The following is a 53,041-nucleotide window of genomic DNA, read 5'->3' as shown; positions in this document are numbered from 1 at the left end:
CAGGAAAAGTAATAATCAGAAGTATTGAATTATTAGGAATGAAAAATATTACTGTACATTTGTTTAGGATTTAGAGAAAAAAATGTAATCCAAATCAGTTTTTTAACCAAAAACTGTCAAGTAATTTTAGGACGAGACATATTGTATCTTCGACCCCCCACCTCTGAGGTAGCCCCTCCCACCTTTTAGCTCCGTCGGAGGAGCTTTTTCCTCGGTCGGCATAGGTCAAACCTAAGCCTGCGAACCTCAAAATAGAGATGACCGAGTTTTTTCCTCCATTCACAGAGCTTTTTCCTCGGACGGCGCATAAAAAACCTCGGCGAGCGGAGTTCTTTCTATCTCGCTCAGAGCTTTTTCATTCGCCGACGGAGCTTTTTTATAAGACAACCGAGGTCAGAGCTTCGCCGATTTCGAAAAAAGGTTCGACTACTTTATTTCGTGGTGGGTCAGCAGAGAATAGACATTAAAAAACCCGCCATAGTGGCGAGTTTGGATAGGATGGTGACTTTTAGAAAGTCATAAAAATTCATATTTCTATGGTGTAGGCGGAGTAGCTGGGGTATTGGTGCTGACCGTAAAACGCTCACGCAATTGCTCGTAAATAGTATCAGTACCTTGCACTCCTGCACTAGCTGCTGCACCTACCAGTTTATAAACCGAAAGTGCTGCTACATAAGCCTCCGACCCTGCCAGTATGCGGGTATCTTCAATTCGCTCTAGTGTCTGTCGTAGCATAGTCGCTAGTTCGTCTAGTTGTTGATATAGTTTGAGGTCATTTTGCATCAGCTTCACATCGAGGTAGACTGGGAAAATGGCAGCATTATTGGCTAAGGTATTGATGGCATCTTCGGTAAAAGATTTATTCGCCACGCTGATTTTCGGAAGGGATGAACGCTCTTCTGTGGTTAGGCTTACAGAAAAGCCTATAGCAGAGTTAATAGTATCGATAGCGGTTTTCACATCAGCTATCTGGGCTGGGGTCATGATGGTGTCGATTCTGTTGTTGGTTAGATTGGACATAGATTTAAAATTTAAAAGTGAAAGAAAATTATTACTAGACTTAAACGAGGGGTGGGTAGAGATATTATTTTAAAAAAATCTAAGAAAAAAAATCTTTAAAGTTATATTTGCCATAGAAAGGTACAAATGAAAGAGTAAAAAACAACATGTGTTCACAATTTAAAACCAAAACGAAATATGAATAAATAAAACAGAAAACGTAGAAATATAAAGCGGTGACGCTAAAAACCTCTTCTCCGAATATCTGAAAAAATTGGATTAACACAGAGATAGCAGTAATAACCACATTACGGGGTGTGTATGTTGTTCGATGTAGATTCGATTAAAAGATTCCAGACCCTTTGGAAAAGTTTATAGAAAGCAAAAGGCTCCACACCCTCCTTTATATTTTCAATCCCACGTTTACCCGCAGCTCGGAGTCCTAGATATATACCTCTCACGATGCGATATTAGTAATGAGGTCACTGTAATTACATCCGCTTTAAAACGCAACTTAGTTCAAGTCAGAGTCCTGAGCACTATATCGAAAAATTTAACAATAAACAAATTATTTAAAAAACATTTAAATTCAAATTATATGAAAAAAATAGCAATAAGCGTGATAGGGCTTTTAATACTATCAGGGATTATTACATCATGTCAAAAAGATGAATGCAACAATACCGCTTTAAATGAAAATATATGGCATAAAAAAGAGTATAAATCTCTTATCAATGGCAAGGAATACAATCTTCAGGTAGAATATCAGGAAAAAGGAAGAGGTATTAAGTTTAGTGAAAGTACACCAAAGGAAGTTGTTGAATTCTTCAAAAAGAATGATACATCTATAGTCGTTCATGTTGTAAATGATAAGGTTTACTATTATGCAGACCTACATGAATTTCAAAAACATACAAGTTTTGGAGATTCTTCGACAAATAAAAAATTTTTAAAAGCATACAATGGTGGTAAAGGAATTTTTTTTGAACATCCCATAGCTATAAATAATGGAGGAAGGAATCAAGTTGATGAATTAAAAACTCTTGGATTTATTACGGCTCCATTTAGTCCTAGTTCATCGGCTATATATACCCTCCCAAGTTTATATAACGGACAACCTCTTAATGCCACAGTGTCTGTCCCAATGCAAATTTACGAGTGGCATGGAAAAACATCATGGGTTGGAAGTAATTTTAATGACCAAATTACCGCTGTACGCGCAGATCATTATCTTAAACATCAGCCAGTACATATGGTATGTTTTGAACATGCAAACTTTGGTGGTCAACGTATTGTTATTTCTAAATCTTCACCCTCTAATTTTAATACAACTGATATGAGGTGGTTTATAATGAGTTATGGAGTGTTGTGGAATACTAATTGGGATGATGAAATTTCTTCACACTACACTATTCAGTGTCCAGCTTGGGTAATGGGAAGTGGTCATACAATTCAAATATAAGTCAATATGAAATATGTTTTATTAGGATTCCTATTGTCATTGTTTTATGGTTGTTGTAAAAATGATGAAAAATATAGTCTCAATGAAATTGTGCAAACAGACGAATCTGGCAATATCGTTGGAGGAGATATTAACTCAAATGATTGGAAGCTCGTAGACTTTAATTCATCTAGCTTTTTTAACGATGTAGAAGCTGGGTTAAGGTTGTATTATATGGATACTAAATTTGATACATTAAAGATTAAGAAAGATTGTAAAACAGATAGTTTTAATATTAAGTTTTATAGTAATCCTATGAAATCAAATAAAAAATCATATGCAAGAATCTACTTATCTACCAAGATAAAAGATATGGCTTATGGGTATAAAAATAAGCTGCAAAATGGAATTATATCTTCCGAAGGAGGTATATCAGATATACATATAGTTAATAGCAATACAATACTAATGGATATTCCGTATCCTCAATATAATTTTGGTCAAGATTTTGAACTTTATTTTTGTGTAATAGACTCAAACAATTGCGGATATTATTTTTCAGGTAAAGTAAAGGTAGAATAATAATCACCTCATACAACTATTGTATCTCTAAAAGTGGGGTGAACGGTATTTAAGCAAAATTTCGTTTGGCATCGAACATCTCACTTTTTTTTAATACGTAGTTTGGCTATCCCGCATATGTCCAGAGATAAATGAAGTGGTCTCTGTGTAAAACACTATTTACTACTCGATGTACAGAATACGATGCTCTATTCTATGCGCTCTATGTGGTCAAAATAAATTTGAGTTTAGGAGCAAACCCAATTTAAAAAAATCTAAGAAAAAAAAATCTTTTAAGTTATATTTGCTATCGAAAGGTATAAATGAAAAATTAAAAACAACATGTGTTCACAATTTAAAACCAAAATGAAATATGAATAAGTAAAACAGAAAACGTAAAAATATAAAGCGGTGACGCTAAAAACCTCTTCTCCGAATATCTGAAAAAATTGGATTAACACAGAGATAGCAGTAATAACCACATTACGGGGTGTGTATGTTATTTGATGTAGATTCGATTAAAAGATTCCAGACCCTTTGGAAAAGTTTATAGAAAGCAAAAGGCTCCACACCCTCCTTTATATTTTTAATTATCGTTTACCCTCGGCTCGGAGTCCTAGACATATACCTCTCACGATGCAATATTAGTAATGAGGTCACTGTAATTACATCCGCTTTAAAACGCAACCTACTTCAGGTCAGAGTCCTGAGCACTACATCGAAAAATTTAACAATAAACAAATTATTTAAAAAACAATAAAAATCAAATTATATGAAAAAATTAGTAATAAACATAAGTAAAGTGAATATCAGTTATGTAAGAAAATCAATAGTTGTCCTATTTCTCCTCGCCGTTTGTAATACAGGTCAAGCCTTAATAGGCAATCCAGGAGGCAATGGTGGAGTTGGAATTTATACGGGACCAATAGGTTCGAATGGTGACGGGATACACGTTGTAGGAGACCCTTCACTAATGAACCCTCAGCTAACTCCTCCATGCATTGTAAGCGATAACTGTAATGAAGATATAAATTATATGCCTGTCTGGCGTCAAGGTCCTAATAATACGGTAGTTGAATGTTCTTCACCTCTTTATGTCAGAAAAGATGCTTTTACATGTAATAGAATGCTTAGAATTAATTTATTTGAAAATCAAGGAACTTTCGGTACCTCGTGGATAAACCCTTCAATTTGCCCAGGGTGCAATATTGGCTTTGTAGGTATCAATGCTATACAGCCTGAAGAGCAGCTGCATGTTATAGGTAATATCAAGTGCCAAGAAGGCAAATTTATAGGCAAAATATCTACCGGAGGCATCTATGGCGAACTGCAAAATGACCCTGATGGTATTCCGTATTCGGGAGATGAAGAATATGGAACTATCGAGGTACAAAACTCTATGAACTTTAACAATGGTTTCACTGCCGGAAATGCTACAATAACAGACCTTAGTGTGAGTAATTTGAATACAAGTAACATTGTTGCTTCTTCTCTGAATGTTCCATATATTAATGTGAGTGACAACGCCTTTATCCGCAGACTATCTATCGGCAATCTCACTAATGGAATACCAAAACGACCGAACGGTGCATTTGGCAACTATGCGCTATCTGTAGATGGCACCATTGTATCGACACGGAATGTAGTCCAAATCACCAGCTGGGCAGATAAGGTATTTCAGAAAAATTACAAATTGATGTCACTCTCCGAGATCGAAGCTTTTGTAAAGCAGTATAAGCACCTACCTGAGATACCTTCGGAATCTGAAATCATAGAAAACGGTGTGGACGTAGGCGAAATGAACAAACTTCTTTTACAAAAAGTAGAAGAGCTGACGCTGCATCTGATAGAGCAGGATAAGATTATCAAAGCCTTAAAGAAAAAGGTGGACGGGCTTACAAAATAGATGTTCAAAACTATGTATTTATCAAGAATGTGTTTTTGTTTCATCCTGCTAGCCTATGGTAGTGGCTTAAAGGCACAAGCAGCTACCTCCTTAGATTCTGCAATGCAACCTAGTGTTCAATCTCAGTTGGATTCTCTAAAGGCACAATTGAATGATTTAAAATATCAGATGAGCCTCCTAATAAATCTCTTACAAGTCAGAACAACAGAAAGAAATTATGTGAAATGGGAGGCAAATTCAAATTTGGCGTTTCCAGTTCCAACGCAAAATGATATCCATCAAGATAGCACTTTGGTTATAGTTGATCGGGTCTCTACTAAGAGGCTGCAAAATCAACCTAATTATCATAGCACATCCAGTGCTCAAAATATCGTGAGAGAAATTAGACGGCAAGAAGCTAATGACAAGCTGGTAGAGGAAGCAACCAAAACAATTCTTGATTTAATTTTTAAACCTAAAAGATAAGAAATGAAAAGGTTAATCAATTCAATATTCCTGATCGCTATTTTTGTTTTATACCTAGGCTGCTGCAAAGATGAACCCTGCCAAGGAGTGCAAGAGGTCAAAGCGAGCTTTAAATCTGATAATTATCCACTGATAACGCATAAATATCTCAAGCCTAGCTATGTAAATTACAATTATACTTTGCAGTTTCAGACTGCTGGCTTCGTCCTAGACAGTTGGGTGCAATGGGATAGTCTAGAATGGCGCATAGGGGGAGAAAAAATTTATAATAAAACTAGTTTTTATCGCACGAATATTCCGCCAGGCAAATTGGATGTGACCCTTATCGTAAAGAAAAAGCCAAACAAGAGCTGCTATCCCAATGACGATGGTATAGATACCCTTACTCAGACCTATCAGATCATAGAAGACTTCGACAAGGAAAATAGAATTGTTGGCACTTATCGCGGTAAGTTCATTGACTTCCCTTTGATGAAGGATAGTTTTGAGTTTAAGGTATATCTGAATAGGATTGACGACTTTGTCATTGATACTTTTCCATTTATGTCATGCCGAGAGGCTTTATGGGGGATTGGCAATAATTTAAATGAGGTGTTTTTCGTGAATGAGTTTGGTTATAATTGTAATCCTAAAAGTCAACCATTTGGTGTAGGGGTAATTTATCTTAGAAACATAGACAATCATTCCAGAAATATAGAACTTATTTTAAATCCAGTTGGATATACTGATGACAATAAGGTTTATCACCCTCCCGTAAAATTTTTAGGGTATAGAAAATAATATTTAAAAATGTAAAAACTAAAGAAATGAAAAAAATAATAACAGTAATAATGCTTATACCAATATGGGTTTATAGCCAATGTATAGGCAATCTGCCAGATGATCCATGTTGTAATCAGCTGATTCGTATTGATCCATTAGACAATAATGCTCGGCTAATCAATACAGAACGTAATAATCTGCTAAATGGACATGCTGTTGATTTTGCCAACTTCGATATCAATTGGTTAAAACAATCGAGCCCTCATGCTGGCGTTCCTTTTGATGTGGTGCCTTCTACAGGTGCTGCTACTACAGTGAATAACCCTATTTACATAGATTGGTCGGAATATAAAATGATTACCAATTTTAATAGCTTTCAAGGCACAGCTATTGCTGATCTGGCTATGCATCCAAAGCACGGCTGGGAATTGATGCATGCCTACAATGGATATAGGCCATTTACGAGTCAGTCAAGCTCACCTATTTTGATGAAAAATCTCAATCTAGGCCTACAGGGCTATCATTACCTGTTTTACAATCGATATACAGGTCAGGCAAGAATATTTGCTTATCCTGCTACCAATCAAAATTTTCAAGCAGAAAATGTATCGGTAAATATAGGGTTTGATATCAACAATAAAGTACCTGGTCAAGGCAATAAATTCTATACATCAGGTTTATTTTATCAGTATCCTACCAATATGCTAGCCTTAGATCAGCCCAGTGACATTAATTTAATTAAAGGATTCATAAATCCTGAATCAAATGTTGATATGAGCTTTCCAGCGGTATCTGATTTTAAATTTGCCTATGATCCATGCGTATGTGTCAACAAACCAATATTAAGTATTGAGCTCCGCAATCGTCAAAAAATGAGCCTCTATGCCGAAGGAAAGTTTATAGCAATAGCTAAGCAGTTTGACCAGAGCGGGAAAATACCATCAAGCTATGGGAATACATGGATGTCTTCGGTGTATGGCGATTATATTACACAACAAAACTCATTAAATCCTAATAACTTTGAGGTTCATGGAGGCTTTCAGACGTATGGTACTGCACAGCAAATGGCAGATGATTACTATGTGAGTCCAGCAATGAAAATACTAAGTCAGGGTTTAAATCTATTCGGCAAATTAGTTGATAAGATACCTGCGATTAATATAGGCACTAAGACGTTTCAACAATTCTGGGGTTCAATAGAAAATGTATCAGGCACTGCAAGTATAGCTAGCATATATCGGGATGTAGAGAAAAGTAAATATTCTATACCCGTAGGGAACATATTGGCTGCGGGGGCTAATAAACTCTCTAGTATGGCTAATTCACCAGCTCCTAATGCCATGTTTATTGAAGGGCAAGTGGCACTGCGAGGTCTAATTACCAATGATGCTACATGGGGAGGATTTTCAAAGAGAAAAATTAGTCATCCAGGTAGCTTGCACTCTAAGACAGCATCATTTGAAATGTATCCATATTATAATGAAGCTCCAGGGATTTTTGCCATGCTTAAAACTCCTAAACTTTATTATAAAAAGTCAACGTATAGGGTCGGTGGCGAATATGCACCTAGTAATCATGAGCTTCATATAAAGATAGCAGAGCCCTTGGAATATGCTATAAATCCTGCTGCGGAAATAATTACAGATAAGTCAATGATTAACGGAATAATTGAGTTTGATTTCTACATTCCGAAAAATATAATGAAACATACTGGAGCTTGCTTAATAGAAAATTTGAACAAACGATACTATGAGTTCGATCCTGATACCATAATCACAAAAATATTTCCAAAGATGAGAGGTTTTTTTGCTGTTGAGAAACGTTTAATCCCTAGGGTAGCCGTAGAAAATAAAGTAGGTAATTTAGGAATAGTTAGAACTCGGAGTTGTGGCTATGGATGCTGGTGTACAATAGAAAATGATCAAACAAGATACCCTGACTCAGTATATCACTATATTATTCAGACAAGACAAATGAGCATAGATTCTATTCATCAAACACCATTTGGCACTAATTTAAACATGATACGCATTGGTCCAGGCGCTGGAAGTCCAAGCGATGTGGAGATGGCAATTACAAATGAAGGCACCTTATATAATGAACCAAGCCAGGAGTTTATAGATCGATTTTTTGACTTTAGATTAAAGTTTATAGCTGATTACGACTTTAAAGAAAATTTTTATCATAAACCACAGGCTTTAAAAGAACTATATCAGTACAAGTACAATAAAGTTGAAGATGGAAAATTTGGGAATACTATACCATCTAGACAAAGATATCGACTTTATAACTTCCCAGACACTATAAGACTTTCAAGTTTTAATGGAACTACAATTCCTAGCAATATTTCGGCAGAGGTGATAATAATTGATGTTGATATCAATTCACCGAATACAATGCTAAATTTGAACTTTACCGATGAGGTTTATCAGGTGCCTGGTACAACAGTTAATGCTATTTATCAGACTAATAAAATCATTCATCCATATACTCCAGTTGTTATTAGTCCTAAAAGTGCAGATTATTTAAAATCGTATTGTGACAATAATTATAAAGCTGGTAATAGTCTGAAATCAGCTCAGGTTTTCAGTACTCATAACTCACCTGGCGTTATAAACTCCTTCCACACTACCCTCACCCTCCACCCTAATCCATCCACATCCCTCACCACCCTCACGATACAGAATCCTAGTAGTGAGCAGGCGAGTGTGCGGGTCTATGACCTCATAGGGCGAGAAGTGTATAGTCGAGATATGAAAGATGTCAGTGAATCGAATAATAAGCTAGAAATATCGACCGATGGCTGGCAGACGGGTCTCTATATCGTCAAGGTCATTCACGGTGAAGTAGAGAAAAGTATCAAATTAGAGGTAAGATGATGATATTTAGAAGTAAGAAGGTTTCTAGTAGCTAGTCACTAGCAACTAGAAACTAGCACTTAGATTAATACTTTTTACATTTGATCATCTTTAAAATTAAAAGGCTGCTCTTCGGGGCGGTCTTTTTTGCGGTAAGACATTACGCATAATTGCTCTACCATTGACCGTCCTCAAAGGGCTGAAAATAGAGGTATTTATCCATAGTAGTGTTGTTTTGGTTTTTTGGGGGGCTAGGCTGGGCGTGGATTAGAAAAACATTTTTTATCCTATTAAGTTTGAGATTGTCTAAATTTGTAGTTCAAATCAGTTATTTATGCGAATTGCTCTTGGATTCATCCTCTCTTTTGTTATTTGGCATTTACAATCATGTAAAGAAGTGCTACCTGTACGAACCACTATTTTGTCTATAGATTCTACCTATATCATTAGCAATATACCAGCGGCACAGAGTAGAGTAGTTCTGATGGAGGAATATACTGGAGCGAGCTGCGTAAATTGCCCTGATGGTCATAAAATAGTGAAAGAAATGCTAGATCAGTATGGCAATAATCTCGCTGCTGTAGGCCTTCACCCAGACGGTAACGCCTTGGCTAAACCTGTTCATGAAGATAAGCCTGATGAAGATTTTAGAACGGAAGAAGCCAGATTGTTAGCGGCTGCATTTAAGGTAAGTTCTCTTCCCTCTGGAACTATTGATAGACGGTCTTTTGATGGCTCCGTAGTGCAGGGTAGATTTGAATGGAAACAGCGTTTAGCGACAGCAATTAGTAATCCTGTGAAAATAAACTTAAAGTCTAGAGTATATTTTGATGATAAGGCAGGCAAGTATGTTTTAGAGTTTGAGAGTACAATTTTGGAAGACATAGCCTCTAATTTGAATTTTTCAATAATGCTGGTCGAAAATAAATTGGATGCTCCTCAAAAAAATGGAAGCCTTATTGTAGACCCTTACGAGCACGAGCATGTGCTAAGAAAAATGTTAACCAATGCCCTAGGGAATTCCCTTCCTAAGGTAGCTTCAGACGGAGGTGTTTATAAAAAAGGTAGGGTATTTTTAAAACGAATAGAATTAGAAGATTATTCTAAAACCAAGTATAAAATAGATAATTTATATTTCGTTTGTTTTATTACAGATGGCTCTACAAACGAGGTACTTCAGACAACACAGGCTAAAGTTAAGAGCTAGGACTTCATGCTTTCACAATGGTTGAAAAATGGTTGGATTAGACTAGGAATAGTCTTAATCGTTATTTCTGTCTCCTATTTCGGATACAAACATTTCAAAACTATTAATGATGAAAAACTAATAGCTGAGCAAAAGGCCAAGGCTGAAAAGGTTTTTAAACCTGTGATTCAAGCCTTTGATGAAAACATTAGTATCAATAAATCTCAAGATTCTATTTATGATATAGATAAAACGATTCGTGTCATCCATGAAATAGATCAAGCTATTGTTAGTAACGATAATTTAGAAGACTACCTCCTAAAAATAAGTAAGCAAGATTATCGCAATGTGGCTCCTGAAGTACTAGAAGCTAGAAAGAAACTTCTTAAGACGACGATGGAAATTTATGCTCGGCAAACAAAACTAAAAGATCAACCAGATTATTGGGATCTTATTCGAGAGTACACCCTAGCAGCTGGGAGCGGTATCAATCCAGCAGGTCTTGCCAGTCCTATTCCTACAGATGCGATAAAGTTTGATCCTAATCTAAGTAAGAAAACCTATGAAGAATATCTTGAAAGCAAAAAGGTAAGTGAAGAGGTGAAATCTGAGATAAGAGAATTGAAAACCATTTTACTTAAACAACTTTACGAGTATTCAACCGTGTATTATAAGTACTATGATGAATGGGATAGAGTATGTCTGCATAGAGATAAAGGATATCTGGCGGTAAAAAGTGGTCAATGGGATGTCGTAGAGAACGAAGCGGATATAGCCATAAGAAAGGCGCCATATGACAAAGAGGCTCATATACTAAAAGGTTTAGCTATGGTCGCATCTATGCCTAGTATTGCCCAGCCCAATATTCATCTAGGGGAGAAGCCGATTCTTCCTGACAACACTCAAGTTTTCTTGGATAAATTCATACAAGATAACCCGGGGTATTCTGCTCCTGCACTATTGTTAAAAGGAGTATATCATCTTAAAAAAGGTGATATGAAGACAGCTAAATTGTTGTTTGAAGAAAGTGCAGCCTATTATCCAAAACAGGCAGACTTACTTCAAAACAACTTCGACCCCTATCGCATGCGTTCTTATTTGAGAAAATCAAAAGAGGGAAATCAAATTACAGAAATGTATAAGACAACGATGTTAGGAGGGGGTTTTTTTACACCTGATCTGCAATTAGCAAAATTGTACTATGCTTCCAATAACCCTGAAATGGGCAAAAGCAAGGTTCTAGATCATTTTCAACGTAGAAGAAATCAATCGCAGTGGGACTACATTATATCGGATATTCGCTTTTGTGAAACAGCTTTCGGCAAAGATTTTCAAAAAATATTACCAGAACATCACTTTTTACAATTAAAAGTTAAACCCACTATGATAGGGGATAAATTGAAACTGTCGGTCATCAATCATAGTGAAAAAAGACTAAGCAATGCCAGTCTAATTTTGTGTATTCAATTCACAGATATGATGCGTGATGATTATATCGCACTGAAAGTTGACAAAACCTTGCCAGCGATATTGCCAAATGAAGAAAATTCATTTGAGAGTATGGAAATTCAATACGATATGTTTGGGAAAATGAAAGGGGTAGAAGATATCGTTACAGTTCGAGCTATAGTCATATCTGATGAAGGGGTTAACTGGGTAGATACAGAGGCTTTTAAGTTTGAAAATATGAAAAAACAAAGAGAAACACTCAGTCAGCTTCGAACAGAGGAGTCGAAAAAAATTCTTACAGACTATGGCTTTGATAAAGAGACGATTTTGAAAATTATTAGAAATAATGCTAAGATTTCTGTGAGCAGTTCTAAGTTATCGCTTAATAATGTCTTGTCTATAAATATGCCTAAAGAGTTAGCCTTCTTAAATCCAATTTTTAGATTGACGGAAGATGGGAATGTATTAATAGAACCATCCAAGAATCAGTTAAATTCAAATGGTATCCAACTCGATTTTAAATTGAATAAGCTTACTTCGGAAGATAAGAGTTCATACACCACCAAGATGTTTACCCAGTTTGGAGAATTTAATATTACTTGGTTTAAAGACCCTAAATCTGGGCAATATAAAATCAAAGATGTAAAGGTGAATTAAAATTTACATTACAGATTAAGACGCAATCACTCGATTGACCAATTTATTATATTGTAATTATTCTTGTTTAACTACTTGATTTTCGCTATATTTGTAGATAAATTTGACTAAGAGAGCGTTAACAAGTCCGTTTTTTTGATAGTATTTTTAACTATAGAAATAACGAGTTTTGTATCAAGAAATTAAATAAACAAGTTATGAAACAATTTAGAGTCATTGCTATGCTGCTTGTCTTTCTTTGCATAGAGAGTAAAGTTAGAGCAGACCATGCATTCGGTGCTGATATCAGCTATAGAGTACTAGATAGTAACATAGGTCGATATAGATTTACAGTGACACTCTACAGATCGTGTTCTGGTATTCCTAGTTTTATTAATACAAGTTTATCTATTCGTACACCTTCATTCTACGGGGATGTCCCTATGCAGCTGGTAAGCAAACAAGAGGTAACGCCTCAATGCCAGCCACCAGATGTTCCAGTGAAACCTGCTACCAATTGTCCTGGACAAGCCCCTCAGCTAGCAAATGGTACGAAAGGAGTGGAACGACATATTTACACTGTAGATTATACATTTGGAGCTACCTATAAGGGCTGGGCTATTGTAGGGTATCGAGAGTGCTGCCGGAATGTGGAGATTACAACTGGTCAATCTTGGCAAAATATGTGGGTACAGGCTGCTTTGCATCTAGGTTATGTAAATAACTCTACCATTTTTAGAAGCCCTCCTATCCCCTACTGGTGTAGAATGCGATTGAATACTTATAATCATGGTGCTGTAGATAGCTTTGATCCGCGTTACATAACTATCAATAATAAACAGGTGATTAGAGATTCTCTAGTATTTGTATTAATTTGTCCTTTTCAATCAGAAGCAGCGAATATCAACGATGCAGCTCAGCTAAAGAATAATTGTTGCACATGGGCAGGAGGTTTATCTCCTACAAATTTTCTATATACGGTCAATGGAATAAATTTTGATTCTAAAACGGGTCAATATACTTGTACGCCAGATAGAGTGCAAGACGCTGTCATGGCTATTGCTGTTGAAGAATGGCGTGCTATACCCAACGGAAGTGGGGGTTATACCCGCGTTAAAATCGGCTATGTATGCCGAGATGTGCAAATAACGGTAAGAGAAGCCTGCCCCGATATCTTCGCACCCGGTGTCGTAGAAGATTCATTAGTGAGTGCGAATAAAATATCTTTTGATAAAGTGGATATATGCGGTAAAGCGAAATCAAGGGTTACGTTTAAATTGATAGGTGCTCCTAATCAAACGCTTCTTACCAAAGTCATTGAACAGCCAAAGGCGGAGGCAATAGTCAACTTTAAGTATGTGGAGACAAAAATTAGACAGAACTTTACGGATACTGTCTATGGTACCATTACTTTTGACTCAGCTGTTGGCGTTGGCACCGAGCGATTTTTACTGGAATATTACTATTGTGATATTATCGGCAATAAGGTGTCGAGATTTTATAATCTTACCTTAAATTTCCGAACAGCCGTGAGGGTCAAGGATAGGATACTTTATTACTGTATCGGTGGAAAACCAGTTACAGCCTCGGTATCTGGGGCATCAAAGTATAGTTGGACCCCTAAAACAGGTATAGTTTTCGGAACTTCTGATAGTAGCAGAGTAGATTTAGCCCCTACAAATTCTACCACCTATGTAGTTAGAGGAATAGACGGAATAGATAGTACGCAGAGTTGTACTATAGTAGATAGTTTACGTGTCATTGTTATTCCTAGATTTAATTATACATTAGCGCCTAAGTTAACAAATCTATGTTTACACGATACTGTGCAGATCAATCTCGCTACCCAAATAAGTGATACGCCTTATACCTATAAGTGGCTAGATCCTGTAGCGTTCGGAAGTATTTACAATCCGCAGACAAATAAAATAAGCCAAAGTATAGCGAGTCCAAAAATAGTCGCTACGAAATCGGGAACGTATCCCATTGAGATTATGAGTAGATTTAATTGTGTATTGACGGATTCTATACGTATCAATATGAATGGTGTGCGTCCTTTTGCCACTGGTTTGAGTAATAGAAAATTATTATGTCCCGGTGATACCACAATGCTTTCTATCAATGTTATACCTAAAACATGTGGACCTTCTATATACACATGCGCAGGTTCAGATATTACGCGTGATGTCACAGCAGGAACTTCTTCAGTCTACCCAACTGGACTCAATCCTCATTACCCCCATCCTCTCAATACCACAGGCACTGGTCAGGGGGCTACTACAAGAATCATCTATACGAGAACTGAGCTTCTCAATGCAGGAGTAAGACCAGGAATAATTAAATCAATAGCCTTTAATCTTCAAACGGCAAATATTAATAATATAGATAAGCTGGAAATTCGAATAGGCTCTACCATGTCATTGGATGCAAGGACGCTCAATATACCTATGTTTAAAATTTTCGGTCCTGAGAGTCGTGGACTGAATACAGGCTTTGCAGGTGCTAGATTTCCTATTACGAATGGTTTTGACTGGGATGGCTTATCTAATATAGTGATAGAAACCCATTGTAGATCTAATGCACCATTTACTTCACCAAATATTATTCGGACAATGGGCACTGTTTCTGGAAATCAGATTGCTACAAAACTAGCTAGTACACCTGGCCAAGATGCAGAAGACAGCAATAATCCTTATATTGGATCTGCTGGTACCTCCGCTAAACCGCAGTTACAGATAGAATTTTGCAGAGTGGATAGTACGCCCACAAGTATTCTAAATGCCGCATGGTCTCCTTCCAATCTCATTACAAATGTTAGTAATCCAAGAGCGATAGGGAAAGTGACTCAAAAAGATAGTGTCTTTATCGCTACAGTTGGTACGAGTTCTTGTTTTGATACTGCCGTCGTGGTTTTAAACATCGATCAAAATTTCAAAGTAAAGGTTAATCCAGGTAAGCGGGTGTATTGCGTTAGTGGTTCTTCAACTGCCAGTATAACGCTTTCTGCTACGGTGACTGGTGGAGTAGGTACTACCATGTCATGGCAAATGGTATCATCCACGACAGGTAATCATGGAATGCCTTCCCTACCGCAGACAACCAATACATTAAACATTAATCCAGGCACAGGTCAGCATACCTACGTTATTTCTGCTATCAATGGACCCTGCAATGCTACTGATACGGTAGTCATTACAGTGAATAATAATATACCTGTTAGTTTGAAAATAGATTCATCCTTATGTACAGCTAGTAATGGTAAGATAAAAGCCATTTTACCGCCAGGGAGTATAGTTGATAGTTTTAATTTCGCATGGACTAGAAATGGAACGCCTATGGCTGGGAGTGACTCAATAATCAATTTAGCCCCGGCAAATTATGGACTCACCATATCTTTAAAATCAGATGTAAGCTGCACAGGCAGTACATCTGGAAGCCTATTCGCAAAATTGGATACGATTACTTCTAATATATTTACAAGTAAAATAAGATGCAAAGGAATGACTGCGGATAGTCTATGGACCATCGTGACCTCTACCGTAGGTTCAGGAAATTATAAATACAACTGGTCTCCAGGTAATCCATCCGATACTTTCTATAAAGTTCTCAATAGACCAGAAGGCATAGTTAATATAACTATTACAGATAGGGTGACGGGTTGTATAGGAAGAAAAACATTTGATCATAAAGCTCCAGATACTCTGACTATCATTTTGGAAAGTCTTATACCTGTAAAATGCAAAGGGGACAATACAGGAGAGATAAAAATCAAAGGAAATGGGGGCACACTTAATGGAGGCAGCTATATCTATCAGTGGTCTAATACGAATAGTCAAAATTCACCTATTCCGAATTTTAGTCATCTAATAGGATTGTATACAGATAGTTTGTGTGTAACAGTTACGGATGCCGAAAATTGTATAGCTACGGCATGTTTTAAGGTGACCGAACCATTAAAGGGTTTGACAATAGATTCAATGAGAAGAGTATGTGCTACGACTGTCGGAGGTAGCGATGGTACAGCCACGGCATATATTAGCGGCGGTACGGCGAATTACAATTACAAGTGGGCAAGACAAAATGGCACAGCCGTGAATGGAATAGCAGGAACCACTACAGCTTCTACTAGTCATACGGTAAGCAGTCTGAATAAACAGCAATATTGTGTGACAGTGACGGATCAAAATTCATGTACTGCTACTGATTGTATCATGCTTTGTGATATTATTTGTAATTGGAAGTATACTCTAAAACTAGATTCAGTCAAATGTTATGACTCTGCTACAGGAAAGATAACTATTGGTGCTATAGATAGCATAAATTATCTGACTACTACTGGGTATACTTATACCCTCTATCAAAATAGTATAACAAATCCACCGATGTATGTTATCCCAAAATCAAATCATTATCCTATAGATACAGCTACTTTCCAGAAGTTAAAATCTGGCTTTTATTTAGTGAGACTTCAATCGAATAAAGGCTGTGACACCGTGATTTCAGCTATTGATATCCCTCAGAATAATGCCATACAAGGGGTGACTTCCACACAAATGCCAAGCTGTTTTGGAGATGCTGATGGAAAGGTGTGTGTCGTAGCGGTTGATAAATTCAGACCATTCGACTATGATTTTGGTAGTGGCTTTAATTCTGGAGATTCTTGTAATTATACTCAAACTGCAGGCAAGAATAAAATAGTAAAGGTAAGAAATGCTCTAGGCTGTGTAGTTCAGTGGCAATATGATATTGATACACCACAGTTCATAACTGTGACAATAGATTCTATTAAAACTAGATGCTTAGGAGACACTTCCATTACCTTGGACACTATAAAAGTAAGCGCTAAGAATCCTGCTCTTCTGAATAATTTAGGATTTATGAATAAACCAGGGTCGAATCAAGATACCCAATCTAGTCAGTTAAGAGGATTGACAGGTGGAGTTAAAAATATTAATGTTAACTATACGAATGTAGCAAATAGCAAAAGGTGTGTTTTACCATATCAATTTACGGTCTCGGAACCAGAAGCACTGATTCTGAGTATGGAGCTGGCAGTGAATCCGCGATGTCATAATACACTAGATGGAAAACTAATTGTAAAACTCAGAGCTGGTCAAAGAGGTAACATACCATCAGGAAATCAGACCTACCACTATGAGTTGATAAAAAATTCAGTTCAAGTCAGTGAACTATATACTAAAGATACTTTAGCCTCGTTTGACAATCTTGATTCTGGCGCTTATACGCTGCGTGTCACAGATTACAAGGGTTGTACACACAGTATTCTGCAAGTATTACAAAAACCTTTGCCATTCAGTATAGGTGTAAATATACTCAGCAATGCCAATTGTATAGAAGTGAAGAATGGCAGCATGATTGTCTCCCGATTTACGGGTGGAAACCCTACCGTAAATTACAACTTTACATGGGTAATGAAAGATCAGTTAAATGGCAAGATCGACACTTTGGATAGATTGACATATAATTCTGCTAATGCGAGTTCATTGAGAGGATTAGCGGAATATATGGTTATCGTAAGAGATGCGAATGGTTGTATGGCATCAAGTCCATATATAATTGTAGACACCATTTATCAACTAAGAATAGCTCAAGTAACAGTAGATAGTGTGCAGTGCTTTGGATACTCTAATGGTTCTATCAAAATAAGCGCCATTACCCCTGCCAATAAAGCCCCGTTGCCATTGACGTATGATTTTAGCTCGGATAATTCCAGTCAAGATAAATCGGTAGATTTCAGAAATTTAGCAGCAGGAACATATTTTTATACTGTAACAGATGCTGTAGGTTGTAAGGCTACCGGAACATCCAATGTTTATGAGCCTTCAGATATACTTATTACAGCCTTAGGTAAGAATATAAAACATCCGAAATGTCACGGTGAGGCAAGCGGTTCAATTAAAATCGATATAACTGGAGGCAAAGCACCTTATAGTAATATCGTATGGAATCTACCACCTAATGAACAATATACGGATAGTGCAGTTAGCCTTCCAGCTGGATTGCATACAGTCAGACTTACAGACGCCAAAGGTTGTCCGAAAAGTCAGTCATTTACTTTGATACAGCCAGACCCATTTACAGCTTGGGTATCTAAAGTAAAACATATTACATGCTATAAGGCCGATGATGGTGAAATCGAAATTGATACTAAGGGTGGATTTAAAAATTTAAGTTATTCATGGAGCCATAATCTAGGTAATTTTTCAAAACAGATAAATTTAAAACCAGCCACGACCCCAAATCCTTATAGATTAACTGTAACAGATGCTAATCTCTGTAAGGCCTATTTAGAGCAAGAGATTAAAGAACCCAAAGAGTTAACCATAGAAGACGTTAAAATAGATCATGTAACCTGTCCTAAATTAAAAAATGGAGTACTCATTATTTATGCTAATGGGGGAACCCCTAAATTGGGAAATAGCTACGACTATAGTATTGATGGTGGAGACACCTATTTTAGTACTAGTAAATTTACAGGTCTTTCAGGTAAGGATTATAGCGTCGTAGTAAAGGACAGCAACAATTGCTTAGCTACTAGAAAATATACGATAAACGAACCAGAGGAATTATTGATTACTGCTAAAAAAGACGCTGCTGCGCCAGATACCCTCACCATGGGTGAACAAGTCATGCTTTATTTTGACACTATGTCTCAATCAGGAATCATTCCGTCAACCAAGAGTGTCAATTGGACGCCAAGCTTGGGTTTGAGTTGCACAGATTGTAAAAGACCAAAATCTTCCCCATATTCAACTACAACCTATGAAGTAGAAGTAACGTATCATCAAGATTGTAAAGTTAAGTCAAAGATTAAAGTGCCTGTTTTCGACCCATTAGATTTCTTTGTACCTAGTGCATTTTCACCAGGAAATAATGATGGACTGAATGATAAACTCTATGTCTATGGCAATGGTGTTAAAAGATTTTCATTCATTGTATTTAATAGATGGGGAGAAAAAGTGTATGAAGCTAATCATCTCACACAGGGCTGGGACGGCACTTATAAAGGCGAACCTCAACCGAGCGGAGTATATAGCTACTCAGCGGAAGTAGAATACTTAAATGGAGAAAAGCGAGATAAAAAGGGTAGTATAACACTAGTAAGATAAAATGAAAAATTCCCAACTTTTGAGTTGGGAATTTTTCATTTTATAAACGCCTAGAAAAAAACCTTATCTGCCCTAGGACGCAGCCATCTGTCATCACAACTAAAAGCTTGTTAGGAAACTGGAAGAGGGATTTTCTTAAAAATCTCTAACTGAAAACAGTCGAGTATTATGAAAATTTGGAGTGGTGTGGGGCGGCCCCGAAGCTTCGGGGCGAACACGCCGACACTTTATTTGTTATAACTTTTCCACTTTAATAGTGAATTTCTCATAAACTATCCTACAGAAATTTTCCAAATAAATCGGGTCTTGGATTAACTTTTCAATAAATTTTCTTGATTTCATCTGCTTAATATATTTCTCTACAATTCTCGCAGATTTTCTTGTATCAAGAATCAAAGCCAGTTTTAATTCCCAATCATCGGCTATGGTCGTACTGCTAGTTTTATAAAAAGAACTATTATGCTGCTCCTGTCGATTGATAACATCCACAGATTCTCCTACATAATATCGGTCTATCTTAGCAGAAAAAATGATATACACAAAATGCACCTATGAGAATTAAAAAGCCCCTATAAAATAAGGGGCTTGTATGGAGTGGTGTGGGGCGGGATCGAACCGCCGACACAAGGATTTTCAGTCCTTTGCTCTACCAACTGAGCTACCGCACCGAATTTTTTGAGTGTGCAAAGATAGATTTTTTTCTTAAAGATGTGGATATTATTTAATAGGGGTGGCAATAAGTATAGCCGTGTCGTGCAGCGAAGTGATTTTATTGCCTCGTATCCAAGGATTTAACGTCCGTATAGTCTTGTAGTTGGTCTGATTATCCTTGGCCCAAAGTGCCAAATCATAGATAGGTAAGGGTACCGACTTTGGCTCTGAATTCTGGGTAGGATAGGCATCAATCCCAAACTGATAAATAAATCCATACGACTTTGGATTTTGAAGAATTTCCTTATAGGCTATGAGTCGAAATACATAGCGCGAGGTTTCTTGATTTAGCCACAAGTTATAATAATTGTCCTCAAGTTGTTCATTTATTTTTCCTTGAAGCCCCGCCATGCCCATATTATAGGAGGCTGCAGCTAGTGTCCAATTGCCATACTTTAAATAAGCAGCGTTTAAATATTTACATGCAGCTCTTGTAGATTTTTCAATATGGTAGCGCTCGTCGATCTCATCGTTTATGACTAGACCATACTCTTTTCCGGTTTGTTTCATGATTTGCCATGTACTAGCTGCACCAGAAGGCGATGTGACATGTCTCAAACCACTTTCTGCTACTGCTAAATATTTGAAATCATCCGGAATGCCATTTTCTTTTAAAATTGGCTCTATGATGGGAAAATACTTCTCTGATAGTTTCAAGATTTGAAGCGTGTTTCCTTGCCAGTAGACATTGCTGGAAAGTTCTCTGTCAAGACGCTCAAATACCTCTGGATCGTTCATAGGAACAGCTTCTCCTGCGAAGTCATATACTTTATTCTTAACTACAGAGTTAATCATTTGATAGGAGATACTGTTCTCATTTTTGGTATTGCTACTAATCAAAAAAAGGATATTGATCGCTAATAATACAGCGAGTGCGCTATACAAGATATTTTTATATTTCTCATTCATATGTAATGAAATTTAATTTTTAAATAATGGTACAGTACTACAAGATTCTCCGAAAGACAAGGCTTTAACTAGAGGAGTCAATTTTTGTGTCAGGAGAATGTAAGGTTTTTGCGAAATTTTCTCTTTACTGCATCCTTTTATTAAAAGTCGTTTTCCTTTATATTCGGTATAGTCTTTGTTCGCTATGATGTGCATCAAAATATCTTCTTTATAGCTCTCCGTTTTTAGAATACATGTACTGTTCACTTCTTGGAGTTTGTTAGCAATTATGAGATAGGCCCATTGAGGAATGATAGCTTTATTTGAAATATGTAATAGGGTAAATTTATCTCGAAAAACAGTCCAATCTTTCTTGTCGATCAGCTCTCTGAATTCAGCCTCCTTCAATATCATTTCTTTAAAAAGAAAGTCCTTGAGATCCAAAAACATTAATTCTGATTCACTTGGAATCCACTGTTCTATGTCAATTTGAATGATGGATTTGGCTTCTAATTTATTCGTCAACATTGGATTTATTTTTTACTATTCTACCATCTATACTAGCTTGTAAATTTTTTTGATATCTGGCATAGCTTATCAAGGCATCGCGTATAAGTATATTAAGGTTTTTATGCGGCTTATCTATTAATACATTCATACCATCCCCACCTGTAGCTATGTAATCGCTCACTATTATATTATAGTTTGGCTTTCTAGTTCCCCCTACACTCCAATCTAGAATTTTATTATCGTCACTAAGTTTGAGATAAAAACCCTTAGATACTGGCCATCCATCCTTTTGGGCGATTCGCTCCAGCATAATTTTAAAATCATTGCTATCTACATCCACTAGAACTAATTCATTCTCAAAAGGCATGAGTTCAAAAATATGCTTAAGCAAAATAGGTCCAGAGGGCAGCGATTTTGTTCTCAGTCCCCCATAGTTACAAATTGCCACATCTGCTTTTTCTGAAAGATTATTGCTAGTATACCACATCATACCGTCTGCCACCCAATTTCCAAGCGTGCTCTCCACTTTTTTCTTTGTGAGTGTTTGATCAGAATATGCTATGGTATCATTCATTGTTCTTTCCAATTGCAGTCTATATGGCTTTAGAAAAGAATCTAATCGGGAGTTTGAGAGACCTTCCGTGCCTTCTACTCTATGAGATTTATTTTCAATTGATGAAATGCGGGTAGAGGCATCGCAAGATGTAAGTGCTAATGTGATAATAATAATACCATTTCTCACTAAACTCATCTTAAACCATTTTATATAAATCTTTTTTCAGGGCTTCAATGACAGAGCTTGTAGAAAGTTTGCCTTTGCTTAAAGCGGATTCACTCAAGAGCTTGACCGCTAAGTCCTTAGAATTAGCAGTAGCTGGCAACGACTGGGCTGTTTGGATTATTTCTTGTAGCATTTGATCTTTAGCCAGACAAATCATCGTCCAGGTTTGATTAGGAATATACAGTTGTTGAGAGAGGTTGTGCTGAAATTCATTATTAATTTCCTGAGTGAGGAGAAATTGGAACTCTTGGGCAGTGAGCTGAGGTTGATTGAGACGAGGTATAATACTGCTAAAAGAAATACGCTCCATAAAAAGCACCATACGCTCAAAGGCATGAATCTGATTGGGAAGTATTAGTTTATTAAACTCATCTTTTCGCTTTTTGGCTTGCGAAATGTTATCTCTTTTTAGCCAGTGATTTAAAAACATATAGACCAAAACCAATACTCCTATTTGAGGGATAATAAGTTTTAATAATTCATAAAAATTGAAGTCGCTCATGGTTTTTTGTCTATTTTTGAAACGCAAATTAAGGAAATTTCGTTCTAGTCATATCATTAATTTTAGCAAGATATAATTTCTTAACGTGAACCTACAAGGCAATATTGTAAAATTTACTCCAGGAGCGATAACTCAAATTAAGCGGTTGATAGCTAATGAACCACAAAATTCACATAAATTTCTTCGCTTAGGAGCTAAGAACGGTGGATGTGCTGGGTTTTCCTATATTTTCGAATTTGATGACAAAAAAGACTCCGATGTGATAGAGCACCTAGATGGTTTTTCTATGGTAGTAGATATGGCGCAGGCAAGCATGATTCACAATTTAGAAGTAGATTATGAGTCTGGTCTTAATAATAGAGGCTTTCTTTTTAAAAATCCAAATGCAAAGACCACCTGCGGCTGTGGGACTAGTTTTAGTTAAAAAATCATTAGATATAAACTCCCTAGACAATTTACATATCTCATATTTAAACTTATTTCAAATGAAAAAAATTATTTTAACCCTTTCTATCTTATTTATGGTTCTTGGTTTGAGTGCGCAAGCCACCAAAGGAGTTTCGCAAATCAAATGGACCGTAGTAGCCAAAAAAACGGGAGCCAATACTGCCGAAGTATATTTTAAAGCGACACTAGCGCCAACATGGCATATTTGGTCACAAGACCCTGGAGATGATATGCTTATACCTCCTACGTTTACATTTAGTGACAAGGCTGTAGTGGCACAGGGCAAGGCGAGAGAACTTGGCAAGAAGATATCTAAAGCAGAAGAGGGATTTAAAAATAAACTCAATTATTATGAAGGTACTGTTGTATTTGTACAAAAGGTTAAGTTTACAGGACAGAAAACCATAGCGGGTTCTATCAATTATCAGATATGTGACCCTACGAAGTGTTTGCCACCGGCTGATTTTAGCTTCACCGCTGCGGTTAAATAGTTTATTTTTATTTATTAAATTCATTTTGTGAAGAAATTAGTTGCTCTTTTTGTTGTTTTTGTCTTAATAATTGCTCTTCCGAAACTATTTTTCAAACCTGTTGAAAAGGCTAAACATGAAGAGCCGACAATTACTTCGGCAGATTCTACTAGTCAAAAAGAGTTAGATGATATCAATAAACTATTTGGTGAAGAAGGTCAAGTTGGTGAAACCAATGACAGTTTTCCAACAGAAGCCGTCGCTGCGGATTCAGCAACAATTGCAGATGATGGATATGGCGTATATGGCAAACCACTAACAGATTGTGGCGATGACAAACACGAAGAGTTAAACCCTTGGTCTGCCTTTTTTATAGGATTGTTAGGGGGTTTTGCTGCATTATTTTTCCCTTGCACCTTTCCTATGATACCTATGACCATGAGCTTTTTCTTAAAAGGTTCTGAAAAAGGAAAAGGAACACGAAACGCAATTTTATATGGATTTTCTATTTTTCTAGTATATTTTCTGTTAAGCCTTCCGTTCAACTTTGGATTATTAGGAGGAGATGCGTTAAGTAATTTCTCAACGAATATTTGGGTAAACCTAGCATTTTTTGTGATTTTCTTGGTTTTTGCTATTTCATTATTTGGCTTCTTTGATATTTCATTGCCTTCTAGTATTGCTAATAAAATGGATAGCAAATCAAGCACAGGTGATTTTATCGGGATATTTTTCATGGCATTTACACTTGCTATTGTTTCGTTTTCGTGTACTGGGCCTATACTTGGTTTAGTGTTAGCTAGTGCAAAAGACGCTAAGTTTATTACCCCAGCATTCTCAGGATTTGGATTAGGTTTAGGAATTCCATTTGCAATTTTTGCATTATTCCCCAAAGCAATGGCTAAGTTGCCAAAGTCAGGCTCTTGGTTGGATGTTGTAAAAAATGTTTTTGCCTATATTGAACTAGCTTTCGCCTTTAAATTCCTGTCCAATGCAGATTTAGTTATTCAATGGGGATTGCTAAAAAGAGAGCAATTTGTAATTATATGGATAATTATAGCCATTTTGATGGGGCTTTATTTGATCGGAAAATTTGCATTTAAAGCGGAATATTTAATTAAGGCGGGTTTAACAACAAATATTCTTGGTATAACAAGCTTTATTTTCGCCATTTATTTAATGACGGATTTTTTTGGTGGTGAATTAAATCTTATTAGTGGATTCCCTCCACCTAAGACTTATAGTATAAGCGAATACAAAGGTCATTTTGAACAGCATGAAAATCAATATGACTTGGCTTTAGAGAAAGCTAAAAAAGAGAATAAAATTTTATTTGTTGATTTTACAGGTCATGCCTGTGTAAATTGCAGAAAAATGGAGGAAAATGTGTGGCCAGACAAAATGGTTTATGAAGATATGAAGAATAAATTCGTGATTGTTTCACTTTTTGTAGATGAGAAAACATCTCTACCTGAAAATGAAAAGCGATATTCTCAAAAGCTAAAAAAGGAACTAGTGACTGTGGGCGATAAATGGTCAGATTTTCAATCCACCAACATGCATCATTTATCTCAGCCCCAGTATGCCCTCATAGATCCAAATAGTGGAAGAATTATAAACGAACCACTGGCAAATTACAATGAAGTCGGAGTGTTTAAGAAGTTCATAGATTGTGCTATAAATTACAAAAAGCAAAATCCATAAATAACATGCCCTCACGTTTCATTTTCTTTTTTCGATTTGCTATTGCCTTGGGTTTTTTAGGATTGGCTATTGCTATTTATGTTTATAGAGATATGACAGGTCTTTCTTTGATGCAGACTTATACCTTCTTTGCCCTATTGGTGATTTATGGTCTTTTTAGGGTTTATAGAGCCTACAAAGCGGGAGAGGATGTCATTCCAAACAATGAATAATATGAATTATCTATATAGACTTACATTTTTAGGTTTCGCACTTGGGCTAGTCATTTCATGTGAAGAAAAAAAACTTTTATCGGATACTACCACTTCGGGACGAATCACAGTAGTAGCAGATGAAAACTACAAGCCTCTTCTGGATAGTGAGGTTATGGTTTTTGAAAGTCAGTATCCCGAAGCTAAAATCAATATGATTTATAAGCCAGCTGCTGAAGTGGTAAAGGCTATGGATGACGATAGTGTCCGTATGATTATCACTGCAAGTGCTATAGACACAGCATATTATATTTCATTTTTTCAAAAAAGAGATTATTCTCCTAAAAATGCTTTCATAGGAAAAGATGCCGTGGCTATCATAGCTAATAATAGTCGTCAAGGATTGAAAATGACAACGGAGGAGCTAGCGAAAGTATGTGCAGGCGAAATTACAGATTTTTCACAATTGGTGAATGGTGGAGGTAGTGGCAAAATAACCTTGGTTTTTGACCATGCAGCCTCTAGCACGGTAGAGTATATTCAAGATAGTCTATTACGAGGGAGAGCCCTGACCACTCAAGCTTTTGCGCAGAAGGCCAATCTCGAAGTCATGACTTATGTACAGAACAATAAAAACGCATTGGGAGTTATCGGTGTCAATTGGATTAGTGACAATCAAGATGAAGAGAATCTGGCTTTTTCTAAGCATATATTTCCTGTAGAAATGCGAGATGCGGCTAATTCACAATACTATTACCCTCCACATCCTGGCTATATAGCATCGCACCTATACCCTATGCGCCGTCTCATGCGGGCTACGCTTAAGGAAAATGGATTGGGCTTAGGACGTGGATTTTTAAATTTCATGACGGGTGAAATCGGACAGCGAATTGTGCTCAAAGCTGGTCTGGTACCCGCTAATATGGTAACAAGAGTGGTACAAACCAGAAAAGAATTGTAAGGATGACAATTTGGTTAAATATCATAAAATAAATAAACCCTACCTTTACGAACTTATTCTTAGATACAAATTTTTAAAATAAACCATGAATAAACCAATTTTATTTTTTTTAGCGGCGAGTTTTACCATGACTAATTTACTAGCACAGTCTAAACTAGGTCTGCAAATGCTCCAGGATGAGCGATGGATCTCAGCAGAAAAAGAGTTTGCAAAATCCTCCGCAGAAGAAGATATTTTTTATAAGGGATTTGCCCAAATGAAGCAAGAGAATTTGGAAGCAGCAAAAGCTAGTTTTAATTCTATCGCTACCAAACCTTATGGAAAAATTGGACTTGGTTGGCTAGAGTTAAATGCGAAAAATAAAACAGGAGCAAGTAAATTGTTTGAAGAAGCCGCTAATGAAACAAAAAATAAAAATCCAGAAGTATTTATAGCTATTTCTAGAGCTATAGCGAACTCGTCGATAGAAGAAAAAGACGAGGCTATTGCTTGGGCGAAAAAAGCCTGCGATATGGTCAAATCTAATGCAGATTATAGAATCGTATGGGGTGATGCCTATCTTAGCAATCAGGATGGAGGTAGCGGGAATATTCAATATGAATACGCTCAACAGTATGCTCCGAATACCGCACTACCTTATGCAAAAATTGGATATTATTATTTTAGAGCTAAGGTATATAAGGAGGCTTTACCAAATTTTAATAAAGCATTATCGATAGACCCAAACAATACATTTTCATTGAACTATTTAGCACAAATCTATTATAGGTACAAAGTCTATGACACCGCGGAAATGTATCAGCAAAAATTACTTCAGATTGGAGATAAAAGTCCTGAAGATATGGCTTTCTTAGCCAATATTTACTTCAAGGCTAAAAACTATGAGAAAGCCATAGAGCAAATCAATGAAATTATCAAAGGTGACAACAAGTATAATTATCTGAATCGATTGATAGGCTATTCATACTATGAGACTGGTAAATTTCAAGAAGCAATAACTTTCTTAGAAAAGTTTTTAGAGACGCAACCTAGAGAAAAAATTCTTTCTGGCGATTACGAATATTTGGGTAAAGCTTACATAGCTCTGGGAGATAAGGAAAAGGGAGTAAGTAACCTTCGTAAGGCTGTCGAAATGAATTCTAAAGATAAGGATGCGGTGAAAAGTATCGTTGAGGCATTTAAAAAGGCTAAAATGCCAGCAGAAGAACTTGAGTTTGCAAAGAAAGTGGTGGAATTGCCAGAACCTGTAGCTTCAGATTATTTAAATCTGGGTTCAGCTTTGTATAAAAATAAATTATTTGAAGAAGCTGATGCTACATTTACAAAAGTATTAGAGTTGTCCCCAAATTCATCAGATGCATATTATATGAAGGCTAAGTGTAAAGTATATTTGGATCCTGAGCAGACAGCAGCTTCTGCGAGGGAAGACTATACCAAGTATCTTGAGATGGTAGTCGGAAACGAGGAAAAGAATAAGAAAAAAGTCATAGAAGCGAAAATCTATCTTGCCAAAATCGCTATCAAAAATGATAACGACAAAGCTAGAGCTAAGACTTTATTGGATGAAGTTCTCGTTCTAGACCCAGAAAGCAAAGAAGCTACCGAGTTAATGGAGTTTACGAAATAGAACTCAAAAGTTCTTCTTCCTTATCCTCCACCCACTCGGATAGAGATTAAAAAATTTAGACTTTTCTATTTTAGCGAATCCTAGGGGCTTATCTTGGAATTGAAAAAGAAAGCTTCCATTTGATAAATTTAGTTGAGGGTCTTCGCACGATAAATAACTAAGGGCCTGTTCGGAGGTTAAGTCAACCGATGGGAAGCCTTTTTTTTCATAATGAAGCATGGCTAATCCTTGATGCGGGTCTATTTCTTGACCTTGGTATTGCCCCACTTCTATACCAATTTGTTTAATATAAAACTGTTTTGATAGCAGTGGTAGTTCATCTAAGAGATAACTCGGAGCTAGAAAGAGAGAATTTTTGAATTTATAGGTGCTATAATCCTTCAAATCTTCATTATTTATAAGATTTGATAGCCATGGGTTGATGTGGTCTCTACTAGATTTTTTAAGGGTTGGTTCGTAATTGCCTTTTTTACGAAGTACAGAGCAGAAAAAACCTTCGCCTTTCACTCTATGAGGTAAAAATCGATAGCCTGTTATATTCGGGGTTTTTATGATATCGATGTTCCATTTATCTTTTATTTCTAGATCCAAAGTTTCAAAGTCGAAGTCTTTGCTCAAGAGTTTTTCAAGCAAGAGTTCATTCTCATCTGGATTGTATGTACAGGTGCTATAAATTAAGATGCCACCTTCCTTGAGACTACCCCAAATGGATTTGAAAATATCAAATTGTCTGTCGCTGCACATAGCAGCAATTTCTTGACTCCACTCCTTTCTCGCATTTCTATCTTTGCGAAATAATCCTTCACCCGAGCAGGGAGCATCGATCAGTATACCATCAAAATAGTTTGGTATTTTTTTAAAATCTTCAGGCTTGTTTTCAGTCACTAGGAAATTGGGATAGCCCCACTTGGTCAAATTTTCACGTAGAACACTGTTCCGCTGAGGGATGATTTCATTGGATATAAGGTATTGATGAGGCCGCAAGTGGTCGAGTATAATGGTGCTCTTGCCACCTGGTGCAGCACAGAGATCAAGCACTCGATCCAGCGATATGTAGGTTTTCACCTTATCTAGTATCCAATCTATAAACATAGAACTAGACTCTTGTACATAATATTTCCCTTGATGAAAACAAGGGTCTAAGGTAAAGTAAGGTCGCTCTGAGAGGTAGTGTCCATGCCGTGTCCATGGAATTTCAGTTGATGCTAAGTTGTGATTTTTTCTGGGATTATACCGAATAGAAGTGACAGGTTCATATTCCAAACTGTTTAAAAATTCTTCCCAGTCATTGGGGAATTGTTCTTTGATGCGATTTTGAAAGTCTGTAAAACTCATTTCTTTATCCTATTTTTATTATCTGTGAGAAATGAAGACCAGTCTGAATATTTCTTAGTACCACCGTCTCCTATGCCACCGTTAAAATGATGGCAAACTGCTACTGCTAGGGCATCGGTGGCATCAAGAGAATTTGGCATCACATCCATCTTACATAGTGTTTGCAGCATCTTGGCTACTTGCTCTTTGGTCGCATTGCCATTACCCGTGATAGACTGTTTGACTTTTTTAGGATAATATTCTGCCACTGGAAGCCCCAATGAAAGAGCTGCCACCATAGCCACTCCTTGCGCCCGTCCTAGTTTGAGCATACTTTGAACATTCTCACCATAAAATGGACATTCTACAGCACATTCGTCGGGTTTGTATTCTAGAATGAGTGCCTTGATTTTTTCGTAAATTTTTAGCAATTTCAATTGCTGATTCTCTAATTTATTGAGACGCACTTCTCCGAGACAGACCGTAGAGATGACTCCTTTTTTAACAGAGATAATACCATAGCCTAAATGCAAGGTACCGGGGTCTATTCCTAAAATGATTTTCTCTGACATCGTAGAATGAACATCAATTCGTGTAAAAAAGTTTACGAAAATAGTCATAGCGCTTCCCTATATGCATGGATTGCAGCGGAAATGCTATCGTTACCTCTGGTAATTGCTGAATAGTGGGAATTAGGTTTTCAACGCTATAGTTTGAAATAAACAAATAATCTAATTGCGTGATTTTCGGAAATAAAATGGAACGTTCACCCTTACATTGAATGAGCAAATATTTCGAAACTTCGGTTTTAGATAAAATTCCTAAGTCAAAAAAATCATCGTCTTCAGTTTTATTATTTAGCTCTAATGCGTTTACTTTCGGCTCAAAGCTCGTGAATATAGGAAGATTGTCAAGTATCGTATCTTGATTCATCGCCATTAGATTGCTATAGAATGAAAGTTGGATTCCTAGATATTTATTGACTTGATTACATAACACCGCTATACCAGTTGCTGAACTTATTCCCATATAAAACAGTTCCCCACCTTTCGGGTCAGATAAGTCTATCTTGTTTATAGATTTAGCCAAATAACATGAATTTAAATATTATGATGGGTAGTCAAATAGATCTCTACTTGTATGAAAAACTGCGTAAATTTCTACGAATTTCATTTCTAAATCTACTGTATAAATTGATAGAAATGGAAATTTTAGTAGTGGAAAAAATCTAAAAGTATGATAACGTATTTCTAGTAGAGGGTTAGCTTCTAGCTTTTCTAGAGCTTCTACGAATTCATTTTTAAATTTTAAAGCTATTGATGGTGAAATCTCCAAGTAGTATTCAAACGATATATCAAAGTCAAGTTGAGCTTCTGGAGATAGGTGAATCTTAAAGCTCATATTTCTCTTTGATTCTTTGTAGAAATTCTTCCTTTGACACAAATAAATTTCAAGGGGTTTTTAATCTCTTAATGAGAACTTCCTTCTGCTTATCTGTCAATTGAAAATCGTTAGAATCAAATTGTAAATGATCTATGAAATCAGAAATTTCTTGAAAATGTTGGCTATCTAAATCCTTTAGCTTATCACTAATTCTAGTTATTTCAATTACTTCCATTTTTTTGGGGATTTTGTTTTTACAAAGATAACGACTAATTTTTTCTCCATTTAAACTTTATAAAGATAGATAGAAATGGGAAAATCAATAAGCTAAAGCTATAAAAGGCATCAAATAATGCAGTGTAGAAAACAGGTTTGGACTTCCATTGAAGATGCTTAGATATTTTATACAGAAAGAAAATTTTTAAAAGAATGAAAGTAAATATTAATCCAAATATAATAAAATGAAAAGCGAAAAAACTCATCCATATCCAGATGCAAAACCAGAATAAAAAACTGTATAGAAGAGGCTTTGATAGTTCTATTTGTATAGACTTATCCAGAAATTTTCCTTTATGAACATGACGAAGTTTTTGCTTGCACCAAGCAATAAAACTGGTATGTGGAAAGGAATAGACCAGACTTTCAGTGAATACATCTATTTTTTTGATTGATTTATAATAGTTCACCAGCGTAGTATCATCGCCACTTCCTAAGTCTTGAAATTGTTCTAAATATTCTTTTGACCATAGTTCTTTTTTGAAGGTCATATTTCTGCCAATGCCCATGTATGGTTTTCCTATAATCGTAAAGTAAAGAAAGTTTATAGTGGTGTGAAGGGCATCGAATCTAACCCATTGATTCATAAATCCATTTTGTGATATATATGGAGAAAGACCAAGTAGAATATCGCATTTAAAATACTGTATATGCTGTGAAATAGAAGATAGCCAGTATTCAGAAGCAGGATAGCAATCGTCATCTATTGTTATCATCCATTCATTATTAGCCAAGCTAACACCATAGTTCAAGGCTTGCTTTTTTTCAATATATGGAAGGTCAAGAATGGTGATATTTTCAATACGTAGTTTTTCTGTTTCTAATGATTTTTTATGCAATTCTTCCAGAAGCTCAATAGGAGTATTTTTACAAACTACAATAATCTCAAATGTGGAATAGTTTTGTGATAATATTTTTCCCAAGTAATTGAGTAAACGAGGCGCAGTGCCTTCTGTGCAGATAATTATGGAAAATGGGAGGGGAGGATAGGAGTGAGAAATCTCAGGTGAATAGCGTGATATGATAAAGTATTTTTTATAGAGATTCGAGAGGTGGAGTATTAAAAAAATACTAGATAATATACCAAGCACCCATTCCACAAGATAGCATTTAAAATTTAAAGGTATTGATGAGATGGTAAATATCGGCATCTACAAATTCTATTGCAGGACGTAAAGAATCATAGTTTGGAGTTGTGGCAAAGTAAATGGCTCCTCGTATAAACTGATTTTTATAATCCGTTAATATGAATTGTTTATCAGATGCAGCATTACCACCTACGGAGTAGATGAGCCCTTTGATATTCGGCTTATCAATAACGGAGTCCTTTATAAAACTGGCCTTAGACATATGCTTGGATGTCAGCTTATAGGAGTCTTCCAGTAATTTTGCCAAGATCATTTCATCTTCATAATACTTATAGCTAAAATGGATTTTGGCATTGAGTTCTGGATAAACTATATTGAACCAACATGAGTCTGATGCTAACCTTTGATTGCGAAATGAATCTTTATTTTCAATGTAGGTATAAGTCGGCATCTCAAATCCGAAGCCACATTCAGAGGTAAAAGGCTTGTATTCTTTTTTGGGAAAATAGAAACGGGGATAGGCTTTTTCTCTTGGAATATTATCTTCCGTACAACCTGTAATTAGTGTTAAGTTGTAAGTTATAAACGTTAAGTATAAAAAATTTTTAATATTCATGTCAGCATTCTTTTAACTTTCGACTAACTTAGCATTCTGCTATATTCACTGAAATATTGGTAGCTAAGCCTGCTTCAGAGGTTTCTTTGTATTTAGTATTCATATCAAGTGCTGTTTGCCACATTGTTTTGATGACACTATCGAGGGAAACTTTCGCCTGTGAAGGGTCACTTTCTAAAGCTATATTAGCAGCTGTGATGGCCTTCATAGCCCCCATAGTATTACGCTCTATACAAGGCACTTGAACTAATCCAGCTATCGGATCACAGGTCATACCGAGGTGATGCTCCATCGCTATTTCTGCTGCCATCAATACTTGCCCTGGGCTTCCTCCCAAAATTTCTGTTAGCGCTGCTGCTGCCATGGCCGAGGATACGCCTATCTCTGCCTGACAGCCACCCATAGCTGCACTGATGGTGGCAGATTTTTTAAAAAGTGTACCAATTTCGCCAGCGGTAATGATGAAATCAACTATTTCGTTATCATCGATATCGTCTAAAAAGCATACCGCATACATTAGCACAGCTGGTAAGACGCCTGCTGCTCCATTGGTAGGAGCGGTCACGATACGCCCATAGGCGGCATTTTCTTCATTGACGGCTAAGGCGAAAACACTGACCCATTTATTGACAAGGTTAAAATCTCTTTTAGAATGCTGCAGAAAAGAAATACACTCTTCTATCGTCTCTAACTTTTGACCATGGGTTAACTTGATAAAAATTTCATTTGCTCTGCGTTTCACATTTAGTATACCTGGGAGCATACCTCCGCGTTGCATTCCCCGCCAGATGGCATCTTTCATTTCTCTCCATAGATGTAGAGCTTTAGACCTTACCTCATCTTCTGAATACCATGTGCATTCATTAAGCATTACCAGCTGACTTACGCTTAGGTTTAGCTTCTTACAATTTTTTAAAATTGTATCCCCGTCATGACACGGTAGTTTGCTGCTAGATTTCGATTGACTGCTTGCAGTCTCTCCCTCTTCCTTTATAAAACCACCGCCTACCGAAAAATAGGTTTTAGCTACTTCACTGCCATCGTTTAATTTTGCTGCTATTTGCATGGCATTGGGGTGCTCTGGGTGCGTGTAGTTCATGTGAAACTGAATAGCATTGTCAAAAGGAATTACTTGCTGACCTCCTAATGCTATTGTCTTTTCTTCATCTATCTTTTTTAGAGTAGCATCTAGTAGGGTGGTATCGAAGGTTCTGAAATCATAGCCACACAAACCAAGAGTCACAGCAAAATCAGTTCCATGTCCTTTGCCTGTTTTGGCTAGAGATCCATATAAATCTACATGTACCGCATTTACAGATGTTAATAGACGCGAGTTCGATAAATGATGGCAAAATGCCAAAGCGGCCTCCCAGGGCCCCATTGTATGCGAACTTGAAGGCCCAATCCCTACTTTAATAATATCAAATGCACTGATAGATTCCATTGGACAAATTTAGATAAGATTATGTTATCTTATCTAGTTTTAATTAATCCTTAGAGGTATACCAAAGTAAGACTAAAGATAAGGGATTCGTTCACCTGTATTTTTCAGATGGAAATCTTTTGTTCAATTCAAGAATTACAATTTTTTTACCCAAAACTTTTGTAGAATTTGATATAAAATCAGCCTCTTCGCTAGGACTCATATTGAAAACATTGACAGGTGTTAAAATGATCTTTTTGTCATAGCCATTTTCAATCTGCCAAATGTATTTGGCTATAGTGTGGTCGTATGGTTCCATGTTAAACTGTGCGCGACGATTGTTTAGCACCTCTAATTCATTGCTATCTAATAGAGAGTAGATTAATTTTTGATTGACAAAAAGTATTGAGTTGTCAACATTATATGCAGACTTATAAGGATGGTGCTTGCTTTGATTATAGTGTTGGTTTAGATTCGTTATTGTTTTAGCTTTGTCTAATAGACCCTTGTGACAAAGTTCTAGCATGATTTTATCCAAGTATAATAAACTACTATCTATTCCATGTTTTAAAAGGTGATTCATCATAGAATGTTTTTCAAAGATGGCATTATAACATCCTTCGTATTTTTTTTCACGGAGTAATTCACATAGTTTTAAATAGTTTAAAGAATCCGTGTTCCAAATATTTGATTTATGTGGTTCTATATTGTACATCTCTACTTGTGATACAATTTTCATGGCTAGTTCTCGCACATTTTTATCCTCATATGCCATACGTTCTATCTTACCTTCAAATTCGCTACAGATAAAGTTTTTCTGTACATTTTTTAAAGGATATTTTCTAGTGGTTTTATTCTGTATAGCCGCTTGTACTAATTTACTGTAACTGTATTTTTCAATTGGTTGATTGTATTGTGCTAAATAAAAAAGCAAGCTATCAAAATACTGATTTGTAAGAATACTGTCTCTGTCTATGAGTTCGAGATATAGTTGAATAGATGAATTTGAAATTTTACCATATCGGAAAGCTTCATTATACTTTTGAATAGCACCACCATAGTTGTCTCTCATAATTTCCTTTTCAGCTTCGTATTGCAGTCTTGGACAGGGGTCTATTTGATATACCTGTGATGATAGATGTTGAAATAGAAAAAAGAAAGTAAATATTGCAATTGATTTCATTAGTAGTTAATTATCTAAAGCAAAGTTAACGAATTTAGACTCCAAATAAAGAATTATAAATTATCTTCACACTCCTATTTCTTATGCAAAAATTTAAACTCGTATCTTCCTACAAACCTGCCGGAGATCAGCCCAGAGCCATTGAAGAATTGGTGCAAGGATTGGAACAAGGACTGGAGCATCAGATATTGCTCGGTGTCACGGGTTCGGGCAAGACCTTCACGATGGCGAATGTCATAGAGAAAATTCAGAAACCTACACTCATTATTACCCACAATAAAACACTTGTATCGCAGCTCTACGGAGAGTTCAAACAGTTTTTTCCGAACAATGCTGTGGAGTATTTTGTTTCTTACTACGATTATTACCAACCAGAAGCCTATTTGCCGAGTTCGGACACCTACATTGAGAAAGATTTATCTATCAATCAGGAAATAGAAAAATTGCGCTTATCTACAACTTCATCTCTCTTATCAGGACGAAATGATGTTCTCGTGGTGGCCTCGGTCTCCTGCATTTATGGTATGGGAAATCCCCACGAATACAAACAGGGCGTTATACAAATTTCTGTCGGGCAGAAAATGACGAGAAATTTTTTCTTGGCTAAATTGGTTGATGCCTTGTATTCGAGAACGACGGCGGAACTGGGTCGAGGAAATTTCAGAGTTGTAGGTGATGTCGTCGAGGTATTTCTTCCCTATATCGATATGGGGTGGCGGGTAGAGTTTTATGATGATGAAATAGAAGCCATAGAGAGCTTCAACCCTGTGACTAATCGAAAAATAGAATCGAGCACTCAGCTGGCTATATTCCCAGCGAATATGTATGTAACCCCTAAGGATTTATTAATAGAAAGTATTCATAAAATCCAAGATGATCTGGTGAAGCAGGTGGACTACTTCAAATCGATAGGCAAACACATCGAAGCTGCAAGATTGACCGAAAGAGTCAATTTCGATATCGAAATGATGCGTGAACTTGGCTATTGTAGTGGGATAGAGAATTATTCTCGCTATCTAGATAAACGCAATGAGGGAGACCGACCGTTTTGTTTGATTGATTATTTTCCTGAAGACTTTGTTATTATACTCGATGAATCCCACGTGACTATCCCTCAACTGCATGGCATGTATGCGGGAGACAGGGCACGTAAGACCAATCTTGTAGAGTATGGATTTCGCTTACCTTCTGCTATGGACAATCGACCTTTACAATTTTATGAATTTGAGTCTTTTCAAGTGCCAAGAATCTATGTGAGTGCTACACCAGGAAAATTGGAATTGGAAAAAACAGAGGGGGTCATCGTAGAACAAATCGTCCGCCCTACAGGACTGCTCGACCCACCAATCAGTGTGCGGCCAATTCTCAATCAGATAGATGATTTGATGCATGAGATAGATTTAAGAGTTCAAAAGAATGAGCGAGTTTTAGTGACTACCTTAACCAAACGAATGGCAGAGGAGTTGACCGAGTATTTCTACAATGCTGGCGTAAAGTCAAGATATATACACAGTGAAGTGGATACGCTCGACAGAGTTGAAATATTGAGAGAACTGCGTATGGGAAAGTTCGATGTATTGGTAGGAGTCAATCTTTTGAGAGAGGGACTAGACCTGCCAGAAGTATCTTTAGTAGCTATTTTAGATGCCGACAAAGAAGGTTTCTTGAGAAATGAGCGCTCGCTGACCCAGACAGCAGGACGCGCAGCGAGAAACGCGAATGGTCTCGTTATTTTCTATGCCGAGAAAATCACTAACTCCATGCAGCGCACCATAGATGAAACGGAGCGGCGCAGAGATATACAAATCAGATATAATCTGGAACACGGCATTACGCCAAAAACGGTGCTGAAATCGAATGAAGAGATATTCAAGCAGACAGCTGTGCTTAATATTCGCGAATACGAGGAAGTAGACGCCATGCCAACATCTATGGTAGCTGAGGAGGGCGAAGAGGAATACCTGAGCAAAGATGAACTTGAGCGCAAAGTCAAAGCAGCTAGAGATAAAATGCAAAAAGCAGCTCGTCAAACCCACTTCGCAGAAGCGGCTTTATATAGAGACCAAATGTATTATTATCAGACGAAATTGGATGGGTTGAAAAGAGGTGACAAATGAAAAGTTAAATCAAAATGAAATTAATCTTCATATTTTTTATAGTATGCAATAAATGTTTGATTTCTCAGTTTCACAGCCAAAAGTTATATGAAAGAGGTGATGCTATTCTTACATATGTGCATGGAGATTTTAAAAAGTTAATAAATATCGATAAGCTAGATACAAATAGTGATAAGTATAGAATTGTAAAATCGATAGAGTTGTCCCTTTTAAATGAAGCAAAAAATTATTATCTTCAGATTCTAAACTCTGAGGATAATTTTGACATTTATGATTTGGCACTATTTTCAATAGCAAAAATTTATGAAACAAATGGCTTTAAAGACAGTGCACTTCAAACCTATTTTTGTATTACAAAAAGTAAGGGATACCATCTACAAACATTTGGTCAGAAGAACGACCACAAATTACGGGTTGATTTAAAACATCCAACCTATATGAGAATAGTTAATTTATCGATGAGTGACTCTAATTACAAACAGGCTTTAACGTATTTAGATTCATTAGAGAAATATCCACCTGTATTTGGGATGGGCTTTGGGGGACATCAGATAATAGTAGAATGGCATCAATATTTATCATACCAAAAAGGGATGTGCTATTTCCAGCTCAAAGAATACGATAAATCATTGTCATTTACTTTACCTTATTTACTAGATACTAGTTTCGATATAAGTCAAAAATTATTTTTATTGTCTAGGTCAGCGATAAAATTTCAATATCCAAGCTTAAACTTTGACAAGGAGTTTAAAAGAAGTATTGATAATATCTATAGAGAGAGAATATCTGAAAAATCTTCACGTTTGTATTTCACATTCTTACGAAGCAGAATTTATTTAACCAATGAGCAACATAATTGTATTTGTGCCGGACGAAATAGTCCTGATAGCTGTATAAAAATACCTCAATATTAGCAAGAACTTAACTTCCCCTTATAAGTATAGTCAAGACTTTCTGATATGGGGTAATAGACATTTTGTCAGGAATTCCCCCTTGGCATTCCATTTGCCTTACCTAAAAATAAACACTTAATATTTAAAACTTAACAAATGAGTACGAAAGGAAAAATTAAAGTAGAAGTCGAAAACATATTTCCCCTTATCAAGAAATTTCTCTATTCCGACCATGAGATTTTCTTAAGAGAACTAGTCTCTAATGCTACAGATGCTACCCTTAAACTGCGCCACCTTGTCAGCAAAGGTGAATCTAAGTCAGAGTATGGCAGTCCTATCATTGAAATCAAAATAGATAAAGAAGCTAAGACCCTCCATGTCATAGACCAAGGGCTCGGCATGAGTGCCGAAGAGGTAGAAAAATATATCAATCAAGTCGCTTTTTCTGGAGCGGAGGAATTTCTGAATAAATACAAAGACTCCAAAGACAGTGGGATTATAGGTCACTTTGGTCTCGGATTTTATTCGGCCTTTATGGTAGCAGATAAGGTAGATATTATCACGAAATCTCATACCGATGCCCCAGCAGTCAAATGGAGCTGTGACGGTAGCCCGGAATATTCTCTAGAGCCTGCGGATAAAGCAGACAGAGGTACAGAAATTGTCCTACACATCAATACCGAGTCGGAAGAATTTCTGGATGAAGCGAGAATCAAAACCCTACTAAACAAATACAATAAATTCATGCCTATTCCTATCAAATTCGGCATGAAAAAAGAATACCTAACATTACCAGAAGGTGCGGATAAGGATGCCAAACCTGATGAAATAGAAGTAGATAATATTATTAATAACCCCAGTCCAGCCTGGACCAAGAAGCCAGCTGACTTAAAAGACGAAGACTATCAAACATTTTACAATGAACTCTATCCTTACCAATTCGAAAAGCCCCTTTTTCATATCCACCTCAACGTGGACTTTCCATTCAACCTCACCGGGATATTATATTTCCCTAAGCTTTCCCCGAACTTACAAGTTCAAAAGGACCGTATCCAACTCTACCAAAATCAGGTATTCATCACCGACAATGTCGAGGGGATAGTTCCTGAATTTTTGACGATGCTGCGCGGAGTTATTGACTCGCCAGATATTCCTTTAAATGTATCACGCTCATATTTACAAGCAGATAATAATGTCAAGAAAATATCGGAATATGTGACTAAAAAAGTGGCGGAGAAATTACAATCCTTATTCAAAGAAAATCGCGAGGACTTTGAGTCTAAATGGAATGATATCAAAATAGTCATAGAATATGGAATGCTCAGCGAACCCAAGTTTTATGAAAAAGCAATGCAATTTGCGCTATTCCCAACCACCAAAGGCGATTATAAAACATGGGATGAACTGAAAGAACTCATCAAAGATACCCACAAGGACAAGGATGACAAAACTATCGTACTCTACACCGCTGACAAGGAAAAGGAATATAGCTATATCCATGCAGCCGAAGAAAAGGGATATACCGTAGTGCATTTGGATAGCCCTATCGTAGCACATTTGATACAGAAAATAGAAGGTGAAAATGAGAAAATTTCCTTCGCTCGTGTCGATTCTGCCCCTGTAGAGCAGTTGATAAAAAAAGAAGATAATCAAATCTCTAAGTTATCAGAAAAGGAAAAGGAGAAACTCAAGACAGCTATCGAAGAGGTAGTGCCTAAGGCTACATTTCATGTGCAACTGCAAGCTCTTGATACCGAAGCTACGCCATTTCTCATCACCCAAAGCGAGTTTATGCGTAGAATGAAAGATATGCAAGCCACAGGTGGCGGTGGTTTTATGGCTATGGGCGGTTTCCCAGACTCTTATGATTTAGTGATCAATGAAAATCATCCAATAGCCACCAAGATATTGGAAGAAAAAGATGCCGAACAGAAAAAGACCATGATTCAAAGTGCCTTTGATATCGCTCGTTTATCTCAGGGTTTACTTAAAGGCTCTGAACTAAATGAATATATTAAAAAGAGTTTTGAGAGATTGCAATAGATGCCACAAAGACACTAAGACGCAAAGCATAAATATTGAGCTAGTTAAGATAAATTCTAAACTGTTTACAATTGTGTTTCAATTGTTGAAAAGTTTTTTTAAATTATTTTAAGTTAAAAACTACATTTGTGTTCTAAACCAATAAAATTTAAAATCATGAATGTAAAAAACTTTTTAATCGGAACATTTGCAGCTGGCGTAGCCTTCTTTTTATTAGGCTGGGTATTTTATGGAATTTTATTTCCAAATATATGGCCATTGGCTGAAGGAGCTACTCCAAACCCTATGTATAGTGTCTTAGGAGGCATTGTTAGCGGTGCTGCTTTATCGTATGTATTTGATAAGATAGGCAATATGAGTATCCAATCTGGTGCAATCACAGCAGCTGTTATGGGCTTGCTTGGCAGCGTATCTATGCGTTTTTATATGATGGGTAATGGAAATTGTACTAGTATGAACGTTTTACTAACCGATGCAGCAGTGAATCTCGTTATCGGAGCTGTAGCCGGTGCAGCTATATGTTTTCTTGTTGGAAAATTTGGTGGTTCTAACGAATAAATCCTAACAATTATGATGAAGTTTGTTGTATCTACTCTTGTAGGATTTGTAGTTTACTTTCTTCTAGGATGGCTATTTTATGGGTTTTTATTTTCTACATTGATGCCTCATCCACAAGAAACACCTGAAATGATGATTATGGTCACTGCAGGTTGCTTCTTTACAGGCTTACTTTTAGCCTACATATTTGTATATCTCGGTGGGGCTGTCACTAGAACAGATGCCATACGCAATGGAGGAATACTTATGGGTATGTTAGCACTCGTCATGCACGCATTCACTTATAACTGTATGCCAGACTGGACTTGGACACATCGTATCATTGACCTTTTTACCAATGTCGTGATGGGCGTCATCATAGGGTGGGCTATATGGTTTGCAGCTAGTAAGGTAGGGAATAAGGAAAATTAAAAAGTTCACCTTATTAATTAATGTATCGCCTCAAGTCCTTGGATTTGGGGCGTTTTTATTTTGATGATTATTTCTTTGAACCTTGTTCTTCGACTTCGGATTCGTCTTTTAAGACTTCTTCTACACAAGGCTTCACTATTTTTTTATAGACCTCGCTATTTTCGTCCTCTGCCTGATTCAAATCTTTGTAGGTATATCCTGATGAGAATAATTTAGTAATGGCACAATCACAGTATTTTTCTACTGTTTCTTTAGACCATATTGCTTTTGCTTCTTCACTTTGAAGTGCTTCTTTCATACAATTTTGCATAGCGGATTCTTTGGCACCTTCTATATTCTCGATACTTTCAAATTTAAAATCGTCTTTAATTTTGTAGTTGCCTTGTAAGCATTCCATAATAACATCAAAGTTTTTCCCTTCTAAAAACAACTCTTTTACTCGTCCCTCCTTCATGGCCGCCATCATATCCTTACTATGAATAGTAGGTATTAACTTGTCGCAAACACATGAGCAATATTTGACAGCATCGATTTCTAATCCATTAATTTTCATCAATTTATCGCGTGTAGCGCCTGCGCATGATTTAATAAAGTCACTGCGTTTTCCTAGAGATATTCCATCCAAGGTAGTTACATTTTGGGTTAAAGCTATACCATAGGATATGAAAATAAAAAATAGAAGGATATAATTTCTCATAATTGAATCAAAATGTAAAAGTAAGCGAATCTTGATTTTAGGGTAGCTTTTTTGAAACGAAACCAAAAATATATTTATCTAGAGTAAAATTACAATATCGAATTCTCCTAAGGTAGGTATGGGTAATTTTTTCCTAATTTCACTTTTAATAGGAAGTAGATAGGTATTCCTTTTACTATCATACCAGATAGCTGTTTGCCATTTCACTCCGTCTATTTCAGTTGATGCTTTGAGTCTGCCCCATCCTTGTTCTTGATTTCTGAAGTTTTTTCGAATTTCTTTTGACATGTCTATGGGTAAAGCGATGAAATACCAGCCACCTTTTGGAGCCTGATGTTGCCATAACTTGCCAGAAAAAGAGTAGGAGATTTTAGCAGACATATTTTATAAATCGAGTAATGAAATAGTTCATACTTTTGTAGGTGTTATGCCCAAAGATAAGCGTTATAGGAGTTTTTTAAAGGGAATTTCATGGCGAATTGTAGGAACTATAGACACCATGATCATTTCCTATTATTATACGCGTGATCCTCTTAGTTCCCTGCAGATTGGTATGACAGAGGTGCTGACTAAAATAGTTCTTTATTACGTGCATGAGCGCATTTATTTTAAAACATTTGGCGATAAGGTTAATCAGCGAAAAGTAAGTTTGGTCAAAGGTGTTACTTGGCGTTTCGTGGGATCTATTGATACGATTTTGATTTCTTGGATATATACTGGTGACCCGATGATAGGTCTTAAAATAGGCGCCACTGAATTTTTCACAAAGGTAATTTTATATTATATACATGAACGCGTGTGGAATAAAATAAAGGTCGGAACTATAGTTGAATAACAGTATGTATCTAATGAACCCTATAGAGGTCTATCGTATAGACACCCCAATATGTGTAATGATAGAAAAAGCTCAAGACTTTGGCAAAGGAATTGGCGAAGCTTTTGTGAGACTAGCAGAGAAGCTAGAAAATAAAGGACAAAAGAGAGATTGTTATGGAGTGGTATTAAAGGAAGATAGTGATATGTGTTATTACGCAGCATTTACGGAGATATATGAAGGAGAGGCTAGAGAAAAGTCTTTCCCATCCTTTATGATTCCTTCTGGAAATTATCACATGATAAGGGTAGAAGAATGGAATAAAAATATTTTACATATTGGCCCTACCTTTGATCAAATATTAAAGTCTGGAAAAGTAGATACAACCTCTCCTTGTATTGAATTTTATAAAACAGAGCAAGAATTACTCTGTATGGTAAAAGCACTTTAAATTAATTATCGAGCAACTCTGGCCTATATTCAAAATGCATCGTATCATAGTGATACCATTTCCCTCCCCAAATAAATCCATGTCTCTCAAAAATATCAACGATAATTTGAGGAATTTGATTTTTGTATTTTAGAGAAACTTCTTCGTTGGTTGTTTTACTATCCCACTGCCAGTAGTGCGAATATTTGATATTGATATCGATAGAGGCTCCGAAGCTATGCTGGCTTAATCGTTTGGTGCCACTTATGTATCTCCAATTGAATGTTCCTCCTACATTCGTTAAATACTTTTTTAATTCTGGATGTTCGTCCAATTCTTGAGAAATAGCTTCGAGTTTTTTATTAATGCCGTTTATTTTGGTGACACGAATTTTTTGATTCACTAACTTGGGGCACCACAGCACATCAACTAAATTTGCCTCTACTTCCTTGGCAGAATTTCCATATATTTTTCGGAAAAAGGCTTCATTACGATAGCGTCCCGGGTCATAGTTTTTTGAAATAGTTTGAGGTATCGAACCCTTAATATATGGTAGCTTAAACATGTCTTCTAGGTCAGCATTTTCCAGAAGTTCTTGATGGGATTTTGATTTACCATCATCATACAATATGCTAGAGTTATCTTGAAAAAATAGTTTGCCGTTTTCATAATTTTTGATTTGCGGATAATGTTTCATAAGCTTTTGCACAGAATTGGGAATCTGAGATTGCAAAAAAAGAGTTGGGGCAAGAAATAAGAAGAAATATTTCATCTATGGATAAGTATAATGTCCGATAATTTGATAACTAAAAAGCATATCTTCTAGAACCTGTCCTGAACCTATGTTGTGAACAATCTTATACCTCTGACCATCGTCCGATTTAATGGATGATACAATCCCTATGTGTGACAATTTCCCTCCCAATAGCCAGCAGACAATATCTCCTGGTTGATAATCTTTACTTTGGTTTGTAATTTTCTTCACAGTTCCGAATCTCTCAAAAAATTTCATCAAATTATATACTCTTCGATGATCAATATTTTTATCCGCTTTCTTTCTACCCCATTTATTCGGATAAAGTGAGAAATTTTTAGACATATCTTCATGTACTAATTTCTGCAAATCGACCCCTAACTTCCTATAAGCCCTAATTACAACATCAGTGCATACGCCTTTATTCGCTGGAACATCGCCCATAGGGTATTTTAGAACAACGTATGCAGGATCATAGACAACATTGTCTCTTGTTAGTAAGATAGCAGCATCTGCTAATGATAGTTTGCTGGAGGAGTTTTGAGAACAAAGCTGAAAGGAAATAAAAAGAAATAGTATTAGGCGCATAAACATTGTTTATTTCATGGAATAATCTTTGAGTGCCTTTGCTTTATTCCATGCTATGGTAACAAACAATAAAGTCATACTCCCTCCAAATAAAACTGACCGAACAGTCCCCATTATTTGTGCTGCAAAACCACTTTCAAACGCTCCTATTTCATTACTAGAGGAGATAAACATGGAATTGACGGAGGTAACTCGAGCTCTCATGTGATCTGGAGTTTCGAGCATAAGGATAGCTCCGCGAATGACTACACTAACTGCATCGAAAGCTCCCATAAGAAATAATAAAACTAGTGAAATATAGAATGAGGTAGATAATGCAAAACCTAAGGTAGCTAATCCAAATAGACCTACAAAAATGATGAGCCATTTACCAGTATGTTGTCTAATAGGTTTGCGAGCGAGAAATAACATGGTTATGGCAGCACCTAATGGCATGGCGGCTCGCAAGTGCCCAAAACCTTCGCTATCTACTTTTAAAATATCTGTAGCGAATATAGGCAAAAGGGCTACACAGCCTCCAAAAAGCACAGCAAATAAATCTAAAGATATAGCCCAGAGCATCACTTTATTTTCAAACACATATGTCAATCCTTCCTTCATTTTGTGAAATGAATCTTGGAAACTGAATTTATAATTAAACTGACTCTCGTGCCTAGGTAGTTTAAGAATAGAAAGTAGGGAAATGAATAAGGCAATAACGACAAAAATAAAAGCATTTTCCGAGCCAGCATATTTAATGAGGTATCCGCCAAGAATGGGACCAACTACGGCTCCAATCTGCCATGCATTGCTGCTCATGGCAGAGTATTTAGCCATTTCAGATCTAGGTATAATTGAAGATAACAAAGCCACAGATGCTCCCATACCCATGCTGCCCACCACACCCATTAAAAATACGCCAAGATAAAGTATGATTTCCAATTTAGAATTTTGACCTTGTAAAAAGGTCATAGCAAAATACATCGCTAAAGCAATAATGAAGTAACTTCCTACTACTATAGTTAATACTTTTCTTTTTTCCATACGCTCCACTTGATAACCTGCTGGCAGGGCTAATAATATTCTAGGCAATGCTTCATAAAGTCCGAGCATACCTAAAGCAAGTGCAGCACCACTTATCTTGTAAATAAAAAAACCTAGTATGGTCATCTTCATTTGCAAAGCTATGGTAGTAAAAAATCGAAAACTAAGAAACCATTTTATGTGCGCACTCATGGCGCAAATATCTCTATTTTACTTGTAGTAGAGTAGAATAAATATCATCGAGTAGAATACGTTCTAAATTCTCCGTATCAAGATTCATATCAATATAAACGCCCCCGCCAGCTTCTGCCATTTGATTGAGTTTAGTCTTATAGCTTTGCGATGTCCCAAAGCCGACGACAGAAGTCAGTATGCCATTTTCGTTCATTTTTTCAATTTTCTCAAGCATAGCCTTATCATCATAGGCATACTTATTCATCTTGCCATCAGAAGCAATAATGACCATGTTGATGGCATCTGGCATATAGCTTTTCTGAAGTATTTCAAAGGCTTTGTCGATGCCTAAGACTCCGTCTGTAGTTCCAGATGGTAGAATGGAATTCACATACTTGATGCTTTTCTCTTTATCTATAATTTGATTTCTTGCCATTAGTTCATTAACTTCGTCATTGAAGGTAAGAATAGCAAGATAGTCTTTCTCTTGATAGTTTTTGATAAGATGTATAATACTTTTTTTGAGAACTCCTATTCTATTTGGCTTTTCCATAGACTTCGATACATCAATAAGTAAAATGAGATTTAAAGTTTTTCTATCTAAATTTTCAGTGCTTTCTTTTTGAGGCTGAGTCACAGGAGTTATATCTCCTTCTGATTTTTGAGGCTGCGGGTCGTAGTAGGGAGCCTTGGTATTCATGTTTTTTCCATCTTCTACTGCTAGTGAGCTGTCCGCTTTAGGTTGATAATTAACACTATCAATAGTTTTAGCGACTAATAGGTTAGTAGGGGTGTCTGGTTTGACAAAAGAATCTTTAATTTCAGGTTTTTCAAGGATTATAAAGGCAATATTTCTATTTGGATCTAATTTGATATCAAGCACATCTTTTCCATATCCTTCTACAATAGCTTGAATATTATACTTACCTTCTGGTATTCTGTTTACAAGTGCCCCAAAGCGATTAGCTACTCCTATGTAACTTTTATTATTGGTAGAATTTTTGATAAATACCTTTGCATAAGGTATACCTATAAAAGTCTCTGCATCTACTACCATAAAGGCAATATCTCTATCGCCAAAGAGCCTATTGCTTTCTGTCAATGATTTGAATGATTGTGAAATAGTCTTGACAGAACCGTATATACTCAATTCTATTTTTTCACTGTCATTAATTATTATATAAAGTCTTTCGTTAAAAGGACCTTCTGCTTCGGGATAGAAATTGATTTTTAAACTCCCTTTTTCACCTGGCAGAATATCCTCTTTTTTAAAGGTGGCATTAACGAGATTAGTAATTGGTTCATAACTTAGTTTGATAGTTTTGCCAGAGACATTTTCATAGCTAAAATTGATGCCATAAGTATTATTGATTTCAAGATTTCCTAGATACATTTTTTTATTCTCAAACCTCAATGAGCCTTGTGAGTAAAGACCTAGACTAGATACTAAAATAAGAAGTGTGAATCTAAAACGCATGATTTCTTTTTACACAAAAGTATATTTATTATTCTATGAGTTATTGTGTATAAGTGACATTTACTTTAAAATTTGTGCTTTGATACAAAGAATTTGTAGCTAAGAATGGAAAAATAGGTCACAGCCAAAGCTAAGACACAAATGGCAATATTGGCAATGGAATGAAGTTGGAGAGTATTTAAGACGTAAGAAGTAGTGTAAAGAAATGCGGTAGAGAATACTATAGGTACAAATATTAGATGTAGGAAATACTTGGCGTGGTCAAATTGAATGAGGGAATGAAAGTAATAGATTAGAACGGGTAACGGCAGAATATTGATGATAAGCCAGTATAAAGATGCTCCTTCAAATTCAAAATGATATACTAAAAAATAGAGAAGCGGGATAGATAAAAGCGCAATAAAACCTGTTAAATAAATAAGAAATTTCGGCCTAGACATTGCTATTAAATATGTCCATGGTATAATCATTAATGCATTGAATAGGCTTCCTGCTGTTATATAACCAAACGAAGTATTTAGTTTATGCACGATATCGACATTGGATAACCAAAGAGTTAAGATATCCATTCGAAAAACAATTAGTGCTATGCAGATGGGGATCAGAGTATAGCTGATAATTATAGTATGTTTATAGTAATTATTTTTTATAACCTCATTAGGCTCTGATAATAATAATTTTGATATGTAAGGAAACAATGCACTCTTTACTGTAGCGCAGTACATTATAAATGCCATAATAATATTGTATAAGATGGCATAATATCCAAACTCGGTTTTACTTAGCCATTTAGTTAGTAAAAAATTATTCACATCTCCATAGATAAATCCAAAAATACTGATGAAGGATATGCCTAGAGCTAGTTGTTTTAATTGACTGAGATAACTAGTAGAAAAAAATCTTAAAGGATTGATGAATTGAGTTTCTTTATAAACAAAAAACTTCTGAATGAGTATAGTGAGAAATGAAATGCTTATGTGCCAATAAAAAAATAGCTCAATACTAGGTGCTAAAGAGTAGAAAAGAAAAATAGTTCCAAAATTCTTCAAGGCAGTGAGTCCTACCTGAGTATAATTCGATAAAGCCTGCTTATTTAAGCCAAATAAAACTCCTGTATAGAAGGAATGCGGCCATTGCATAAGTATAGCAAAAGCAATAAGTCTCATTAAGTTTTGCGTATTTCCCATTCCAGAATTACTGAAAAACCAATGAGCAGTCAGCCAGTTTGAAGAAAATAGAAGCACAAAAAAAATAAAAATCCCTATGGCTAAGTATATAACTTCCTGACTAGCTATGATAGTTTTTAAATGATCTTTAGATTTTAATCCCTTCTGTGTTATCTCCTTAGTGACAATATTTGTGAGTCCAAAATCAAAAATATAGATAGCGCTAGAAATAGTCGTAAAAACCCCAATCCAACTATACTCAGCTACTCCGAGTTGCTTTATAATATAGGGTAGGACTATAAGTGTAATCAGTACAGATGCCCCTCGAGTGATAAGTCCGTGCCCTATATAAGATAATTTTGCATAACTAAAATCTGAAATAAATATTCTGATAAGGCTTAATATAACAGGCCATATTGAAAAATTTTCTTTTAGAAAAAATTGACTTAGTTCTCTAAAATTTCGTTTCTGAATAGTTGAAACTAATTTTCGGTCAAACTCTCTATTCTCAAATATAGTCGTTAATTTTCTCACTTGTTTAAAAGACAAGAAATTTTCACACCATTCAAAGAAACGATAGTACGCGATTTGATTTTTGACATATTCTTCCTCGCTATATCTGTGAACAGATTGATTCCCATCATGTTTTCTCCAAACACCTATTTCCTTAGAACCGACGATTACGTTGCCCTGGATAGCTGCTCTCGCAGCCGTCAAAAAATCTGTATGCAAACATTCGTCAGAATATGCACCATATTTTTCAATAAGCTCTACATTGAAAATACTGCTGAGGTGAGAAAATCCATAATATTGTATACAGAGTTTCACATATTCATATCCTGAAATCAAATAGTACCCGTCGCCATAATCTTTAATTATTTTAGTCTTACTAATCTCTATTCGTGCTAAAAAATTGGATTGAATATGGACAATTTTATCGTTAGGATTGTTTTGAACTATTTGCATAGCAGTTTTTATCCAAGAATTATCGGTATAATAATCATCGCTATCTTTATTAATAAGCCATTTGGCATGCTTTCTCTGCTTAAATGCAAACTGATAATTGCCAACTCTTCCCAGCCTTTCCACATTATGGATAATAGCAATATTATTTGGAAGGTTAATGGTGCTCAGTGTTTCTTTAGTATGATCTGTTGAGCAATCATTTATTAAAATTGAGTGAAAATTTGGATATTCGATTTGAGAAACGTTTGTTAAACATTCCTTCAAGAAAGGTGCATTATTGTAATGCGGAATTTGTATATATATCCAAGGAAACTGCATTACAAATTTCTAGTCTGTTAGATAATTTTAGTTTGACTAGAGGTAATAGTGTTTAGCTCATCCAAGTGATTTCTATACCAGTTGACACCTGCAAGGTTTGAATTGATATCATAGATATCTGGTCGAATAGCTAAGAGTTGGAGAATATCGTCTAAAGAAAAATTGGGATTAGAGGGATACAATTCTTCATATACATTTTGAATAAATTCGAAATCTTCTTGATAATCCAAGGTGAATCTATGACTCATAGAATAGTCTAGCCCTTTTTCCCATAGTACATTCCCAATTTTGAATAGATGCGGATTTTCCCAAAAATATGGAGTTGTGTGTTCGCGCTCTAATTTTTTACGAGCTAGGTGAGCTGCTTTTTCTAAAGCCTTAAATGTAAATACTTCTACATCGTTGCCATCTGGATAACTTGGTGGGTGAAGGTTAGATACAAAGTCAAAATCATTATTTATAAAATAATCGAAAACTTTATCCATTACTTTAGCATCAATTAAAGGACAATCTGATGGTATTTTAGCTATGATATCGGCTTTATATTGAATAGCACATTGAAAATGTCTATCTAATAAATCATCTTCATCTCCCCTGAAAATCTCTATCTGATTAGATTTACAAAAATCTTCTATTACGTCATCTTTTATATTGGTGGAGGTGGCTACTACTATTTGGCCACAATAGCGAGAGTAAGCCATTCGTTCCAACTGTAATTGAAGTACTGGTTTATTTAAAATTGTTTTCATAATTTTGCCAGGTAGTCTAGTGGAGCTCATTCTGGCTTGAACTATGGTTAATATTTTTGTCATCATTTCATTTTTTTAAGGTTGTTCCATAAAGAGGGGTCTCTATACATAACTTTCAATTATTGGAACTCTTTCACCGAAGAAGAAGATTGAATAAATTGATTTTTATCGCCTTTATACTCCATAAATTCACGAACGATGTTGGAAATGATTTCAGCACTTTTGCCTCCATTCTGTATCGGTTTTTTAAACTCTAGTTCTTCGATCGGGAAATAACTATATACTTTTTTTCCTAAAACCAATCCCTGATATACACAAGAAGAGTATTGTGTTATTAGTACATCACAATGTGCTATTAAAATATCGATGATAGGTTCGGTAATAATATGAGCATGAGGTATGATTGACCTGATTTCAGAAATTACTCTTTCAATATTTTCGTTTGGATGCGGTTTAAAAATTATTTTTCGCCCATTTGCAATTTTTATAGCTTCATTTATTAGAAAAGTTCTGTCATCATTTCCTCCAAGTTCTCTAATGTCTGAGGTTGCTACTAAAACAAATCCACTTTCATTATAGGAGGTTTCTAATAGGGCATGTATGTTGTCAAAATTTGGAACACCTGTAACAAGTATTTTCTCACTTTGGGTACCGTAAGTCGTAAAGTATTCTTTATATCCACGTGACATAGCAAAGTATAAATCAGCAGAATTCGATGTGCCATTGAGTGCAGTGCTAGCCGTAGCATATGCAGGAAGTCCTAGCTTTTTCACGAGTTTACCAAAATTAGTTATAGGATCAATCATGCCTTCTTGAATCCATACCGTTTTTATTTTCTTAAAACTTTTCGGGACTATCATATCCGTAGAAAGAAGGGCCAAATCATATTTAATTCCTTTACTTCTACCTCTATAATCATAGTTTAATTCATGTAGCTTAAGATATTGCTGGGAAGCTTTAGTAAATGAACTATCTCTTCCTAAAACGGTATTGTCAAAAAAACCTATTTCAGCTGCAGCTTTATATAAAAAGCCTTCTCCGAATATTTGACTATAATAAATATTATAATCCTTTTCTAAGTGACAGGCTATTTGATGCAATTGACTCGTTTGATTTCTCGAGCCACCTAAGCATAGAATATTTTTTTTATTGCTCATTTATTTTTTCAGCAGTTTGCATGATATTATAAAAACTTTCAATATTTAGACTTGCTCCACCAATGAGACCACCCCATATATTGGGCTGCTTGAAAAGTTCTTCCGCATTCTTCTCGTTGCAGCTACCACCATACAATATAGGAACACGCTTGCTAATTTCGGATGAATAAATTTCAGATAGTAAATCAAAAATAAACTTATGAACCTCTTCCGCTTGCTCTTTAGAAGCGGTAACACCTGTTCCAATAGCCCATACAGGCTCATAGGCTATAATTACCTTCTGAATACATTCATTATCTACGCCTTTTAATCCTCTCAATAGTTGTCTGCGGATAATATTGAATGTTTCGTTTTTTTCTCTTTCTGTCAGCGTTTCACCAACACAAAAAATCGGCGAAACATTGTTTTTAATCAGTAGACTTAATTTATCAGCAACAGATTCATCTGTTTCGCCGAAATATTGTCTCCGTTCAGAATGCCCAACTATGCAATAGCTAAGTTGAAGCGAAGCTATCATTTTTGCAGATATCTCTCCGGTATAGGCTCCGCCTTCATAGGCGCTACAATTTTGTAATGCTAAGAAAACATTTTTCTTTTCATTATTGATAAATAGTGTATCGACATAAAGACTTGGTGAAGCTATAATCGTTCTAGTCTTTAGTTCTGGTAGCTTGTTTAATTTGGCAATAAACTCTTTGGCTTCCAGATAGGTTTTATTCATCTTCCAATTACCGGCTACTATAATTTTTTTCTCACTCATAATTTACTTTCTGCTTGTGTACGAAATGTTTCTTGATAGATGTGTTTTAATATATTTTCTTCATGTTCTGTAAGAATTCGATTTCTACGTGCATAAACTATACGAATTGTTTCCAATGCTTTCTCCCAATCATATGGTCTTATTTTTTCAGAAATTGACCAGCTAAATGACGGAATATGTTTCTTTGGGAAACCAGCACCTACTATATTAGCGCAAACACCTACAACCGTCCCAGTGTTAAACATGGTATTGATTCCCGCTTTTGAATGATCGCCCATGATTAAGCCTAGAAATTGCTGTCCAGTATCGATAGAGGCATTTTGATGATAGTTATAAATATCTACTTGGCTGTAGTTGTTTTTCAGATTAGAAGAATTAGTATCAGCACCGAGATTACACCATTCTCCAAGAACAGAGTTTCCTAAATATCCATCATGTGCTTTATTGGAATTGGCGAAGAAAACGGAATTGGTAATTT

49 protein-coding genes and 1 tRNA gene (1 of these 50 running past the window's edge) are annotated in these 53,041 nt (G+C 36.0%); 23 read left to right on the top strand and 27 right to left on the bottom strand.

What is annotated here, in order from left to right; translation table 11 throughout:
• Positions 1-257 precede the first annotated feature (257 nt).
• Positions 258-467: a hypothetical protein gene (locus JNL75_05295; GenBank protein ID MBL7789232.1), complete on the top strand. Its 210-nt coding sequence runs from the start codon at positions 258-260 to the stop codon at positions 465-467.
• 67 nt (positions 468-534) lie between these two features.
• On the opposite strand, the gene JNL75_05290 is transcribed toward JNL75_05295, so the two are convergent.
• The gene (locus JNL75_05290) at positions 535-1,020 is read right to left on the bottom strand and encodes a hypothetical protein (GenBank protein ID MBL7789231.1); all 486 of its coding nucleotides are present in this window, start codon (positions 1,018-1,020) and stop codon (positions 535-537) included.
• 577 nt (positions 1,021-1,597) lie between these two features.
• Between JNL75_05290 and JNL75_05285 the strand changes: the two genes are divergently transcribed.
• From JNL75_05285 to JNL75_05245, 9 genes are all read left to right on the top strand, one after another.
• Positions 1,598-2,461 (top strand): hypothetical protein, encoded by an 864-nt coding sequence (locus JNL75_05285; GenBank protein MBL7789230.1) that lies wholly within the window; start codon positions 1,598-1,600, stop codon positions 2,459-2,461.
• 6 nt (positions 2,462-2,467) lie between these two features.
• Positions 2,468-3,022, top strand: a complete 555-nt coding sequence (locus tag JNL75_05280) for a hypothetical protein (protein ID MBL7789229.1) — start codon at positions 2,468-2,470, stop codon at positions 3,020-3,022.
• A gap of 751 nt (positions 3,023-3,773) precedes the next feature.
• Entirely contained in the window at positions 3,774-4,907 is a 1,134-nt protein-coding gene (locus tag JNL75_05275; GenBank protein ID MBL7789228.1) for a hypothetical protein, read from the top strand.
• 12 nt (positions 4,908-4,919) lie between these two features.
• Positions 4,920-5,372 (top strand): hypothetical protein, encoded by a 453-nt coding sequence (locus JNL75_05270; GenBank protein MBL7789227.1) that lies wholly within the window; start codon positions 4,920-4,922, stop codon positions 5,370-5,372.
• A gap of 3 nt (positions 5,373-5,375) precedes the next feature.
• Positions 5,376-6,152 (top strand): hypothetical protein, encoded by a 777-nt coding sequence (locus tag JNL75_05265; GenBank protein ID MBL7789226.1) that lies wholly within the window; start codon positions 5,376-5,378, stop codon positions 6,150-6,152.
• A gap of 26 nt (positions 6,153-6,178) precedes the next feature.
• Positions 6,179-9,013: a T9SS type A sorting domain-containing protein gene (locus JNL75_05260; protein MBL7789225.1), complete on the top strand. Its 2,835-nt coding sequence runs from the start codon at positions 6,179-6,181 to the stop codon at positions 9,011-9,013.
• 313 nt (positions 9,014-9,326) lie between these two features.
• Positions 9,327-10,199, top strand: a complete 873-nt coding sequence (locus JNL75_05255) for an Omp28-related outer membrane protein (GenBank protein ID MBL7789224.1) — start codon at positions 9,327-9,329, stop codon at positions 10,197-10,199.
• 6 nt (positions 10,200-10,205) lie between these two features.
• Entirely contained in the window at positions 10,206-12,284 is a 2,079-nt protein-coding gene (locus tag JNL75_05250) for a hypothetical protein (protein ID MBL7789223.1), read from the top strand.
• Between the two features lie 197 nt (positions 12,285-12,481).
• Positions 12,482-19,393, top strand: coding sequence for a gliding motility-associated C-terminal domain-containing protein (locus JNL75_05245; GenBank protein ID MBL7789222.1), 6,912 nt, complete (start codon positions 12,482-12,484; stop codon positions 19,391-19,393).
• Between the two features lie 234 nt (positions 19,394-19,627).
• Here the strand turns inward: JNL75_05245 and JNL75_05240 are convergent, their stop codons facing one another.
• The 6 genes from JNL75_05240 to JNL75_05215 all read right to left on the bottom strand — a co-directional run bounded on the left by JNL75_05240 (position 19,628) and on the right by JNL75_05215 (position 22,785).
• Positions 19,628-19,933: a GIY-YIG nuclease family protein gene (locus JNL75_05240; GenBank protein MBL7789221.1), complete on the bottom strand. Its 306-nt coding sequence runs from the start codon at positions 19,931-19,933 to the stop codon at positions 19,628-19,630.
• 55 nt (positions 19,934-19,988) lie between these two features.
• Positions 19,989-20,061: transfer RNA gene (locus JNL75_05235), tRNA-Phe, on the bottom strand.
• 49 nt (positions 20,062-20,110) lie between these two features.
• On the bottom strand, positions 20,111-21,013 hold the full coding sequence (locus JNL75_05230; protein ID MBL7789220.1) for a lytic transglycosylase domain-containing protein: 903 nt from the start codon (positions 21,011-21,013) through the stop codon (positions 20,111-20,113).
• 12 nt (positions 21,014-21,025) lie between these two features.
• Positions 21,026-21,520: a DUF2480 family protein gene (locus JNL75_05225; GenBank protein ID MBL7789219.1), complete on the bottom strand. Its 495-nt coding sequence runs from the start codon at positions 21,518-21,520 to the stop codon at positions 21,026-21,028.
• Positions 21,507-22,253: a 5'-nucleotidase C-terminal domain-containing protein gene (locus JNL75_05220; protein MBL7789218.1), complete on the bottom strand. Its 747-nt coding sequence runs from the start codon at positions 22,251-22,253 to the stop codon at positions 21,507-21,509. Before JNL75_05220 ends, JNL75_05225 begins: the two co-directional genes overlap by 14 nt.
• Before the next feature lies 1 nt (position 22,254).
• Complete coding sequence (locus JNL75_05215; GenBank protein ID MBL7789217.1) at positions 22,255-22,785, bottom strand: hypothetical protein; 531 nt, start codon at positions 22,783-22,785, stop codon at positions 22,255-22,257.
• A gap of 85 nt (positions 22,786-22,870) precedes the next feature.
• Between JNL75_05215 and JNL75_05210 the strand changes: the two genes are divergently transcribed.
• The 6 genes from JNL75_05210 (at position 22,871) to JNL75_05185 (ending at position 28,185) form a co-directional block, all read left to right on the top strand.
• A complete protein-coding gene (locus JNL75_05210) occupies positions 22,871-23,209 on the top strand; it encodes an iron-sulfur cluster assembly accessory protein (protein MBL7789216.1) in 339 nt (112 codons plus the stop codon).
• Positions 23,210-23,270: 61 nt separating this feature from the next.
• A complete protein-coding gene (locus JNL75_05205) occupies positions 23,271-23,723 on the top strand; it encodes a hypothetical protein (GenBank protein MBL7789215.1) in 453 nt (150 codons plus the stop codon).
• 27 nt (positions 23,724-23,750) lie between these two features.
• Entirely contained in the window at positions 23,751-25,406 is a 1,656-nt protein-coding gene (locus JNL75_05200; protein MBL7789214.1) for a thioredoxin family protein, read from the top strand.
• A gap of 5 nt (positions 25,407-25,411) precedes the next feature.
• A complete protein-coding gene (locus JNL75_05195; protein ID MBL7789213.1) occupies positions 25,412-25,618 on the top strand; it encodes a hypothetical protein in 207 nt (68 codons plus the stop codon).
• 1 nt (position 25,619) lies between these two features.
• Positions 25,620-26,558 carry a substrate-binding domain-containing protein gene (locus tag JNL75_05190; protein MBL7789212.1) on the top strand — a complete coding sequence of 313 codons (939 nt, stop codon included), beginning with the start codon at positions 25,620-25,622 and terminating at the stop codon, positions 26,556-26,558.
• Positions 26,559-26,643: 85 nt separating this feature from the next.
• Complete coding sequence (locus JNL75_05185) at positions 26,644-28,185, top strand: tetratricopeptide repeat protein (GenBank protein ID MBL7789211.1); 1,542 nt, start codon at positions 26,644-26,646, stop codon at positions 28,183-28,185.
• A 3-nt stretch (positions 28,186-28,188) separates the two neighbouring features.
• On the opposite strand, the gene JNL75_05180 is transcribed toward JNL75_05185, so the two are convergent.
• The 9 genes from JNL75_05180 to JNL75_05140 form a co-directional block, all read right to left on the bottom strand.
• On the bottom strand, positions 28,189-29,520 hold the full coding sequence (locus JNL75_05180) for a hypothetical protein (protein ID MBL7789210.1): 1,332 nt from the start codon (positions 29,518-29,520) through the stop codon (positions 28,189-28,191).
• Positions 29,517-30,071, bottom strand: a complete 555-nt coding sequence (gene ruvC, locus JNL75_05175; GenBank protein ID MBL7789209.1) for a crossover junction endodeoxyribonuclease RuvC — start codon at positions 30,069-30,071, stop codon at positions 29,517-29,519. Before ruvC ends, JNL75_05180 begins: the two co-directional genes overlap by 4 nt.
• Positions 30,072-30,084: 13 nt before the next feature.
• Positions 30,085-30,588: a hypothetical protein gene (locus JNL75_05170; protein MBL7789208.1), complete on the bottom strand. Its 504-nt coding sequence runs from the start codon at positions 30,586-30,588 to the stop codon at positions 30,085-30,087.
• 18 nt (positions 30,589-30,606) lie between these two features.
• Positions 30,607-30,900, bottom strand: a complete 294-nt coding sequence (locus JNL75_05165) for a type II toxin-antitoxin system RelE/ParE family toxin (protein ID MBL7789207.1) — start codon at positions 30,898-30,900, stop codon at positions 30,607-30,609.
• Positions 30,901-30,949: 49 nt separating this feature from the next.
• Entirely contained in the window at positions 30,950-31,117 is a 168-nt protein-coding gene (locus JNL75_05160) for a hypothetical protein (protein MBL7789206.1), read from the bottom strand.
• A 34-nt stretch (positions 31,118-31,151) separates the two neighbouring features.
• Complete coding sequence (locus tag JNL75_05155) at positions 31,152-32,258, bottom strand: glycosyltransferase (GenBank protein ID MBL7789205.1); 1,107 nt, start codon at positions 32,256-32,258, stop codon at positions 31,152-31,154.
• 10 nt (positions 32,259-32,268) lie between these two features.
• Complete coding sequence (locus tag JNL75_05150) at positions 32,269-32,862, bottom strand: hypothetical protein (GenBank protein ID MBL7789204.1); 594 nt, start codon at positions 32,860-32,862, stop codon at positions 32,269-32,271.
• 28 nt (positions 32,863-32,890) lie between these two features.
• The gene (locus JNL75_05145) at positions 32,891-34,306 is read right to left on the bottom strand and encodes an L-serine ammonia-lyase (protein MBL7789203.1); all 1,416 of its coding nucleotides are present in this window, start codon (positions 34,304-34,306) and stop codon (positions 32,891-32,893) included.
• A gap of 91 nt (positions 34,307-34,397) precedes the next feature.
• Positions 34,398-35,468, bottom strand: a complete 1,071-nt coding sequence (locus JNL75_05140) for a hypothetical protein (GenBank protein MBL7789202.1) — start codon at positions 35,466-35,468, stop codon at positions 34,398-34,400.
• An 83-nt stretch (positions 35,469-35,551) separates the two neighbouring features.
• Here JNL75_05140 and uvrB point away from each other — a divergent pair, with 83 nt between their 5' ends.
• From uvrB to JNL75_05115, 5 genes are all read left to right on the top strand, one after another.
• On the top strand, positions 35,552-37,585 hold the full coding sequence (uvrB, locus tag JNL75_05135; GenBank protein ID MBL7789201.1) for an excinuclease ABC subunit UvrB: 2,034 nt from the start codon (positions 35,552-35,554) through the stop codon (positions 37,583-37,585).
• A gap of 14 nt (positions 37,586-37,599) precedes the next feature.
• Positions 37,600-38,499: a hypothetical protein gene (locus JNL75_05130; protein MBL7789200.1), complete on the top strand. Its 900-nt coding sequence runs from the start codon at positions 37,600-37,602 to the stop codon at positions 38,497-38,499.
• 135 nt (positions 38,500-38,634) lie between these two features.
• The gene (gene htpG / locus JNL75_05125; protein ID MBL7789199.1) at positions 38,635-40,521 is read left to right on the top strand and encodes a molecular chaperone HtpG; all 1,887 of its coding nucleotides are present in this window, start codon (positions 38,635-38,637) and stop codon (positions 40,519-40,521) included.
• A 156-nt stretch (positions 40,522-40,677) separates the two neighbouring features.
• Entirely contained in the window at positions 40,678-41,079 is a 402-nt protein-coding gene (locus JNL75_05120) for a hypothetical protein (GenBank protein MBL7789198.1), read from the top strand.
• A 12-nt stretch (positions 41,080-41,091) separates the two neighbouring features.
• Positions 41,092-41,490: a hypothetical protein gene (locus JNL75_05115; GenBank protein ID MBL7789197.1), complete on the top strand. Its 399-nt coding sequence runs from the start codon at positions 41,092-41,094 to the stop codon at positions 41,488-41,490.
• A 67-nt stretch (positions 41,491-41,557) separates the two neighbouring features.
• Here JNL75_05115 and JNL75_05110 read toward each other — a convergent pair whose 3' ends face one another.
• Both JNL75_05110 and JNL75_05105 read right to left on the bottom strand, forming a co-directional pair.
• Positions 41,558-42,187, bottom strand: a complete 630-nt coding sequence (locus JNL75_05110; protein MBL7789196.1) for a hypothetical protein — start codon at positions 42,185-42,187, stop codon at positions 41,558-41,560.
• Between the two features lie 78 nt (positions 42,188-42,265).
• Positions 42,266-42,568 carry a DUF1905 domain-containing protein gene (locus tag JNL75_05105; protein MBL7789195.1) on the bottom strand — a complete coding sequence of 101 codons (303 nt, stop codon included), beginning with the start codon at positions 42,566-42,568 and terminating at the stop codon, positions 42,266-42,268.
• 46 nt (positions 42,569-42,614) lie between these two features.
• Between JNL75_05105 and JNL75_05100 the strand changes: the two genes are divergently transcribed.
• Together JNL75_05100 and JNL75_05095 are read left to right on the top strand one after the other, a co-directional pair.
• Positions 42,615-43,022: a DUF2061 domain-containing protein gene (locus tag JNL75_05100; protein ID MBL7789194.1), complete on the top strand. Its 408-nt coding sequence runs from the start codon at positions 42,615-42,617 to the stop codon at positions 43,020-43,022.
• A gap of 13 nt (positions 43,023-43,035) precedes the next feature.
• Positions 43,036-43,452, top strand: a complete 417-nt coding sequence (locus JNL75_05095; GenBank protein MBL7789193.1) for a hypothetical protein — start codon at positions 43,036-43,038, stop codon at positions 43,450-43,452.
• 1 nt (position 43,453) lies between these two features.
• Here the strand turns inward: JNL75_05095 and JNL75_05090 are convergent, their stop codons facing one another.
• The 9 genes from JNL75_05090 to JNL75_05050 form a co-directional block, all read right to left on the bottom strand.
• Positions 43,454-44,128, bottom strand: a complete 675-nt coding sequence (locus tag JNL75_05090; GenBank protein MBL7789192.1) for a M15 family metallopeptidase — start codon at positions 44,126-44,128, stop codon at positions 43,454-43,456.
• A 75-nt stretch (positions 44,129-44,203) separates the two neighbouring features.
• A complete protein-coding gene (locus JNL75_05085; protein MBL7789191.1) occupies positions 44,204-44,773 on the bottom strand; it encodes a DUF1287 domain-containing protein in 570 nt (189 codons plus the stop codon).
• Between the two features lie 9 nt (positions 44,774-44,782).
• Complete coding sequence (locus JNL75_05080) at positions 44,783-45,988, bottom strand: MFS transporter (GenBank protein ID MBL7789190.1); 1,206 nt, start codon at positions 45,986-45,988, stop codon at positions 44,783-44,785.
• A 13-nt stretch (positions 45,989-46,001) separates the two neighbouring features.
• Positions 46,002-47,447, bottom strand: coding sequence for a VWA domain-containing protein (locus JNL75_05075; protein MBL7789189.1), 1,446 nt, complete (start codon positions 47,445-47,447; stop codon positions 46,002-46,004).
• A 65-nt stretch (positions 47,448-47,512) separates the two neighbouring features.
• Positions 47,513-49,897: a glycosyltransferase gene (locus tag JNL75_05070; GenBank protein MBL7789188.1), complete on the bottom strand. Its 2,385-nt coding sequence runs from the start codon at positions 49,895-49,897 to the stop codon at positions 47,513-47,515.
• Positions 49,898-49,914: 17 nt separating this feature from the next.
• Positions 49,915-50,709 (bottom strand): glycosyltransferase family protein, encoded by a 795-nt coding sequence (locus JNL75_05065; protein MBL7789187.1) that lies wholly within the window; start codon positions 50,707-50,709, stop codon positions 49,915-49,917.
• A 56-nt stretch (positions 50,710-50,765) separates the two neighbouring features.
• Positions 50,766-51,803 (bottom strand): hypothetical protein, encoded by a 1,038-nt coding sequence (locus tag JNL75_05060; protein ID MBL7789186.1) that lies wholly within the window; start codon positions 51,801-51,803, stop codon positions 50,766-50,768.
• Positions 51,793-52,563 carry a triose-phosphate isomerase gene (locus tag JNL75_05055; protein ID MBL7789185.1) on the bottom strand — a complete coding sequence of 257 codons (771 nt, stop codon included), beginning with the start codon at positions 52,561-52,563 and terminating at the stop codon, positions 51,793-51,795. Before JNL75_05055 ends, JNL75_05060 begins: the two co-directional genes overlap by 11 nt.
• On the bottom strand, positions 52,560-53,041 hold the 3' end of the coding sequence (locus tag JNL75_05050; protein ID MBL7789184.1) for a glucose-1-phosphate thymidylyltransferase. It continues 673 nt past the right edge of the window; the window shows 482 of its 1,155 coding nt (coding positions 674-1,155); the start codon falls outside the window, past its right edge; it ends in the stop codon at positions 52,560-52,562. The genes JNL75_05055 and JNL75_05050 overlap by 4 nt, the downstream gene beginning before the upstream one ends.

Source organism: Chitinophagales bacterium (assembly GCA_016787225.1).
Taxonomy (GTDB): domain Bacteria; phylum Bacteroidota; class Bacteroidia; order Chitinophagales; family JADJOU01; genus CHPMRC01.
The sequence above is the reverse complement of the archived record's forward strand: the minus strand, read 5'-3'. Positions and strand labels throughout refer to the sequence as shown.

What these genes read in the sequence shown, in the direction of transcription:
- JNL75_05140 (MBL7789202.1), bottom strand. Translation starts at nt 35,468, where the DNA reads ATGAAATCAATTGCAATATTTACTTTCTTTTTTCTATTTCAACATCTA.
- ruvC (MBL7789209.1), bottom strand. Translation starts at nt 30,071, where the DNA reads ATGTCAGAGAAAATCATTTTAGGAATAGACCCCGGTACCTTGCATTTA.
- JNL75_05295 (MBL7789232.1), top strand. Translation starts at nt 258, where the DNA reads ATGACCGAGTTTTTTCCTCCATTCACAGAGCTTTTTCCTCGGACGGCG.
- JNL75_05145 (MBL7789203.1), bottom strand. Translation starts at nt 34,306, where the DNA reads ATGGAATCTATCAGTGCATTTGATATTATTAAAGTAGGGATTGGGCCT.
- JNL75_05190 (MBL7789212.1), top strand. Translation starts at nt 25,620, where the DNA reads ATGAATTATCTATATAGACTTACATTTTTAGGTTTCGCACTTGGGCTA.
- JNL75_05150 (MBL7789204.1), bottom strand. Translation starts at nt 32,862, where the DNA reads ATGAATATTAAAAATTTTTTATACTTAACGTTTATAACTTACAACTTA.
- JNL75_05080 (MBL7789190.1), bottom strand. Translation starts at nt 45,988, where the DNA reads ATGAGTGCGCACATAAAATGGTTTCTTAGTTTTCGATTTTTTACTACC.
- JNL75_05165 (MBL7789207.1), bottom strand. Translation starts at nt 30,900, where the DNA reads ATGAGCTTTAAGATTCACCTATCTCCAGAAGCTCAACTTGACTTTGAT.
- JNL75_05070 (MBL7789188.1), bottom strand. Translation starts at nt 49,897, where the DNA reads ATGCAGTTTCCTTGGATATATATACAAATTCCGCATTACAATAATGCA.
- JNL75_05075 (MBL7789189.1), bottom strand. Translation starts at nt 47,447, where the DNA reads ATGCGTTTTAGATTCACACTTCTTATTTTAGTATCTAGTCTAGGTCTT.
- JNL75_05180 (MBL7789210.1), bottom strand. Translation starts at nt 29,520, where the DNA reads ATGAGTTTTACAGACTTTCAAAATCGCATCAAAGAACAATTCCCCAAT.
- JNL75_05100 (MBL7789194.1), top strand. Translation starts at nt 42,615, where the DNA reads ATGCCCAAAGATAAGCGTTATAGGAGTTTTTTAAAGGGAATTTCATGG.
- JNL75_05085 (MBL7789191.1), bottom strand. Translation starts at nt 44,773, where the DNA reads ATGCGCCTAATACTATTTCTTTTTATTTCCTTTCAGCTTTGTTCTCAA.
- JNL75_05195 (MBL7789213.1), top strand. Translation starts at nt 25,412, where the DNA reads ATGCCCTCACGTTTCATTTTCTTTTTTCGATTTGCTATTGCCTTGGGT.
- JNL75_05280 (MBL7789229.1), top strand. Translation starts at nt 2,468, where the DNA reads ATGAAATATGTTTTATTAGGATTCCTATTGTCATTGTTTTATGGTTGT.
- JNL75_05245 (MBL7789222.1), top strand. Translation starts at nt 12,482, where the DNA reads ATGAAACAATTTAGAGTCATTGCTATGCTGCTTGTCTTTCTTTGCATA.
- JNL75_05095 (MBL7789193.1), top strand. Translation starts at nt 43,036, where the DNA reads ATGAACCCTATAGAGGTCTATCGTATAGACACCCCAATATGTGTAATG.
- JNL75_05105 (MBL7789195.1), bottom strand. Translation starts at nt 42,568, where the DNA reads ATGTCTGCTAAAATCTCCTACTCTTTTTCTGGCAAGTTATGGCAACAT.
- JNL75_05185 (MBL7789211.1), top strand. Translation starts at nt 26,644, where the DNA reads ATGAATAAACCAATTTTATTTTTTTTAGCGGCGAGTTTTACCATGACT.
- JNL75_05260 (MBL7789225.1), top strand. Translation starts at nt 6,179, where the DNA reads ATGAAAAAAATAATAACAGTAATAATGCTTATACCAATATGGGTTTAT.
- JNL75_05265 (MBL7789226.1), top strand. Translation starts at nt 5,376, where the DNA reads ATGAAAAGGTTAATCAATTCAATATTCCTGATCGCTATTTTTGTTTTA.
- JNL75_05115 (MBL7789197.1), top strand. Translation starts at nt 41,092, where the DNA reads ATGATGAAGTTTGTTGTATCTACTCTTGTAGGATTTGTAGTTTACTTT.
- JNL75_05130 (MBL7789200.1), top strand. Translation starts at nt 37,600, where the DNA reads ATGAAATTAATCTTCATATTTTTTATAGTATGCAATAAATGTTTGATT.
- JNL75_05225 (MBL7789219.1), bottom strand. Translation starts at nt 21,520, where the DNA reads ATGTTGACGAATAAATTAGAAGCCAAATCCATCATTCAAATTGACATA.
- JNL75_05275 (MBL7789228.1), top strand. Translation starts at nt 3,774, where the DNA reads ATGAAAAAATTAGTAATAAACATAAGTAAAGTGAATATCAGTTATGTA.
- JNL75_05255 (MBL7789224.1), top strand. Translation starts at nt 9,327, where the DNA reads ATGCGAATTGCTCTTGGATTCATCCTCTCTTTTGTTATTTGGCATTTA.
- JNL75_05060 (MBL7789186.1), bottom strand. Translation starts at nt 51,803, where the DNA reads ATGAGCAATAAAAAAAATATTCTATGCTTAGGTGGCTCGAGAAATCAA.
- JNL75_05250 (MBL7789223.1), top strand. Translation starts at nt 10,206, where the DNA reads ATGCTTTCACAATGGTTGAAAAATGGTTGGATTAGACTAGGAATAGTC.
- JNL75_05110 (MBL7789196.1), bottom strand. Translation starts at nt 42,187, where the DNA reads ATGAGAAATTATATCCTTCTATTTTTTATTTTCATATCCTATGGTATA.
- JNL75_05270 (MBL7789227.1), top strand. Translation starts at nt 4,920, where the DNA reads ATGTATTTATCAAGAATGTGTTTTTGTTTCATCCTGCTAGCCTATGGT.
- JNL75_05290 (MBL7789231.1), bottom strand. Translation starts at nt 1,020, where the DNA reads ATGTCCAATCTAACCAACAACAGAATCGACACCATCATGACCCCAGCC.
- JNL75_05205 (MBL7789215.1), top strand. Translation starts at nt 23,271, where the DNA reads ATGAAAAAAATTATTTTAACCCTTTCTATCTTATTTATGGTTCTTGGT.
- JNL75_05055 (MBL7789185.1), bottom strand. Translation starts at nt 52,563, where the DNA reads ATGAGTGAGAAAAAAATTATAGTAGCCGGTAATTGGAAGATGAATAAA.
- JNL75_05215 (MBL7789217.1), bottom strand. Translation starts at nt 22,785, where the DNA reads ATGAGCGACTTCAATTTTTATGAATTATTAAAACTTATTATCCCTCAA.
- JNL75_05220 (MBL7789218.1), bottom strand. Translation starts at nt 22,253, where the DNA reads ATGAGTTTAGTGAGAAATGGTATTATTATTATCACATTAGCACTTACA.
- JNL75_05230 (MBL7789220.1), bottom strand. Translation starts at nt 21,013, where the DNA reads ATGAATGAGAAATATAAAAATATCTTGTATAGCGCACTCGCTGTATTA.
- JNL75_05065 (MBL7789187.1), bottom strand. Translation starts at nt 50,709, where the DNA reads ATGACAAAAATATTAACCATAGTTCAAGCCAGAATGAGCTCCACTAGA.
- uvrB (MBL7789201.1), top strand. Translation starts at nt 35,552, where the DNA reads ATGCAAAAATTTAAACTCGTATCTTCCTACAAACCTGCCGGAGATCAG.
- JNL75_05120 (MBL7789198.1), top strand. Translation starts at nt 40,678, where the DNA reads ATGAATGTAAAAAACTTTTTAATCGGAACATTTGCAGCTGGCGTAGCC.
- JNL75_05090 (MBL7789192.1), bottom strand. Translation starts at nt 44,128, where the DNA reads ATGAAACATTATCCGCAAATCAAAAATTATGAAAACGGCAAACTATTT.
- htpG (MBL7789199.1), top strand. Translation starts at nt 38,635, where the DNA reads ATGAGTACGAAAGGAAAAATTAAAGTAGAAGTCGAAAACATATTTCCC.
- JNL75_05285 (MBL7789230.1), top strand. Translation starts at nt 1,598, where the DNA reads ATGAAAAAAATAGCAATAAGCGTGATAGGGCTTTTAATACTATCAGGG.
- JNL75_05160 (MBL7789206.1), bottom strand. Translation starts at nt 31,117, where the DNA reads ATGGAAGTAATTGAAATAACTAGAATTAGTGATAAGCTAAAGGATTTA.